This window comes from Streptomyces sp. NPDC006332 (assembly GCF_040612855.1).
GTDB lineage: Bacteria > Actinomycetota > Actinomycetes > Streptomycetales > Streptomycetaceae > Streptomyces.
Map to the genome: position 1 here is coordinate 57,325 of NZ_JBEXRA010000013.1, position 57,092 is coordinate 114,416.

The 57,092-nt window shown below is 70.8% G+C and carries 53 protein-coding genes (2 of these 53 only partly in view); 39 read left to right on the top strand and 14 right to left on the bottom strand.

The features are described from left to right. Positions 1-866: the 3' portion of a substrate-binding domain-containing protein gene (locus tag ABZ027_RS14520; RefSeq protein ID WP_356768186.1), read on the top strand. It extends 241 nt beyond the left edge of the window; 866 of the gene's 1,107 nt are visible here — the last part of the coding sequence; its start codon lies beyond the left edge, outside the window; it ends in the stop codon at positions 864-866. Between the two features lie 46 nt (positions 867-912). Here the strand turns inward: ABZ027_RS14520 and ABZ027_RS14525 are convergent, their stop codons facing one another. Further along, entirely contained in the window at positions 913-1,482 is a 570-nt protein-coding gene (locus ABZ027_RS14525; protein WP_356767986.1) for a WHG domain-containing protein, read from the bottom strand. Positions 1,483-1,806: 324 nt separating this feature from the next. On the opposite strand from ABZ027_RS14525, the gene ABZ027_RS14530 reads away from it, so the two are divergent. Continuing rightward, complete coding sequence (locus tag ABZ027_RS14530) at positions 1,807-2,844, top strand: helix-turn-helix transcriptional regulator (protein ID WP_356767988.1); 1,038 nt, start codon at positions 1,807-1,809, stop codon at positions 2,842-2,844. Here ABZ027_RS14530 and ABZ027_RS14535 read toward each other — a convergent pair. Further along, positions 2,807-3,751 (bottom strand): helix-turn-helix transcriptional regulator, encoded by a 945-nt coding sequence (locus ABZ027_RS14535; RefSeq protein ID WP_356767990.1) that lies wholly within the window; start codon positions 3,749-3,751, stop codon positions 2,807-2,809. The genes ABZ027_RS14530 and ABZ027_RS14535 overlap by 38 nt on opposite strands. Before the next feature lie 405 nt (positions 3,752-4,156). On the opposite strand from ABZ027_RS14535, the gene ABZ027_RS14540 reads away from it, so the two are divergent. From ABZ027_RS14540 to ABZ027_RS14550, 3 genes are all read left to right on the top strand, one after another. Beyond that, positions 4,157-4,453 (top strand): (2Fe-2S)-binding protein, encoded by a 297-nt coding sequence (locus ABZ027_RS14540; protein WP_356768189.1) that lies wholly within the window; start codon positions 4,157-4,159, stop codon positions 4,451-4,453. 327 nt (positions 4,454-4,780) lie between these two features. Further along, positions 4,781-7,378, top strand: a complete 2,598-nt coding sequence (clpB, locus tag ABZ027_RS14545) for an ATP-dependent chaperone ClpB (RefSeq protein WP_356767992.1) — start codon at positions 4,781-4,783, stop codon at positions 7,376-7,378. 137 nt (positions 7,379-7,515) lie between these two features. After that, positions 7,516-8,046 (top strand): YbjN domain-containing protein, encoded by a 531-nt coding sequence (locus ABZ027_RS14550; protein WP_356767994.1) that lies wholly within the window; start codon positions 7,516-7,518, stop codon positions 8,044-8,046. 144 nt (positions 8,047-8,190) lie between these two features. On the opposite strand, the gene ABZ027_RS14555 is transcribed toward ABZ027_RS14550, so the two are convergent. After that, complete coding sequence (locus ABZ027_RS14555) at positions 8,191-9,381, bottom strand: pyridoxal phosphate-dependent aminotransferase (protein ID WP_356767996.1); 1,191 nt, start codon at positions 9,379-9,381, stop codon at positions 8,191-8,193. 101 nt (positions 9,382-9,482) lie between these two features. After that, complete coding sequence (locus ABZ027_RS14560) at positions 9,483-10,184, bottom strand: hypothetical protein (protein WP_356767998.1); 702 nt, start codon at positions 10,182-10,184, stop codon at positions 9,483-9,485. A gap of 294 nt (positions 10,185-10,478) precedes the next feature. Between ABZ027_RS14560 and ABZ027_RS14565 the strand changes: the two genes are divergently transcribed. The 19 genes from ABZ027_RS14565 to ABZ027_RS14655 all read left to right on the top strand — a co-directional run bounded on the left by ABZ027_RS14565 (position 10,479) and on the right by ABZ027_RS14655 (position 30,700). Next, positions 10,479-10,784, top strand: a complete 306-nt coding sequence (locus ABZ027_RS14565) for a hypothetical protein (protein ID WP_356768000.1) — start codon at positions 10,479-10,481, stop codon at positions 10,782-10,784. Between the two features lie 428 nt (positions 10,785-11,212). After that, positions 11,213-11,770, top strand: a complete 558-nt coding sequence (locus ABZ027_RS14570; protein WP_356768002.1) for a DUF2617 family protein — start codon at positions 11,213-11,215, stop codon at positions 11,768-11,770. A gap of 119 nt (positions 11,771-11,889) precedes the next feature. Then, a complete protein-coding gene (locus tag ABZ027_RS14575) occupies positions 11,890-13,527 on the top strand; it encodes a polyamine aminopropyltransferase (protein WP_356768004.1) in 1,638 nt (545 codons plus the stop codon). A gap of 89 nt (positions 13,528-13,616) precedes the next feature. Beyond that, positions 13,617-14,456 carry an SRPBCC domain-containing protein gene (locus ABZ027_RS14580; protein ID WP_356768006.1) on the top strand — a complete coding sequence of 280 codons (840 nt, stop codon included), beginning with the start codon at positions 13,617-13,619 and terminating at the stop codon, positions 14,454-14,456. 33 nt (positions 14,457-14,489) lie between these two features. Then, positions 14,490-15,278, top strand: a complete 789-nt coding sequence (locus tag ABZ027_RS14585) for an aldose 1-epimerase (RefSeq protein WP_356768008.1) — start codon at positions 14,490-14,492, stop codon at positions 15,276-15,278. 20 nt (positions 15,279-15,298) lie between these two features. Beyond that, positions 15,299-15,847, top strand: a complete 549-nt coding sequence (gene pyrE, locus ABZ027_RS14590; RefSeq protein WP_356768010.1) for an orotate phosphoribosyltransferase — start codon at positions 15,299-15,301, stop codon at positions 15,845-15,847. Positions 15,848-16,002: 155 nt separating this feature from the next. Further along, positions 16,003-17,034, top strand: coding sequence for a class II fructose-bisphosphate aldolase (gene fbaA / locus ABZ027_RS14595; RefSeq protein WP_356768012.1), 1,032 nt, complete (start codon positions 16,003-16,005; stop codon positions 17,032-17,034). A gap of 78 nt (positions 17,035-17,112) precedes the next feature. Next, positions 17,113-18,579 (top strand): MFS transporter, encoded by a 1,467-nt coding sequence (locus ABZ027_RS14600; protein WP_356768014.1) that lies wholly within the window; start codon positions 17,113-17,115, stop codon positions 18,577-18,579. 142 nt (positions 18,580-18,721) lie between these two features. Then, positions 18,722-19,135 carry a DUF3151 domain-containing protein gene (locus ABZ027_RS14605; RefSeq protein ID WP_356768016.1) on the top strand — a complete coding sequence of 138 codons (414 nt, stop codon included), beginning with the start codon at positions 18,722-18,724 and terminating at the stop codon, positions 19,133-19,135. Between the two features lie 149 nt (positions 19,136-19,284). Continuing rightward, positions 19,285-20,124: a tryptophan 2,3-dioxygenase family protein gene (locus tag ABZ027_RS14610; protein WP_356768018.1), complete on the top strand. Its 840-nt coding sequence runs from the start codon at positions 19,285-19,287 to the stop codon at positions 20,122-20,124. Beyond that, complete coding sequence (locus ABZ027_RS14615; RefSeq protein WP_356768020.1) at positions 20,117-21,403, top strand: aminotransferase class V-fold PLP-dependent enzyme; 1,287 nt, start codon at positions 20,117-20,119, stop codon at positions 21,401-21,403. The genes ABZ027_RS14610 and ABZ027_RS14615 overlap by 8 nt, the downstream gene beginning before the upstream one ends. A gap of 276 nt (positions 21,404-21,679) precedes the next feature. Further along, on the top strand, positions 21,680-22,645 hold the full coding sequence (locus ABZ027_RS14620; protein ID WP_356768022.1) for an alpha/beta hydrolase: 966 nt from the start codon (positions 21,680-21,682) through the stop codon (positions 22,643-22,645). 350 nt (positions 22,646-22,995) lie between these two features. Continuing rightward, positions 22,996-23,916, top strand: coding sequence for an alpha/beta hydrolase (locus tag ABZ027_RS14625; protein WP_356768024.1), 921 nt, complete (start codon positions 22,996-22,998; stop codon positions 23,914-23,916). After that, a complete protein-coding gene (locus tag ABZ027_RS14630; protein WP_356768026.1) occupies positions 23,909-25,117 on the top strand; it encodes an acyltransferase in 1,209 nt (402 codons plus the stop codon). Before ABZ027_RS14625 ends, ABZ027_RS14630 begins: the two co-directional genes overlap by 8 nt. Positions 25,118-25,130: 13 nt before the next feature. Continuing rightward, a complete protein-coding gene (locus tag ABZ027_RS14635) occupies positions 25,131-26,558 on the top strand; it encodes a sensor histidine kinase (protein ID WP_356768191.1) in 1,428 nt (475 codons plus the stop codon). Positions 26,559-26,575: 17 nt separating this feature from the next. After that, a complete protein-coding gene (locus tag ABZ027_RS14640) occupies positions 26,576-27,250 on the top strand; it encodes a response regulator transcription factor (protein ID WP_356768193.1) in 675 nt (224 codons plus the stop codon). Between the two features lie 124 nt (positions 27,251-27,374). Further along, positions 27,375-28,733 (top strand): histidine kinase, encoded by a 1,359-nt coding sequence (locus ABZ027_RS14645; RefSeq protein ID WP_356768028.1) that lies wholly within the window; start codon positions 27,375-27,377, stop codon positions 28,731-28,733. Next, positions 28,730-29,395, top strand: coding sequence for a response regulator transcription factor (locus ABZ027_RS14650; RefSeq protein ID WP_356768031.1), 666 nt, complete (start codon positions 28,730-28,732; stop codon positions 29,393-29,395). The genes ABZ027_RS14645 and ABZ027_RS14650 overlap by 4 nt, the downstream gene beginning before the upstream one ends. Positions 29,396-29,482: 87 nt before the next feature. Then, complete coding sequence (locus ABZ027_RS14655) at positions 29,483-30,700, top strand: cytochrome P450 (protein ID WP_356768033.1); 1,218 nt, start codon at positions 29,483-29,485, stop codon at positions 30,698-30,700. Here ABZ027_RS14655 and ABZ027_RS14660 read toward each other — a convergent pair. The 3 genes from ABZ027_RS14660 to ABZ027_RS14670 all read right to left on the bottom strand — a co-directional run bounded on the left by ABZ027_RS14660 (position 30,683) and on the right by ABZ027_RS14670 (position 33,607). Then, a complete protein-coding gene (locus ABZ027_RS14660; protein WP_356768035.1) occupies positions 30,683-30,943 on the bottom strand; it encodes a hypothetical protein in 261 nt (86 codons plus the stop codon). The two genes, ABZ027_RS14655 and ABZ027_RS14660, sit on opposite strands and share 18 nt — an antisense overlap. A gap of 106 nt (positions 30,944-31,049) precedes the next feature. Further along, positions 31,050-32,684 carry an ABC transporter permease gene (locus ABZ027_RS14665; protein ID WP_356768037.1) on the bottom strand — a complete coding sequence of 545 codons (1,635 nt, stop codon included), beginning with the start codon at positions 32,682-32,684 and terminating at the stop codon, positions 31,050-31,052. Beyond that, entirely contained in the window at positions 32,681-33,607 is a 927-nt protein-coding gene (locus tag ABZ027_RS14670; RefSeq protein WP_356768039.1) for an ABC transporter ATP-binding protein, read from the bottom strand. Before ABZ027_RS14670 ends, ABZ027_RS14665 begins: the two co-directional genes overlap by 4 nt. A gap of 73 nt (positions 33,608-33,680) precedes the next feature. Here ABZ027_RS14670 and ABZ027_RS14675 point away from each other — a divergent pair, with 73 nt between their 5' ends. Then, the gene (locus ABZ027_RS14675) at positions 33,681-34,178 is read left to right on the top strand and encodes a MarR family transcriptional regulator (RefSeq protein ID WP_356768041.1); all 498 of its coding nucleotides are present in this window, start codon (positions 33,681-33,683) and stop codon (positions 34,176-34,178) included. Between the two features lie 109 nt (positions 34,179-34,287). Here the strand turns inward: ABZ027_RS14675 and ABZ027_RS14680 are convergent, their stop codons facing one another. Beyond that, on the bottom strand, positions 34,288-35,799 hold the full coding sequence (locus ABZ027_RS14680; protein ID WP_356768043.1) for an APC family permease: 1,512 nt from the start codon (positions 35,797-35,799) through the stop codon (positions 34,288-34,290). A 162-nt stretch (positions 35,800-35,961) separates the two neighbouring features. Here ABZ027_RS14680 and ABZ027_RS14685 point away from each other — a divergent pair, with 162 nt between their 5' ends. After that, positions 35,962-37,362 carry an ethanolamine ammonia-lyase subunit EutB gene (locus ABZ027_RS14685; RefSeq protein WP_356768045.1) on the top strand — a complete coding sequence of 467 codons (1,401 nt, stop codon included), beginning with the start codon at positions 35,962-35,964 and terminating at the stop codon, positions 37,360-37,362. After that, a complete protein-coding gene (gene eutC / locus ABZ027_RS14690; RefSeq protein WP_356768047.1) occupies positions 37,359-38,111 on the top strand; it encodes an ethanolamine ammonia-lyase subunit EutC in 753 nt (250 codons plus the stop codon). The genes ABZ027_RS14685 and eutC overlap by 4 nt, the downstream gene beginning before the upstream one ends. A gap of 302 nt (positions 38,112-38,413) precedes the next feature. Here eutC and ABZ027_RS14695 read toward each other — a convergent pair whose 3' ends face one another. Beyond that, positions 38,414-39,304 carry a diacylglycerol kinase gene (locus tag ABZ027_RS14695; protein WP_356768049.1) on the bottom strand — a complete coding sequence of 297 codons (891 nt, stop codon included), beginning with the start codon at positions 39,302-39,304 and terminating at the stop codon, positions 38,414-38,416. Between the two features lie 192 nt (positions 39,305-39,496). Here ABZ027_RS14695 and ABZ027_RS14700 point away from each other — a divergent pair, with 192 nt between their 5' ends. From ABZ027_RS14700 to ABZ027_RS14720, 5 genes are all read left to right on the top strand, one after another. Then, positions 39,497-40,780, top strand: coding sequence for an adenylosuccinate synthase (locus ABZ027_RS14700; RefSeq protein WP_356768051.1), 1,284 nt, complete (start codon positions 39,497-39,499; stop codon positions 40,778-40,780). A gap of 756 nt (positions 40,781-41,536) precedes the next feature. Beyond that, on the top strand, positions 41,537-42,097 hold the full coding sequence (locus tag ABZ027_RS14705) for a YgjP-like metallopeptidase domain-containing protein (RefSeq protein WP_356768053.1): 561 nt from the start codon (positions 41,537-41,539) through the stop codon (positions 42,095-42,097). Positions 42,098-42,537: 440 nt separating this feature from the next. Further along, positions 42,538-42,891, top strand: a complete 354-nt coding sequence (locus ABZ027_RS14710) for a hypothetical protein (RefSeq protein WP_356768055.1) — start codon at positions 42,538-42,540, stop codon at positions 42,889-42,891. Next, positions 42,888-44,159, top strand: coding sequence for an RNase A-like domain-containing protein (locus ABZ027_RS14715; RefSeq protein ID WP_356768057.1), 1,272 nt, complete (start codon positions 42,888-42,890; stop codon positions 44,157-44,159). The genes ABZ027_RS14710 and ABZ027_RS14715 overlap by 4 nt, the downstream gene beginning before the upstream one ends. A gap of 15 nt (positions 44,160-44,174) precedes the next feature. Beyond that, positions 44,175-44,864 carry a contact-dependent growth inhibition system immunity protein gene (locus ABZ027_RS14720; protein WP_356768059.1) on the top strand — a complete coding sequence of 230 codons (690 nt, stop codon included), beginning with the start codon at positions 44,175-44,177 and terminating at the stop codon, positions 44,862-44,864. 170 nt (positions 44,865-45,034) lie between these two features. On the opposite strand, the gene ABZ027_RS14725 is transcribed toward ABZ027_RS14720, so the two are convergent. Beyond that, positions 45,035-46,774, bottom strand: coding sequence for an RICIN domain-containing protein (locus ABZ027_RS14725; RefSeq protein ID WP_356768061.1), 1,740 nt, complete (start codon positions 46,772-46,774; stop codon positions 45,035-45,037). 335 nt (positions 46,775-47,109) lie between these two features. Here ABZ027_RS14725 and ABZ027_RS14730 point away from each other — a divergent pair, with 335 nt between their 5' ends. Then, positions 47,110-48,150 carry a LacI family DNA-binding transcriptional regulator gene (locus ABZ027_RS14730; protein ID WP_356768063.1) on the top strand — a complete coding sequence of 347 codons (1,041 nt, stop codon included), beginning with the start codon at positions 47,110-47,112 and terminating at the stop codon, positions 48,148-48,150. Positions 48,151-48,153: 3 nt separating this feature from the next. Here ABZ027_RS14730 and ABZ027_RS14735 read toward each other — a convergent pair whose 3' ends face one another. Next, positions 48,154-48,756: a Uma2 family endonuclease gene (locus ABZ027_RS14735; protein WP_356768065.1), complete on the bottom strand. Its 603-nt coding sequence runs from the start codon at positions 48,754-48,756 to the stop codon at positions 48,154-48,156. Between the two features lie 249 nt (positions 48,757-49,005). On the opposite strand from ABZ027_RS14735, the gene ABZ027_RS14740 reads away from it, so the two are divergent. Then, on the top strand, positions 49,006-49,353 hold the full coding sequence (locus tag ABZ027_RS14740) for a hypothetical protein (RefSeq protein WP_356768067.1): 348 nt from the start codon (positions 49,006-49,008) through the stop codon (positions 49,351-49,353). 208 nt (positions 49,354-49,561) lie between these two features. After that, positions 49,562-49,855 (top strand): hypothetical protein, encoded by a 294-nt coding sequence (locus tag ABZ027_RS14745; protein ID WP_356768069.1) that lies wholly within the window; start codon positions 49,562-49,564, stop codon positions 49,853-49,855. A 3-nt stretch (positions 49,856-49,858) separates the two neighbouring features. Here the strand turns inward: ABZ027_RS14745 and ABZ027_RS14750 are convergent, their stop codons facing one another. From ABZ027_RS14750 to ABZ027_RS14760, 3 genes are all read right to left on the bottom strand, one after another. Then, positions 49,859-50,509 carry a hypothetical protein gene (locus ABZ027_RS14750; protein ID WP_356768071.1) on the bottom strand — a complete coding sequence of 217 codons (651 nt, stop codon included), beginning with the start codon at positions 50,507-50,509 and terminating at the stop codon, positions 49,859-49,861. A gap of 258 nt (positions 50,510-50,767) precedes the next feature. Beyond that, positions 50,768-51,466 (bottom strand): GntR family transcriptional regulator, encoded by a 699-nt coding sequence (locus ABZ027_RS14755; protein ID WP_356768073.1) that lies wholly within the window; start codon positions 51,464-51,466, stop codon positions 50,768-50,770. 125 nt (positions 51,467-51,591) lie between these two features. Next, positions 51,592-52,950, bottom strand: coding sequence for an aspartate aminotransferase family protein (locus ABZ027_RS14760; protein WP_356768074.1), 1,359 nt, complete (start codon positions 52,948-52,950; stop codon positions 51,592-51,594). 201 nt (positions 52,951-53,151) lie between these two features. Here ABZ027_RS14760 and ABZ027_RS14765 point away from each other — a divergent pair, with 201 nt between their 5' ends. The 4 genes from ABZ027_RS14765 to ABZ027_RS14780 all read left to right on the top strand — a co-directional run. Beyond that, the gene (locus tag ABZ027_RS14765; RefSeq protein WP_356768076.1) at positions 53,152-53,760 is read left to right on the top strand and encodes a type 1 glutamine amidotransferase family protein; all 609 of its coding nucleotides are present in this window, start codon (positions 53,152-53,154) and stop codon (positions 53,758-53,760) included. Further along, positions 53,757-54,218 (top strand): MarR family transcriptional regulator, encoded by a 462-nt coding sequence (locus tag ABZ027_RS14770; protein ID WP_356768078.1) that lies wholly within the window; start codon positions 53,757-53,759, stop codon positions 54,216-54,218. The genes ABZ027_RS14765 and ABZ027_RS14770 overlap by 4 nt, the downstream gene beginning before the upstream one ends. Before the next feature lie 83 nt (positions 54,219-54,301). Continuing rightward, positions 54,302-56,278, top strand: a complete 1,977-nt coding sequence (locus ABZ027_RS14775; RefSeq protein WP_356768080.1) for a protein kinase — start codon at positions 54,302-54,304, stop codon at positions 56,276-56,278. 128 nt (positions 56,279-56,406) lie between these two features. Beyond that, positions 56,407-57,092 carry the start of a substrate-binding domain-containing protein gene (locus tag ABZ027_RS14780; RefSeq protein WP_356768082.1) on the top strand. Its footprint extends 850 nt past the window's final position, so 686 of the gene's 1,536 nt are visible here — the first part of the coding sequence; it begins with the start codon at positions 56,407-56,409; the stop codon falls past the right edge of the window.

The window sequence follows — 57,092 nt, forward strand, 5'->3', positions numbered from 1 at the left end:
CCGACGCGAGTGCCAGACGGCAGGCCCGGCAGCTGCAGGAGATGATCGACAACAAGGTCGACGTGATCGTGCTGGACGCCGTCGACGCGCACGCCATCGCCGACGGTGTGAAGAAGGCGAAGGACGAGGGCATCCCCGTCATCGCCTACGACCGGCTCGCCGAGGGCCCGATCGACGCGTACATCTCCTTCGACAACGAGCTGGTCGGCGAGGTCCAGGGCCGCTCCGTCATCGAGGCCCTGGGCTCGGGACGGGACACCGCGGACAAGATCGTCATGATGAACGGCTCGTCCACCGACCCGAACGCCAAGCAGTTCAAGGCGGGCGCGCTCTCCCAGCTGGGCGGCAAGGTGACGGTCGCCAAGTCGTACGACACCGTGGAGTGGAAGCCGGAGAACGCCAAGGCCAACATGGAGAAGGCGATCGACGCGCTCGGCGCGAGCAACATCGCCGCCGTCTACTCCGCCAACGACGGCATGGCCGGCGGGATCATCGACGCCCTGAAGGGCGCGGGCGTGACCAAGCTGCCGCCGATCACCGGTCAGGACGCCGAACTGCCCGCCGTGCAGCGGATCCTGACGGGCGATCAGTACATGAGCGTGTACAAGTCGTACCCGCAGGAGGCCGAGTCCGCCGCCGAGATGGCGGTGGCGAAGATCCAGGGCAAGGACATCCAGTTCGACGCCCTCGCCTCGGACCGGGTCGACAGCCCCACCGACAAGGACATCCCCGCGCAGCTGGTCCCCGTGGTCGCCCTGACGAAGGGCAACATCAAGAGCACGGTGGTCCAGGACGGCTTCTACAAGCTGTCCGAGATCTGCGCCGGCAAGTTCCAGAGCGCCTGCGACGCCGTCGGGTTGGAGTAGTCGCACCGGCGCCGGCCCCACGCGGCGTGGAGAGGGGTGAGCGGGGTCAGGCTGCGGGCCAGTTCCGCAGCAGGCTGTCGAGGGCGTCCAGGATCCGCGTCCAGCTCTCCTGACTGTCCGGGGCGCTGTGGCTGAAACCACCCGCCAGTTCCAGGCTGACGTAACCGTGGAAGACGCTGCCGAGGAGCCGGACCGCGTGGGTCTGGTCCGGCTCGGTGAGGTCGTAGCCGCGCAGGATGGCGCGCGTCATCGCGTTGTGCCTCCCGCCGGCGCTCGCGGCGGCCGCCTCGGGGGAGAGCCGGTACTGGGCCGCCGCGTAGCGCCCGGGGTGTTCGCGGGCGTAGTCGCGGTAGACGTCCGCCAGGGCGGTCAGCGCGTCCTTGCCGGCCCGGCCGGCCAGTGCGGCGGAGCCCCGGTCGGCGAGCTCCTCCAGGGCGAGCAGGGCGATCCGCGTCTTCAGGTCGTCGGAGTTGCGGACGTGCGAGTACAGGCTCGCGACCTTGACCTCGAACCGTCGCGCCAGCTCCGAGACGGTCACCTGCTCGAACCCGACCTCGTCGGCCAGCTCGGCCCCCGCCCGGGTCAGTCTCTCGCGGGTCAGCCCCACGCGCACCATGGGTTCCTCCTCGTTGTCAGAAGCGATTATGCGAGCTCCTAACACTTTTAGGAAAAATGGGAGGCATTCACGCAGCGATGCCGGGACCCGAAGGTGCGCGGGAGGGGTGGCGAGGTGGCGGTTTCCGGCCAGCTCCACACCTGCGTGGTCGGGGTCCCGGCGCAGGTGCCAGCTGGTTGCGGCGAGCCCGTCGAGGCCCCGGGAATAACGGGGCGAATGGCGGTTTTTCGGCGCCCATGGCGCGGGGAGCCGTGTTGCGGAGCCGGACCGGTCCGCGCATAGTTGCGCTGCGGAAGACGCTGGAACCGGGGGGTGAACGGGGCGATGACCGGGCACGCGGCGGAGCAGCATCCACACGGCGCCGACCGACTGTGCGAGGCGGGCGATCGCGTGTACTCCCGGGCCGTAAGGCGGGGCCGGGTGCCGCGCCGCGACGCGGAACCGGTGCCCTGTCTGCTGGACCTCGCCCTGCTGCATCCGGACCCTGACGACATGGACTGGCTGGTGCCGACCGCCCCGCAGGAGGTCATGACACGGCTGCTGCGCGGGCTGTACGACGAGGTCAGCACGAGCCAGCGGCGGGTGGGTTCGGCGGTCGCGGCCTTCGAGTGGTACGCAGGGCTCGGCGGCCGACGACCGCAGGCGGTAGCCGCCGAGGGCAGCGCGATCCGGGTCCTGGACGGACTGTCCCGCATCCAGGCCGCGATGGACGAGGCGACCGAGGCGTGCACCAACGAGGTTCTCAGCGTGCAGCCCGGCGGGATCCGCCCGGAGCACGAGCTGACGGAGGGTCTGCACCGGGCGCTGGCCCTGCGCGCCCGGGGCGTGCGCATGCGCGACCTGTACACCCATGTGGCCCGGCACGGTCAGGGTCTGCTCACCTACCTGGAGTTGATGGGCGGCGCGGTCCAGGCGCGCACCCTGGACGAGGTGATCGAACGCCTCATCCTGTTCGACCGCACGGTCGCCTTCATCCCGGCGAACGCGGACCGCACGCTGGCCCTGGAACTACGTCACCCGGCCCTCGTCGGCTACCTGGGCACGGTCTTCGAACGCCTCTGGCGGCTGGCGATCCCGCTCACCGCTCCGCTGCCCGACACCGGCATCGAGGGGATCTCGCATCGCGAACAGTCCATCGCGGCCCTGCTGGCGGAGGGCCACCAGGACGCGGTGATCGCGGAACGGCTGGGGATTAGCGTCCGCACCTGCCGGGCCCACATCGCGCGGCTGTCGGAGACCCTGGGTGCGGCCAGCCGCACCCAACTCGGCGTCCGGATCGCCCAGGTGGGCCTCGACGGGCCGCCGCGGCCGGAGCCGACCCGTCTCACTCTGCCCGATCAAGGATCCCGGAGTGGGCGATGAGGTAGCCGAGTTGGGCACGGCTGCCGCTGCCCAGGGCGGTGGCGAGTTTGGCGATGTGGGCGCGGCAGGTGCGCACGTTCATGCCCAGCCGGCGGGCGATCGCCTCGTCCACGTGGCCTTCGACGAGCAGCTTGGCGATGGAGTGCTGGATCTCCGTGATGCCGTCGGGAGCGGTCTCGTAGGGGGCCCCGGTGCTCAGCGGGACGGCACGGTCCCAGAGGTACGCGAAGACCTTGATCAGGTAACGCACCAGGCCGGGGTGGCGAAGCTCCAGGGCGACCTGCTGGTCGTCCCTGGTGGGGATGAAGGCGACGGTCTCGTCGCAGATGATCAGGCGTTCCACCAGCTCGTCGATGGTGCGGTACTCCGCCTTGCCGTCGGCGAGGTGGGAGGCGTACGCCAGCTTCTCCTGGCTGTAGCGGGCCGTGTGCTGGTACAGCGTGCGGATCCGCACGCCCCGCTCGATCAGCGGCCGGTCGCGTTCCATTCCCTGCAGCAGGCTGGCCTCGGACATGCGGTCGCTGGGCTGGACCGTGAGCATCTCCGACTGGCACTGGGCGGTGGCCATGTTGAGCGCCGCGTTGATCCGGTCGCCGCCCTCCAGAACCGTGAGGGAGTCGCTCGTCGTCGTCACCTGTGTGCTGAGGGCCATGAACGGCTCGAAGACGTCCGAGAGTTGGACGGAGCGGCGCCGGCGCTCGCTGATCTCGCGTTCCAGGGGGTTGAGTCGCTGGGCCAGCGCCACCGCCGGGGGCACCGGCCGCAGGAGCTCGGGGTCGTCGGGATCGGGGTGCAGGAGGGCGAACTCCATGAGGCACGGGGCGTCTTCCGCGTCGGCACGGGCGATGCGGCCGACGCGCAGAGCGGTGGCGTAAAGGCGACCGCCTTCCTCGCACAACTCCGTCATCGCATGGGGATGTGTGCCTTTAGTGCGATTCGTTGCCAAATCTCCACCCCCCAGGGTCCTGAACGTGCAGGAACATGATGCATCGATTGTGTGGCCATGACGTGCCCGAATGAGCCATCGTCGTACTCGACGGGGGATAAGGGGACTTTCAAGTGAGGACGAAGCCGACTATGCGTAATAAAATGCTTCGCTCGGTACTTGTCGCCGCCTTCTCCGCCGTTGTGGCCCTAGGAGCGCTGGGTGGTGCGACCGGTGGGAAGGACGACGTTCGGGCGAACAGCAGCTGGCCGTCGGTGGGCGTGAACGCCGACGCCCCGGGTGCCACCAGTGAGGCGGGTTCTGTGGCAGAAGAAGCCGGGAGCTGACGTGACCACTCCACCGGACGACCGCTCCTTCCGCCGCGAGATGGCGACCGCCTACCGCTCGGGCTGGCACTTCATCGACCTGGCCACCGCGATCCCCCACGCCGGTGACTCGTTGATGGTGACCGTGTTCGGCGAGCCGGTCGTCGTGACGCGGGACGAGGACGAGGACGTACGGGCGTACCGGTGCCTGCGCAAGCCCCGCGGCGCGCCACAGCCCGTGCGGTGCGCCATCCGGTACGGAATGATCTTTGTGAACCTGGATCAGCGGGATCACCGTCTGGCGGAGCCGGACGTGCCCGACCTGCGAACCATTTCAGCCACCCCCCGCAGTGCCTGACGCGATTCCCCCGTCGTAACAGATCGCGCAGGTGCTTCCCCCCGCAGCGGCGTCACCGTGACCTGAACACGGTGACGCCGCTGCAGTTTTACGGGATATTTCGTGATCTGGACCGAATCCCGTAGTGGCTGAAACTGGCCGATCACCGGCGCCTTCTTACCGACCGCTCGTGCGCTTTCCTTCCGGGGTACCCGCCTCCTGGGCGGACCTCGCCCTGCCCGTGCCTTGAGTGGAATAGACTCAAGTTTGTGTACGCTACCTGAGTCAGCAAGCTGAGCCGGCGAGCTGAGTCCGGCACGGGTATGACGCCAGGAGGAGAACGCGAACGTGGACGCCGAGCTGACCAACCGGAGCCGGGACGCGATCAACGCGGCCGGAAACCGCGCCCTGTCCGACGGGCACCCGGACCTCACCCCCGCCCATCTGCTCCTGGCCCTGCTCCAGGGCCAGGAGAACGAGAACATCACCGACCTGCTCGCCGCGGTCGAGGCCGACCAGGTCGCCGTACGCTCCGGTGTCGAGCGGGTGCTGGCCGGCCTGCCCAGCGTGACCGGGTCCACCGTCGCGCCCCCGCAGCCCAACCGTGAGCTGCTCGCGGTGATCGCGGACGCCGGTGAGCGGGCCACCGAGCTCGGGGACGAGTACCTCTCCACCGAGCACCTGCTCATCGGCATCGCCGCGAAGGGCGGCGCGGCCGGCGACGTACTCTCCGGTCAGGGCGCCACGGCGAAGAAGCTGCTGGAGGCCTTCCGGAAAGCAAGGGGAGGACGCCGGGTGACCACAGCAGACCCCGAGGGCCAGTACAAGGCCCTGGAGAAGTTCGGGACGGATTTCACCGCCGCCGCCCGCGAGGGCAAGCTCGACCCCGTCATCGGGCGGGACCAGGAGATCCGGCGGGTCGTGCAGGTACTGTCCCGCCGCACCAAGAACAACCCGGTGCTCATCGGCGAGCCCGGCGTCGGCAAGACCGCCGTGGTCGAGGGGCTGGCCCAGCGGATCGTGAAGGGCGACGTGCCCGAGTCCCTCAAGGACAAGCGGCTGGTCGCGCTGGACCTGGGCGCGATGGTCGCCGGGGCGAAGTACCGGGGCGAGTTCGAGGAGCGGCTGAAGACCGTCCTCGCGGAGATCAAGGACTCCGACGGGCAGATCATCACCTTCATCGACGAGCTGCACACCGTGGTCGGCGCGGGTGCCGGCGGGGACTCCGCCATGGACGCGGGCAACATGCTCAAGCCGATGCTGGCCCGCGGCGAGCTGCGCATGGTCGGCGCGACGACCCTCGACGAGTACCGCGAGCGGATCGAGAAGGACCCGGCGCTGGAGCGGCGCTTCCAGCAGGTGCTGGTCGCCGAGCCGACCGTCGAGGACACCATCGCCATCCTGCGCGGTCTCAAGGGCCGCTACGAGGCCCACCACAAGGTGCAGATCGCGGACAGCGCGCTGGTCGCCGCGGCCACCCTCTCCGACCGGTACATCACCTCCCGCTTCCTCCCCGACAAGGCCATCGACCTGGTCGACGAGGCCGCCTCCCGCCTGCGCATGGAGATCGACTCCTCGCCGGTCGAGATCGACGAACTCCAGCGTGCCGTCGACCGGTTGAAGATGGAGGAGCTGGCCCTCAGCAAGGAGACCGACCCCGCCTCCCGCGAACGTCTGGACAAGCTGCGCCGCGACCTCGCCGACAAGGAGGAGGAGCTGCGCGGCCTCACCGCCCGCTGGGACAAGGAGAAGCAGTCCCTCAACCGGGTCGGTGCCCTGAAGGAGAAGCTGGACGAGCTGCGTGGCCAGGCCGAACGCGCCCAGCGCGACGGCGACTTCGACACCGCGTCCAAGCTGCTCTACGGCGAGATCCCGTCCCTGGAGCGGGACTTGGAGGCCGCCTCGGAGGCCGAGGAGGAGGTTTCCAGGGACACCATGGTCAAGGACGAGGTCGGCGCCGACGACATCGCCGACACCGTCGCCGCCTGGACCGGCATCCCGGCCGGCCGCCTCCTGGAGGGCGAGACGCAGAAGTTGCTGCGGATGGAGGAGGAGCTGGGCCGGCGCCTGATCGGCCAGGGCGAGGCCGTACGGGCCGTGTCCGACGCCGTCCGCCGCACCCGCGCCGGCATCGCCGACCCGGACCGCCCGACCGGCTCGTTCCTCTTCCTGGGCCCCACCGGCGTCGGCAAGACCGAACTCGCCAAGGCGCTCGCCGACTTCCTCTTCGACGACGAGCGGGCGATGATCCGCATCGACATGTCGGAGTACGGCGAGAAGCACTCCGTGGCCCGCCTGGTCGGCGCCCCGCCCGGCTACATCGGCTACGAGGAGGGCGGTCAGCTGACCGAGGCGGTGCGCCGCCGCCCGTACAGCGTGGTGCTCCTCGACGAGGTGGAGAAGGCCCACCCGGAGGTCTTCGACATCCTCCTCCAGGTGCTGGACGACGGGCGCCTGACCGACGGTCAGGGCCGCACGGTCGACTTCCGCAACACCATCCTGGTGCTGACGTCCAACCTGGGCAGCCATTTCCTGGTGGACCCGCTGACCAGCGAGCAGGAGAAGAAGGAACAGGTGCTGGAGGTGGTCCGCGCCTCGTTCAAGCCGGAGTTCCTCAACCGGCTCGACGACCTGGTCGTCTTCTCGGCGCTCGCGAAGGACGAGCTGAGCCGCATCGCCCGCCTCCAGGTCGACCGCCTGGCCAAGCGACTCGCCGAACGCCGCCTGTCGCTGGAGATCACCGACGAGGCCCTCGCCTGGCTCGCCGACGAGGGCAACGACCCGGCCTACGGGGCCCGCCCGCTGCGCCGCCTGGTCCAGACCGCCATCGGCGACCGCCTCGCCAAGGAGATCCTCTCCGGCGAGATCAAGGACGGCGACACGGTCCGGGTGGACGCCTTCGGGGACGGGCTGATCGTGGGCCCGGTAACGGGGAAGACTCTGTAGTACGTCCGCAGTATGTCCGCGGTACGTCCGCACCGACCGGATCCTGTCAGCCGAGGGCTGACAGGCCCCGTCAAGGCTTGCCACCCCCCTCCCCGGATGGGGGAGGATGGCAGGATCCGTACGAAGGGAAAATCACGGTGACCATCGACCCGTCCTCGATTCCGAACTTCGGGGGCCAGCCCGAGCCGCAGCCGCAAGGACCGGCGGGCCCCGTCGTCCCGGATCAGGATCTTGTGAAGCAGCTCCTCGACCAGATGGAGCTCAAGTACGTCGTCGACGACGAGGGTGACCTCGCGGCGCCGTGGGAGCAGTTCCGTACGTACTTCATGTTCCGCGGTGAGGAGGACCAGCAGGTCTTCTCCGTGCGGACGTTCTACGACCGGCCCCACAAGATCGACGAGAAGCAGCTGCTGCTGGAGTCCATCGACGACTGGAACCGACGGACCCTGTGGCCCAAGGTCTACAGCCACACCCACGACGACGGCACCGTCCGCCTCATCGGCGAGGCGCAGATGCTGATCGGCACCGGTGTGAGCCTGGAGCACTTCGTCTCCTCCACGGTCAGCTGGGTACGAGCCGCCATCGAGTTCGACAAGTGGCTCGTGGAACAGCTCGGCCTGGAGCAGGAGATCAACGACGCTGAGAAGCCGGAGGAAGACGAGGAGTAGTCCTCGGCCCGTCGCCGCACCGGCGTCCGGCGCGTACCACCGGACACGCGCCGAACGCGAGGGAGAGCCCGGCCAGGGCACCGACCACCACGGTCGCGTGCCGGGGCCGGGCTCTCCCTCGTGTCCGCACCCCTCTCGGCGTGATCAGCCCGCCGGCGTCTTCAGCCGCTGCGCCGCCTCCTCCAGCACCGCCGTCCGCTTGCAGAACGCGAACCGGACGTAGGGCGCCCCGGCCTCCTTGTGGTCGTAGAAGACCGCGTTCGGGACGGCGACGACGCCCGCGCGCTCGGGGAGGGCGCGGCAGAACGTGAGGCCGTCGGACTCGCCGAGGGGGCGGATGTCGGTGGTGACGAAGTAGGTGCCCGCGGGCCGGAACACCTTGAAGCCCGCCTCCGCGAGCCCCGTCGCCAGCAGGTCCCGCTTGGTCAGCATGTCGGCGCGGAAGGCGGCGAAGTACGAGTCCGGCAGGGCCAGCGCCTCGGCGACCGCGTACTGGAAGGGGCCCGCCGAGACGTACGTCAGGTACTGCTTCGCCGACCGCACGGCGCTGACCAGCCCCGGGGCCGCCGTCACCCAGCCCACCTTCCAGCCGGTGAACGAGAACGTCTTGCCGGCACTCGACACGGTGACCGTCCGCTCCCGCATCCCCGGGAAGGTCGCCAGCGGCACGTGCTCGGCCTCGTCGAAGACCAGGTGCTCGTACACCTCGTCCGTGATCACGAGCAGATCCCGCTCCACGGCCAGCTCGGCGACCGCGGTCAGCTCCTCGCGGGTGAGGACGGTGCCGGTGGGGTTGTGGGGCGTGTTGATCAGCAGCAGGCGGGTGCGGTCGGTGACCGCGGCGCGCAGCTCGTCGAGATCGAGCCGGAAGCCGCCCTCGTGCGGGCGCAGGGTGACCGGCACCCGCGTGCCGCCCGCCATCGCGATGCCGGCCGCGTACGAGTCGTAGTACGGCTCCAGGGCGACGACCTCGTCCCCGGGCTCGACCAGGGCGAGCAGCGCGGCGGCGATCGCCTCCGTGGCGCCCGCGGTGACCAGCACCTCGGTGTCCGGGTCGTACGACAGCCCGTACCACCGCTCCTGGTGGGCGGTGATCGCCGTACGCAGCTCGGGCACGCCCGGGCCCGGCGGGTACTGGTTGCCCCGGCCGTCCCGCAGGGCCCGTACGGCCGCCTCCCTGACCTCCTCGGGGCCGTCCGTGTCGGGGAAGCCCTGGCCCAGGTTGATCGCCCCGGTGCTCACGGCCAGGGCGGACATCTCGGCGAAGATCGTCGTCCCGAACTCGGCGAGCCGGCGGTTGAGGAGGGGGCGTGCGCTGGAGGTCATGCCGGTCATCCTGCGCCCAAGCTCTGGAGTCCTCAACTCACCTTCGCGGATGACCATCCGTGTCGGCACTCACGGCACCGTCTCTGAGCGATGCGCTTCACGGCATCCGCTCAGGACGGGGGGCGGGGCACCTCGAAGTAGGTTCCGCCTGAGAGGGGCGGTTGGATGTCCACTTGGAGAACCGTTCCGTACCGGGCGCGGATGGACGGGACGGCTTCAGGGCGCTGGGGGGTGATGTCGCACCGGGAGTACAGGAGGGATTTCGGCGGGCAGGCGGGCGTTTCCTTGCCCTCTACCTGGTACAGAGGGGGCGTGGTTCCGTTGGACACCGTGTCCCATGTGATCTTCACATCTTCGTTCACCGACTCCAGGTAGGGAGCGGGCATCAGTTGTCCGTCGGGCTCCACGCCCCGCATCCGCTGGTACATCAGCGCGTAGTCCATCGATCCCCCGGACGCACTCCCGGGGCCGTTGATGTCGGGCTGCCACTTCGCGATGTGCGCGGCGTCGATGCGCCGCAGCACGTCTGCGACCTCACCCTCGACCCCGAACACGGCATGCCCGCTCATCGAGCAGGTCAGCAAGGGGCCCGTAGCGGGCTCGAAGATGTTGCCCTCGGCGGCTTCGTCGCATCTGTCCTCGAACATCGCATATCCGGGGTGTAGGCCCTCCACGTGGCTGAACGGTGCCAACAGCTCCCGGATATGCGCCTCCTCCGCGTGGCGCTTGCGCTGAGCGTCGGCGCCCTGGGCCTTGGCCCGCAGCTCGATGTCGGCGGGCGGTCGGGAGCATGCGGTGGCCACCGTCGTCATCAGCGCACATCCCACCAACAGCACACCGGCGCCAAGCCTCCGATGTAATCCCAATTCCCTGTCCCTCCGGGTTACTCAGCGTTCGTCGCCACACACTCCCCTGCCCCCTACACGAGTGCATGAGTACGCGTACTCAACCCTTCTGTGCAGGTCAGGGGTCGTTGCCTGGAGAGAACCCTCTGAAGTTCCTCAACTCTGCTTTGGCCCGTGAGGCGGAGGGGCATCACCTCGGCACGCACCCAGCGAGGCGCCCACGGGGGGTCGCTTCGGGGGAATCGGAAGGAGGGTGACGCCATGGTCATCGGCATCATCCTGGCGGTTGTCTGCATCGTCCTCATCGGCGCGTTCCGCGCCAAGGCCAGGAACCGTCGGCAGAGCGCGGTGCGCACGGGAGGGCGTGGCGGCCGGGTCCGCCGTTCGTCGGGCAGCGGGTCCGGAGACGGCAGCTGGTGGGCCGCGGGGGGCGCGGGGGTCAGTGACAGTGGCTCGGGCTCCTCGGGCGGGCACCACGGCGGCCACTCCTGCGGTGGCGGCTCGTCCTGCGGCGGGGGTTCATCCTGCGGGGGCGGCGGGGGAGGATGCGGGGGCGGCGGCGGCTGAGAGGCGGCCGTCACGGGAGGCAGCTGTCACGGGGCAGCTGAGCTCCCGCCGGGGGAAGCGGGTACGCCACCGGGTCCCCCGCCCCGTCGTCACCCACCGCACACCGCGTCACTCATTCCTACGCCCGCCGGGTACCGCTCGCGGCGGGCGTAGCACTGCTCCGGCGCACGCTCCCGTCGCCTCGGCGTGCGCCGGGGTTGAACAGTTGAGCTGTGGAGCCCTCTGAGGGATGGAAACCCCACCAAGTTGGGTAAAAGCACTGTGGCGACGCCACAGTTCATGATTCCCTCTACAACGCCAACGCGGCCCTCGGACCTCCCGCGGAACCCTCCCTGAAACTCCGACCGGGCCGTGGCCGCACACCGGGTGTCGACCTGGGTGCGCCGGACCCACACCTCCCTTTCTTTGCGTGCTAGCGGAGCCGATCCATGCTCACGACCCTGAACACCTCCTACACCGACACGCAGGCGGCCGATCTCGCCTGGGCCCTGGGGCGCGAGCCGCTTCCCGCACTGGCCACGCTCGACCTCGAACTGTCCGGGTCCACGCTCCAGTTGAGACTCCTCGGCGCATCCCACCAGGTGCTCCTGGAAGAGGCGCGGGGCACCTGTTCGGAGACCGTGGCCTGCATCCCGGGCAGCAGCACACCCCTCCCGCTGGGCGTGGCCAAGCGCGTCGGCGAATGGGAGTACGAGTTCGCCGCCCGCGTCGAGGTCCTCTCGCCGGTCCAGTTCGCGGCGCGCGCCCAGGAGTTGCTGGCCCTGGTCGCCGACCACCCCAACGGCCTCGCGGGCGTCTTCCCCGGCAGCCCGCACGCCTTCACCGCGCTGCTGGCCCACCGTCACGAGGGCCAGGTGCACTGGCGTACCTGGCACGCGTACCCGCAGGACGGCCAGTTGGTGGCCACCCGGACGAAGGTCGGGGCCCGGGTGACGGCGGCTCAGACCGTCCCCCGGCAGAGTCGTCTCAGCCCGTCCGGCGTCTGAGACCCCGGCGGTCAGACAGGGCCCAGGGGCGCCCGCTCAAACACCGGGCGCCCGGTTGACCCGGAGTTTCACACGTGTGGGTGACGAGGCGTGCCGTTTCTGTGACGTAACGTCTCAGCGTGATCGAACCGCACGCGCCCGCCCCGCCCGGCACCAGGCCGCCCAGGGCAGGCCCCGCGCGGCTGCCCGTCCGCCCTGACACCGGCAGGTTCTTCGTCCTCGCCTGTGTCTTCGTCTGTGCGGCCTGCGGGCTGGTGTACGAACTCGAACTCGTCGCCCTGGCCTCGTATCTGATCGGCGACTCGGTCACCCAGGCCTCCGTCGTCCTGTCCGTGATGGTCTTCGCGATGGGCATCGGCTCGCTCGCCGCGAAGCGCCTGCGCTGGCACGCGGCGGCCGCGTTCGGCGCCCTGGAGGCCGCGCTCGCCCTGGTCGGCGGATGCAGCGCGATGGCCCTGTACGCGGTGTTCGCCTGGACCGGCGCCTGGGGCGGCCTGTGGGCGAGCGGCCCGCGCTGTCTCCTGGTCGCCTTCTCCCTCGCCATCGGCCTGCTGATCGGCGCCGAAGTCCCCCTTCTCATGGAGCTGATCCAGCGCATCCGCCGCCAGGACGCGGGCGGCGCGGTCGCCGACCTGTTCGCCGCGGACTACGTCGGTGCCCTGGTCGGCGGCCTGGCCTTCCCCTTCCTGCTGCTGCCGCGCCTGGGCCAGCTGACCGGCGCCCTGCTCACCGGCACGGTCAACGCGGTCGCCGGCGCCGTGCTCGTCCTCGGCCTGTTCCGCCGCGACCTGACCTGCCGGGCCCGCTGCCTGCTCCTGGCGGCCAACCTCGCCGTCCTCGCCCTGCTGGCCACGGCCGCCGTACTCGTCGACGACTTCGAACGGGCCGCACGGCAGGCGGTGTACGGCGACGACGTACGGGTGGCGGTGCAGACGGACATCCAGGAGGTCGTCCTCACCGGCGGCACCGATGGGCGGCCCGTCGGCCTCTTCCTCGACGGACGGCTCCGGGTCAGCGGCCGGGACGAACACCGCTACCACGAGGCGCTGGTCCGCCCCGCGATGAACGGCCCGCACGCCCGGGTGCTCGTCCTCGGCGGCGGCGACGGACTGGCCGCGCGGGAGGCGCTGCGCTACCCGGACGTACGCAGCGTCGACATCGTCGAGATCGACGCGGACGTCGTCCGGCTGGCCCGTCAGGACCCGGCGCTGGCACGGCTCAACGGCCATGTGTACGGCGACGCGCGCGTCCGGGTGAGCACGGCGGACGCCTTCGGCTGGCTGCGCCGGGCGCCCTCGGCGGCGTACGACGTGGTGATCGCGGACCTGCCCGACCCGGGCATCACCGCGAGCACGAAGCTGTACTCGCGGGAGTTCTACGACCTCGCGCGCCGCGTCCTGGCCGACGACGGCCGACTGGCGGTGCACGCCGGGCCGGTCGCCTCCCGCCGGCGCGTGTTCTGGACGGTGGACACTACGGTCCGGGCGGCCGGGCTGCACACCGCGCCCTACCGCGTCGGCGGCCGTGACTCCGGCTTCACCGCGGGCCCCGACCGCACGGCCGGCCCGCAACGGGCGCCGCGCGACTGGGGTTTCGTCCTCGCGTCCGCCACGTCCCGACCGCCCCTGCGACTCGCCCCGGACGGACCGCGCCCACGCACCCTGACCCAGGCGTCCCTGACGGCGGACGCGCGGGCCGCCGCGGGGACGAGGATCACGGGGCTGCCGCCGTCGACGCTGGTGCATCCGAGGTACTGACGTCCCGCGCCACGTCCCGCGCGGTAAAGCGCGGTCAGTTTGGACCAACGAAGGTGCACGACGGCGCCCACTGGGTAGAGTCCGCTGATATGGAGCATGAGGTGTTCGTTCCGGTTCCGGCCGAGCGGCTCAGGGAGGCACTGGCCGACCCCGCGCGGGTCGCCCGGGCGATTCCGGGGCTCCAGCAGGACGCCGGCGCCGAGCCCGTCACGGGGCGGCTGAAGGTGCGCGTCGGCAGTCACTCCATCACCTACCGCGGATCGCTGCGGATCTCCGGGCGGGACGACGGTTCGTACGCCGTCGAGGGCGACGCGACCGAGGCCCGCGGCACCGGCACGGTGAAGCTGACGCTCACGATGTCCGTGCGGGACGCGGACGGGGGCTCCACGGTGACCTTCTCGGGGACCGCCGCCGCGGACGGCCGGGTGACGGAACTGCCGCCGGACGCGGTCGCCTCGGCCGCCACCCGTCTGCTCAGCCGGTTCGCGGAGAACCTGGGCGCCGCGGAGGGCCCGGGGGCGGAGGGAGAGCGGGAGGCGCCGGGCGGGCAGGAGTCCGATCAGCCCGAGCAGCCCGAGGATCCCCAGGTCGCCGACCTTCCCACCCCGCCCACTCCGCCCACCCCTCCGGAGCCCCCGGCGCCTCCCGAGGCGTCCCCCGCCTTCGAGGCCGAGGCCCCTCCGTCGTCCCTCCCCGAGCGCTTCGAGGACGCCGGTGGACCGCCCGCCGAGGCGGCACACGCGCGCCGGACGATGATCGGTCGCAGCGCGGAGGAGGTGGACCACGCGCCGCCGCGCGGCCGCTACGCCCCCGTTCCGGCCCCGCAGACGATCTCCCCCAACCAGACGCTGCGCTGGGCCGCGCCGATGGCCGCGGCGGCGCTGGCATCGGCGATCGTCGTGACCAGAGTGCTGCGCAAACGCCGGTGACCGCCCCCTTGATCACCCCAGTAGGGTCGTCCCGTGAGTAACGAAGACATCACACTGACCGCGGGCGACGCGGAAGTGACCGTGCAGCCGGGCAACGGTGGCCGTATCGGAGGGCTCCGGGTCGACGGGGTCGAGCTCCTGAGGCAGGGCGAGCGCTTCGGCTGCTTCCCGATGGTCCCCTGGTGCGGCCGGACCAGGGACGGCCGGTTCAGGGACGGCGGCTTGGTCCACCAGATGCCGCTCAACTCCCCGCCGCACGCCATCCACGGCACCGCCCGCGACGGTGCTTGGCGCACCGCCCGCGTCACCGACGACGAGGCGGTCATCACGTACGACCTGGTCGAACCCTGGCCCTACCCGGGCCGGGTCACCCAGGTGGTCGGCCTGACCGGGGACGCGCTGAAGCTGACCATGTCCGTGGAGACGTACGACTCCTCCTTCCCGGCCCAGATCGGCTGGCACCCCTGGTTCAACCGGAACCTGGGGCGGGAGGACGTCACGCTCGACTTCTCGGCCGCCTGGCAGGAGGAGCGCGGCGACGACCACCTGCCGACCGGCAACCGTCTCGACCCGAAGCCCGGCCCCTGGGACGACTGCTTCGGCATGCCGGACGGCGTCGACGTCACGCTGACCTGGCCGGGGTGGCTGGAGCTGCGGGTCACCAGCCCCGAACAGTGGGTCGTCGTGTACGACGAGCAGGAGGCGGCCGTGTGTGTGGAGCCGCAGACCGGACCGCCCGATGGACTGAACACTCTGCCGCGGCTGGTCACCCCGCTGGAGCCGCTCGAGGCCACCACCACGTGGACGTGGCGTCGCCTGTAAGGACCCCTAAGCTGACAGGCATGACTGACGTTCGCGGCGCGCTGCTGCAGCAGATCAAGGACAAGGCCGTCGTGCACGGCAAGGTGACCCTGTCGTCGGGTCTGGAGGCCGACTACTACGTCGACCTGCGACGCATCACCCTCGACGGCGAGGCCGCCCCGCTGGTGGGACAGGTGCTGCTGGAGGTGACCGCCGACCTGGAGTTCGACGCGGTGGGCGGGCTGACCATGGGCGCCGACCCCGTGGCCGGTGCCATGCTGCACGCGGCCGCCGCCCGCGGCCGGAAGCTGGACGCCTTCGTCGTACGCAAGGCGGCCAAGGCGCACGGGCTGCAGCGGCGGGTGGAGGGGCCGGAGATCGCGGGCCGCCGGGTCCTGGTCGTCGAGGACACCTCCACCACCGGGGGCTCCCCGCTCGCCGCCGTCGAGGCCGTGCGGGAGGCGGGTGCCGAGGTCGTCGCCGTCGCGACCATCGTCGACCGGGCGACCGGCGCCGCCGAGAAGATCCAGGAGGGTGCGGGTGTCCCGTACCTCTTCGCCTACTCCAAGGACGAGTTGGGCCTGGACTGAGTTGTCCACAGCGCCGGGTTATCCACACCTTGGACACCAGGAAGGGTCCGGCGGGTCAAGTCTGGAAAGATGGGCCCGACGACGACGTCACCCCCAAGGTCTAGGTCAGGGCCGTAGCAGCAGAACGCCAACCGCACATACCAAGGAGCGGACAGATGCCCATCGCAACCCCCGAGGTCTACAACGAGATGCTCGACCGGGCGAAGGCAGGCAAGTTCGCCTACCCGGCCATCAACGTGACCTCGACCCAGACCCTGCACGCTGCGCTGCGCGGCTTCGCGGAGGCGGAGAGCGACGGCATCATCCAGATCTCCACGGGTGGCGCCGAGTTCCTGGGCGGTCAGTACAGCAAGGACATGGTGACGGGCTCGGTCGCGCTCGCCGAGTTCGCCCACATCGTCGCCGAGAAGTACCCGGTCACGGTCGCCCTGCACACGGACCACTGCCCCAAGGACAAGCTCGACACGTACGTCCGTCCGCTGATCGCGATCTCCGAGAAGCGCGTCCAGGCCGGTCTGGGCCCGCTGTTCCAGTCCCACATGTGGGACGGCTCCGCGGAGACCCTGGCGGACAACCTGACCATCGCCGAGGAGCTGCTGGAGAAGGCCCGCGCCGCCAAGATCATCCTCGAGGTGGAGATCACCCCGACCGGCGGCGAGGAGGACGGCGTCTCGCACGAGATCAACGACTCCCTGTACACCACGGTCGACGACGCGGTGCGTACGGCCGAGGCGCTGGGCCTGGGCGAGAAGGGCCGCTACCTGCTGGCCGCCTCCTTCGGCAACGTCCACGGCGTGTACAAGCCGGGCAACGTGGTGCTGCGTCCCGAGCTCCTGAAGCAGCTGAACGACGGCGTGGCCGCGAAGTACGGCAAGCCGGCCGGCTCCCAGCCGTTCGACTTCGTCTTCCACGGCGGCTCCGGCTCCTCCGCGGAGGAGATCGCCACCGCGCTGGAGAACGGCGTCGTCAAGATGAACATCGACACCGACACCCAGTACGCCTTCACGCGTCCGGTCGCCGACCACATGTTCCGCAACTACGACGGCGTCCTGAAGGTCGACGGCGAGGTCGGCTCCAAGAAGACCTACGACCCGCGCACCTGGGGCAAGCTGGCGGAGGCGGGCATGGCCGCGCGTGTCGTCGAGGCCACGCAGAACCTGCGCTCGGCGGGCACGAAGATCAAGTAGCTCCCGTGCTCTAACGGTTTAGCTGCGGCTTGAGGTGAGCCCGGTGCCACGGCACCGGGCTCGCTGTATACCTGGGGCATGCCCGATGTCCGGCTGGCCTCCCCGCAGGGCAAGTGGATCCTGCTCACCACCGTCCTCGGCTCCAGCATGGCGCTGCTGGACTCGACCGTCGTCAACGTCGCGCTGCCCCGCATCGGCCGTGACCTGGACGCCGACCTCGCCGCCCTCCAGTGGACGATCAACGCGTACACCCTGACGCTGGCCGGGCTGATCCTGCTAGGCGGCTCCCTGGGCGACCGCCTCGGCCGCCGCAAGGTCTTCGTCGTCGGTGTCGTCTGGTTCGCCGCGGCCTCCCTGCTGTGCGGCATCGCCCCGAACGCCGGGGTCCTGGTCGCCGCCCGTGCACTGCAAGGGGTCGGCGGCGCACTCCTCACCCCCGGCTCCCTTGCCCTCATCCAGGCCTCCTTCCACCCCGACGACCGGGGGCGCGCCGTCGGCCTGTGGTCCGGGTTCGGCGGGGTCGGGGCGGCCGTCGGACCGTTCGTCGGGGGCTGGCTGGTCGACGGGCCCGGCTGGCGGTGGGTGTTCCTGCTCAACGTGCCGCTGGCGCTGCTGTGCGCCCCGATTGCCGTACGGCATGTTCCCGAGTCGGCGGACAGCCGTACCCACGGCCGCTTCGACGTGCTCGGCGCGGTCCTCGGCGCGGCGGCGCTCGCGCTGGTCACGTACGCGCTGATCGAGGCCCGCTCGGGAACCCTGGTCGTCGTGGTCGCGGCCGTCGCCGGTCTGGCCGCCGCGGTGGCGTTCGTGAACGTGGAGAAGCGCCGGCCCGACCCGATGATGCCGCTCGACATCTTCGCCTCCCGCCAGTTCACCGCGGTCAACCTGGTCACGCTGTGCGTGTACGCGGCCTTCGGCGGGTTCTTCTTCCTCGCCGCGCTCCAGCTCCAGGTGGCGGTCGGCTACACGGCCCTCGGCGCCGGTACGGCCCTGCTGCCGACGACCGCCCTGATGCTGCTGCTGTCCGCGCGCTCCGGTGAGCTGGCGACCCGGATCGGGCCGCGGATCCCGCTGACGGTGGGGCCGCTGCTGTGCGCCGCCGGGATGCTGCTGATGCTGCGGGTCGGGCCGGGGGCCTCGTACGTCACCGATGTGCTGCCCGCGCTGCTGGTGCTGGGGCTGGGGATGGTGACCCTGGTGGCTCCGCTGACGGCGACCGTCCTCGGGTCCGTGGACACCGCGCGGGCCGGGCTGGCCAGCGGCATCAACAACGCGGCGGCCCGGGCGGCGGGCCTGATCGCGGTGGCCGCGCTGCCGCTGATCACCGGGATGGGGGAGGAGTCGTACCGGTCACCGCAGGCCTTCGACGCCGCGTTCGGGCGGGCCATGGTGGTGTGCGCGGCGGTGCTCGCGGTCGGGGCGGCGGTGGCCCTCGCGACGGTACGGAAGCCCCCGCCGGGCTGCCGTACGCCGGAGTGCCTGACGCACGGGTCCGTGACGGCGCCGCCACTGGAGGGGGAGCGGGCTCGGGGGCGGTTGTCGTAGGGGGCTGGGACTGGGGCTGGGCGGTTGTCGTAGGGGGCTGGGACTGGGGCTGGGCGGTTGTGTAGAGGGACGGGCGACGGTGGTGGCGGCCCTCGGAGCACGGTGGCGGGCTGTCGCGCCTCGGATGGAGGAGACTTGTCCCATGTCCATTCACGAGAACCTTCTCGGGGGCCCGCCCCCGACCCACCTGCCCGACGACCCCGAGCCGCGGGAGCTGCTCGCCGGCGGTACCGCGCCCGCCGATGTGGCCGCGAAGTACCCGACCTCCTCGCTGGCCTGGGCCCAGCTGGCCGACGAGGCCTTCGAGCGGGGCAGCGTCGTGGAGTCGTACGCCTATGCCCGTACGGGCTACCACCGCGGCCTGGACGCGTTGCGCCGCAGCGGCTGGAAGGGTCACGGGCCGGTCCCCTGGGAGCACGAGCCCAACCGGGGCTTCCTGCGCGCCCTGCACGCCCTCGCCCGCGCCGCGCAGGCGATCGGCGAGCAGGAGGAGTACGAGCGCTGCTCCCAGTTCCTGAAGGACTCCTCCCCGGCGGCCGCCCAGACCCTGGGCTGAGACGTCCTCCCTCCCGGGCCCGCCTGCGTGAACAGGCGGGCCTTGCCTTTTCGGCGGACCATCGAAGAGGATGCCCGGCGGGGACCGGGGCCCCGTGTCGGTAACGGCAGGGGCGGACCGCTACCCGGAGTACACAACAGGAGACAGCGATGTCCCACGAGGCTCAGGAAACGCAGGAGCCCGAGACCCCGCATCTCGACTTCCACGGCACGACCCCGTACGAGGACTACGTACAGGCGGACGTGCTCACCCACCTCCAGCGCACCCTCTCCGACGATCCCGGAGAGATGGTCTTCCTGGTCACGACCCAGGTGATGGAGCTGTGGTTCACCGTCATCGTCCACGAGTGGGAGACCGCGTCGCAGGCCCTGCGCGAGGACGACGTACCGGTGGCGGTCGCCGCCCTGAAGCGTTCGGTACGGGAGCTGGAGGCGCTGAACGCCTCCTGGCGGCCGCTCGGACAGCTCACCCCGGCCCAGTTCAACGCGTACCGCAGCGCCCTCGGGGAAGGCTCCGGCTTCCAGTCGGCCATGTACCGCCGGATGGAGTTCCTGCTCGGCGAGAAGTCCGCCTCCATGCTGGTCCCGCACCGCAGCGCGCCCCGGGTGCACGCCGAGCTGGAGAAGGCGCTGCACGAGCCGAGCCTGTACGACGAGGTGCTGCGGCTGCTGGCCCGGCGCGGGCACGCCGTGCCCGGGGCGGTGCTGCGGCGTGACGTCTCGCAGCGGTACGAGCCGTCCGACGAGGTCGAGGCCGTCTGGACGGCCCTCTACTCCGGTGACGAGAGCGACGAACTCGCCCGCCTCGGTGAGGCGTTGACCGACGTGGCCGAGCTGGTGTGGCGCTGGCGCAACGACCACCTGGTCGCCACCCGCCGCGCGATGGGCTCCAAGGCCGGCACGGGCGGCTCCGCCGGGGTCGCCTGGCTGGAGAAGCGCGCCCGGAAGAACGTGTTCCCGGAGCTGTGGACGGCGCGCTCGCATGTCTGAACTCGCTTTCAAAGCACGTGAGTTGGACGCCGGTGACGAACTGGCGGGGGTGCGTGCGCGGTTCGTCCTGGACGAGGCCGTGTACCTGGACGGGAACTCGCTCGGCGCGCTCCCGGCGGGCGTCCCCGGGCGCGTCGAGGATGTCGTACGGCGGCAGTGGGGCGAGCTGCGCATCCGTTCCTGGGAGGAGAGCGGCTGGTGGACCGCGCCCGAGCGGATCGGCGACCGGATCGCCCCGCTGGTCGGCGCGGCGGCCGGACAGATCGTGGTCGGCGACTCCACGAGTGTCAACGTGTTCAAGGCACTTGTGGGGGCGGTGCGGCTGGCGCGGCTCGCTGACGGCCGCGGTGACGGTGGCGGCCGCGGTGACGGCCGCGGTGGCGGTGGTGGCCACGGTGACGGTGGCGATGGCGGTGATCGCGGCGGTCGTGACGAGATCGTCGTCGATGCGACCACGTTCCCCACCGACGGGTACATCGCCGGGTCGGCGGCCCGGATGACAGGCTGCACCCTGCGCCCGGTGACACCGGCGGAGATCCCGGGGGCGTTGGGCGACCGTACCGCCGCCGTGCTGCTGAACCACGTCGACTACCGCACCGGCCGGCTGCACGACCTGCCCGGCCTGACGGCCGCAGTGCACGCGGCGGGCGCGATCGCCGTCTGGGACCTGTGCCACAGTGCGGGCGCCCTGCCGGTCGGGCTCGACGAGCACGGGGTCGACCTGGCGGTGGGCTGCACCTACAAGTACCTCAACGGCGGCCCGGGTTCACCGGCGTACCTGTACGTACGCGGCGAACTGCAGGACCGTTTCGACTCCCCGCTGCCCGGCTGGAACTCGCACGCCGACCCCTTCGGCATGCGTCCGGACTACACACCGGCCGCCGGCGCCCCGCGCGGACGCGTCGGCACGCCCGACATCCTCTCCATGCTCGCCCTGGAGGCGGCCCTGGAGGTGTGGGACGGCGTCTCGATCGAGAGCGTCCGCACCAAGTCCCTCGCGCTGACGGACTTCTTCCTGGAGTGCGTGGCCGAGTACGTTCCGGCGGGCCGCGTGGAATCGCTGACTCCGGTGCCCCACGGGGAGCGGGGCAGCCAGGTCGCGCTGCGCTGTGCGGACGCCGGCCAGGTCATGGAGCGGCTGATCCGACAGGGCGTCGTCGGGGACTTCCGGCACCCCGACGTGCTGCGCTTCGGGTTCACACCGCTGTACGTCGGGTTCGCGGATGTGGAGCGGGCGGCGGGGGTGCTTGCGGGGGTCCTGCGGGGCGGGGGCGCCTGACGGGGCTACCGTCTGTGTACACGGGCGGTACGTCTTCCGGGACACACGGTGTCGGACACGGCGGACATAACGGCCCGCATGGTGCACGGGTCGGTCCCCGGGCGGGTGGGCCCCTTCGGCGCGACGCGGAAATAGAGCCGTCCGAGCCTCACCGAGCGTGACATCCCCGTGTCCGTGCACGTCATGGGCCTGGTACCGTCCCCGCCAACGGCCGAATTCTCTCCTGGGGATCTTTCCCGGTCCGTCAAATAGGTTTCGACGCTGAGAGGTTGGAGCATGCCGGACGACGCCGCAGCTCGCGATGGAGAAGCTGCCCGTGCCGCCGCCGAAGAGGAGTCGGCCTTCTCGCACCCGGCGGTCGACCCCGACACCTCCGCGGCGTACGGCGGTCACCCCGACCAGGTGATCGACTTCTACGCCCCGCACGAGGGAGTGGGCCCGGGCGGCCCGGTGCCGCTGGTCGTCGTGCTGCACGGAGGCGCCTGGCGGGCGCCGTACGACCGCCGCCACATCTCCCCGTTCGCGGACTTCCTGGCGCGTCGAGGGTTCGGCGTGGCGAGCGTGGAGTACCGGCGCGGGGGCGACAGCGCGGAGGATCCGCGCGGAGGTGCGGGCGAGGAAGACTCGCGTGGGGGCGGGAACGAGGGCGAGGGTGGGAACGAGGGCGAGGCCGGGCCGGTCGCGGGCCGCTGGCCGGACACCTTCGACGACGTCGCCGCCGCGCTGGACGCGCTGCCCGCCCTGGCCCGGGCGGCTCTCCCGCAGACCGACCCGCGCCGCATGGTGATCACCGGCCATTCGGCGGGCGGCCACCTCGCCCTGTGGGCGGCGGCCCGGCACCTCCTGCCCGCCGACGCCCCGTGGCGCATCGACCGTCCGGCCCCGCTGCGGGGCGTGGTCGCGCTCGCCCCGATCGCCGACTTCGCGGTCGCGGAGAAGCTGGACGTGTGCGGTGGCGCGTGCCGTCAACTGCTGGGCGGTGGCGAACAGTTCACCGAACGCCGGCCCTACGCCGACCCGGCGCTCCTGCTCCCCACCGGCATCGCGACGACCATCGTCCAGGGCCGCGCGGACGGGGTCGTCCCGGAAGCGGTCGCAGAGGCGTACGCCGACGCGGCGGCGAAGGCGGGCGAGGTCGTGGGCATGACGATGCTGGCGGACGTCGGCCACTTCCCGCTGATCGACCCGGCCGCCGACGCGTGCGCGGTGGTGGCTGAGGAGATCGCGCAGTTGGCGTGGTGACCTGCGTGAGTGCAGTGCCGCGTGGTGACCTTCGCGGGTGCCGGTCCGGCCCGGTGCCCTCGTCGGGCTGCCCCTGACCCGTCCCGGTCGTACCCGTAGTACCTGAGAGCTACATCGCAGGTGAGCTCCCGGGCGTGACGCGGACGACGAGCTCGGATCCGTAACTTCCCTTCCATACAAGCCCGATGACCGGGCGGACTGGAAGGAACCCGACGGTGGGGCTTGATTCGCGGGCAGGGGCAGGGGCAGGGGCAGGGGCACGAGACCGGAACGGGGACGGGGGCGGGGGCAGGCGCCGTGCGCAGAGGTGGCGGCGTGGTCTTCTCGCCGTCCTCGTCACCGCGGCCCTCGTGGTGCCCCTCTCCGGCGCCGCCCGACCCACGATCCCCGCACCGACTCCCGCCGTCCTGGGCAAGGTGACGGCGACCACCCTGGAGGACGCGTACGCGGCGAACCGGGCCAACGCCGAGCAGGCGTCCCGGATGGCCGACGCCCACGGCGACCGGGCACGCGCCGCGACGGACCGCGCGATCGCCGCCCCCTCCCGTCACTTCCTCACCTTCGACGGCCGCGGTGCCGGTCGTACGGCGGAGGTCCTCGGCGACCTGGCGCACGCCGACCGCGTCGCGGTCCTGGTCCCCGGCTCCGACACCTCACTCGACACCTACGCCCGCTTCCGCGCCACGGCGACCCACCTGTGGACGGAACTGAACCGACAGACCGCGAAGAGCACGGCTCCCGGGACCGCGCCCCGCACCGCGGTCGTGGCCTGGCTCGGCTACGAGACACCGGCCACCGTCAGCTTCACGGTCGCCACCAGCGGCCGCGCCGAACAAGCCGCCCCGCAGCTGCGGGATTTCATACGGCGACTGCGCGGCATCGCCGGGGAGAAGGCCCAGCTCTCCCTGCTGTGCCACTCGTACGGCTCGGTCGTCTGCGGGCGTGCCGCCGCCGGCCTGGACGTGGACGACATCGCCCTGGTCGGCAGCCCCGGCACCGGCGCCGACACCGCCGCCGGCCTGCGCACCCGAGCCCGTGTATGGGCGGCCCGCGGCCTCGACGACTGGGTGGGCGAGGTGCCGCACGTCAAGGCCGACCTGTTCGGCACCACCGTCGGCTTCGGCACCGATCCGGTCTCCCCCTCGTTCGGGGCCCGCGTCTTCGCCGCCGGCGACGGCGGTCACAGCGACTACTTCGCACCGGGCTCGGTCTCGCTGACCAACCTGGCCCGGATCGTCCTCGGAGCGACCTCGGAGGTCACCCGTGCCTGAGACGAAGACCCCGCACCGCCTGTGGGCGGGCATACGAGAGGGCGCCGACCGGGTCGACGCCGCCACCCCCGCCGAGCGGGACCGTGCCGTCGACGCGCTGCGCGCCCTCGCGATACTCGGCGTGGTGCTCGGCCACTGGCTGGTGACCGCCCTGGTCGCCCACGGCGGTGGACTGCGCACCGCGAGCCCGCTCCAGCAGATGCCCTGGCTGGCCCCGATCTCCTGGGCCTTCCAGACCCTCGCCGTGTTCTTCCTGGTGGGCGGTCATGTGGCGACCCGCGGCTACACCTCGGCCCGCGCCAGGGGCACGACGTACCCCCAGTGGCTGGCGGCCCGGCTGGCCCGCCTGCTCAGACCGGTGACGGCCGTCCTCACCCTGTGGACGGTGACGGCGACCGCCCTCCTCCTGACGGGCGCCGAGTTCGCGACCGTGCGCACGCTGGTCAAGCTGGCGCTGTCCCCGCTGTGGTTCCTGCTGGTCTTTGCCGTCCTCACCGCGGCAACCCCGCTCTTGCTCCGGCTCAACCCTCTCTGGCCGCTGGCCGTCGTTCTCCATGTGGACCTTCTGCGCTTCGGCCTCGGCGGCCCGTCCTGGCTCGGCTGGGTGAACGTGGCGGCGGGCTGGTTGGTGCCCTACACCCTGGGCGCGGCCTGGACGCGGGGCGAGTTGGACAGTCGTCGCGCGGGCGTGCTGCTGCTGGCGGGCGGCGCGGTGACGACGGCACTGCTGGTGGCGTTCGCCGGCTACCCGGCGTCGATGGTCGGCGTGCCCGGCGCCGCGGTCTCCAACCTGAACCCGCCGACGCTGGCCGTGGTCACCTTCGGTCTCGCCCAGTGCGGCCTGGCCCTGCTCCTGCGCGACCGACTGCGCCGGACCATGCGACGCCCGCCGGTCTGGGCGGCGGTGGCGCTCATCAACCTCTCCGCGATGACGATATTCCTCTGGCACCAGACGGCCCTCATGGCCACCACGGCCACCGGACTCCTGGCCGGCCGGCTGCCCGGCCTGCACACCACCCCCGACGGCCTGGACTGGGTCGCGGCCCGCCTGGCCTGGCTGCCGGTGCTGACCCTGGCCCTGGCCGTCTGCTGGCTGGCCTTTCGCTCCCACGAACAGGTACCCCGCCGTACTCCCGGCCGCTCCCGAGTCGTCCACGTGCATCCCCACTCCAGCAGAGCCAAGGCGGTACGCGGTGCTTAGGGTTGGCCATGTGATGAAGACGGGGGTCCGGCACGTGATCGTGCGCCATGTCCTGCGTCGGCTGCGGGTGCTGCGCGAGGACCTGTGGACCGTCCGGCTGGATCCGCTGCCCCCGTCCGTATGGGTGCGCTGGCTGCCGCACGGTGTGGTGTGCCTGGCCGCGCTGGGCATCGGACTCGGCGACATGGCCCAGCTCCAGGACAGCGGGCAGTTGAGCTCCGGGTTCGCCGTACTGGTCGGCGCGGCGCAGGGCGGCGCCACGGTACTCGCGCTGCGACGGCCCATCCCGGCGTGGTGGCTGTCGATCGCGGCCACGGTGACGGAGGCCGTCGCGGTGCACAGCCGACTGGGCGCGCAGGCTGGGGAACACTTCACCTGGCCCTGGACGGGGGCCGGGATCACCGCGCATCTGTTCGTGCTCTTGCTGCTCTCGCTACGCGTGCGCACCCGGGTGTCCGCCGAGGCGCTGGTGCTGACAGCGCTGGTCACCTACGTCCTCCAGGAGATGTGGGGCGCCTCGACCCACTCCTCCACCGGAGAGCTCGCGGTCTGTCTGTCCGTGGTCGTCGTCGTGCTCGGCATCGCGGTGCGTGGCCGCCGCGAGGCCCGCGCGGAACTCGGTCGGCAGACCACGATGACCGCCGAGGAGCGGGCGCGGCGCACCCTGCTGGAGGAGCGCAACCGCATCGCTCGCGAACTGCACGACGTGGTGGCCCACCACATGTCCGTCATCTCGATCCAGGCACAGGTCGCCCCGCACCTCGTCGAGAACCCGCCGGACGAACTCAAGGAGAATCTCGACGGCATCCGGCAGAACGCGCTGGACGCGCTGACCGAGTTGCGCCGGGTCCTGGGTGTGCTGCGCGCGGAGCACCCAGACCGGCCGGAGTTGCCCGACCAGGCCGGCACCGGCACCGCCCCCCACGCCCCGCAGCCCACCCTGGACCGGCTCCCCGCGCTGGTGGAGAACACCCGGGCCGCCGGCCTGACCGTGACCCTCGACGTCGTCGGCAAGCGGCGGGTCCTGCCGCCCGGCGTGGAGTTGTCGGTGTACCGGATCGTCCAGGAGGCGCTGAGCAACGTACTGCGCCACGCGCCCGGCGCGACCGCCCGCGTCCGACTCGACTACGCACCGAACGGCGTGACCGTGAGAGTGCTCAACTCGCCGCCCACCAGACCCGCGCCGCCGTCGCAGGGCGCCGGGCACGGGCTGCTCGGCATGCGGGAGCGGGCCACCATGCTCGGCGGCGCCATGTTCGCCGAGCCCAGGGGACGAGACGGCGGCTACGAGGTGTACGCGTTCATCCCGGTGGCCACCCTCGCCGACGGCCTGACCTACGCACACCGGGCGCCCGGTGCGACGGAAGCCTCTCCCCACGAGGCGCGGGGCCACATCGTGTACGTGGACCCGGCCACCGACCCGAAAGGCGACACCGTATGACGAGCGGCACCATCCGCATGACGAGCGGCACCATCCGCGTACTGATCGCGGACGATCAGCAGATGGTCCGGCAGGGCTTCACGGTTCTGCTGAACACCCAGCCCGACATCGAGGTGATCGGCCAGGCGGTCGACGGCCTGGACGCGATCGCCCAGGTCGCCGAACTCGCCCCGGACGTCGTCCTCATGGACATCCGGATGCCGGAGCTCGGCGGCATCGAGGCGACCCGCCGGATCACGGTCGAACAGCCCGACATCAGAGTGCTGGTGCTCACCACCTTCGACCTCGACGAGTACGTGTACGAGGCGCTCAGAGCCGGCGCGTCCGGGTTCCTGCTGAAGGACGCGTCCGCGGACCAACTCGCCGAGGCGGTACGGGTGGTGGCGGCCGGCGACGCACTGCTCGCGCCGGGCATCACCCGGCGGCTGATCGCCGAGTTCTCCCGCCTGGGCGACCGGCCCCGCGCCCCGCTCAAGGAACGCGTCGGAGGTCTGACCGAACGGGAGACGGAGGTGCTGGCGCTGATCGCGCGGGGCCTGTCGAACGCGGAGATCGCCGAGAGTCTGGTGGTCGCCGAGCAGACGGTGAAGACGCACGTGGGCCGCATCCTGGTGAAGCTGAACCTGCGGGACCGCACACAGGCGGCGGTGTTCGCGTACGAGTCGGGACTGGTGCGTCCCGCCGGGTACTGAATGCCGACCCGCGACGCCCCGTGCAGGTGAGGGCAGCCGGTGTCCGTAGTACCTGAGAGGGACCCCGAAGGACCCCTCTCACTGGTGACGACCGCGACCCCGTCCTCCACCTACCGTTCTGTATGTGACCGAGACGACCCAGACGCACCCCACGCCGCAGGGCGGAACCAGAGCCCGCAGCCCTGAGTACCGGCTGGCCGCGGACGCCCTGCGCGGCCTGCGGCAGGAGCTGTTCACCGACGCCTTCGCCTACGATCCGCTGCCCCGTATGCGCGTCGACGGCCCCGTGACCAGGCGGCTCCCTGGCCGCCTGCGGGACTACGCGGCCTGGACGCCGCACGCCCTGGTGGCGTTTACCGGGATGCTGGCGGCGATCATCGCCGCCGCCGCCAACGAGGCGGACGACAACGGCGGCCTCAGCTCGTTGACCATGTTGTTGGCCCTGTTCCCCGTCCTGCTGGTTCTGCTGCGCCCGACGGGCGCGTTCTGGTTCTCGCTCGCGGCCACGCCGTTCGCGGCGGTGCTCGGCAACAGCTGGGACGACTGGCCGTGGCCGGCCGGCAGTTTCGCCGCCCACCTGGTCGTCCTGACGGTCGCCGCCATCCGCACCGGGCCCCGCACGGCGGCCTGGATGTGGATCACGACCGGGGTGTACGGCATAGGGTCGGAGGTCACCCTGGGTGGGGGCCACTACTCCTCGAACACCGGGCCCATGCTGGTCGTCTCCGCGCTGATCCTCCTCGTCGTCGCCGTCTGGCACACCCGCCGGACGGCCGAGAAGGAGGTGACGGCCCAGCAGACCGTGACCGAACACGAGCGTTCCCGCCGCACCCTGCTGGAGGAGCGCACGACGATCGCCCGCGAGCTGCACGACGTGGTCGCGCACCACATGTCCGTCGTCGCCATCCAGGCGGAGGCCGCCCCCTACCGGGTGGAGAACCCGCCGCCGGAGCTGGAGCGGGCCTTCGCCACGATCAGGGAGAACGCGGTGGCGGCCCTCACCGAACTGCGCCGGGTGCTGGGCGTGGTCCGCGCCGAGGACTACGAGGCCCCGGACGCCCCGCAACCCACCCTCGCCGACCTGGACCTGCTGCTCGCCAATGTGCGGGACACGGGCCTGAGCGTCGACAAGACGGTGACCGGAGCGGTGCGCGAACTGCCGCAGGGCGTGGAGCTGTCGGCGTACCGGATCGTGCAGGAGGCGCTGAGCAACAGCCTGCGGCACGCGCCGGGGGCCGGCGCCCGGGTGGAGATCGGGTACGTCCTGGGCGGGCTGGGCCTGCGGATAGTCAACGGTCCGCCGCCCGAGCCGTCCCTGGTGAAGCCCTCTCCCGGAGCGGGGCACGGCATCACCGGTATGCGGGAGCGGGTCTCCATGCTGAACGGCGAGATGACGGCGGGCCCGTCGGAGGACGGAGGCTATGAGGTGACGGTGTTCCTGCCGGTGACCGCGGTGACCACGGTGAGTGAGGGTGACGCATGACCATCCGCGTCCTGATCGCGGACGATCAGATGATGGTGCGCGAGGGCTTCTCGGTCCTGCTGAACGCGATGCCGGACATCGAGGTCGTCGGCGAGGCGGTCAACGGACGGGAGGCGGTCGACCGGGTCCGTGAACTCGCCCCGGACGTGGTGCTGATGGACATCCGCATGCCCGAGCTGAACGGCATAGAGGCGACCCGGGAGATAGTCGCCGCGGACGGCGCGACGAAGGTGCTGGTGCTGACCACCTTCGACCTGGACGAGTACGTGTACCAGGCGCTCCGGGCGGGAGCCTCCGGCTTCCTGCTCAAGGACGCCTCGGCCCGTCAACTCGCCGACGCGGTACGGGTGGTGGCGTCCGGGGAGGCCCTGCTGGCGCCCTCGGTGACCAGGCGGCTGATCACCGAGTTCTCCAAGCTGTCCGCCGCCCCACGTCTCGCGCCCTCCGCGCAGGCGGCCTACGGCGACCTGACCGAACGGGAGACGGAGGTGCTGGTGCAGATCGCGCAGGGCCTGTCGAACTCGGAGATAGCGGAGCGGCTGGTGGTGGCCGAGTCGACGATCAAGACGCATGTGAGCCGGATCCTGGTGAAGCTGGGCCTGCGGGACCGCACCCAGGCGGCGGTGTTCGCGTACGAGGCCAGGCTGGTCACCCCGGGCTGAGGAGGACCCGCCGCTGGTGGGGCCTCTGCGGCGACGCCGAGTCGACACCCCTGGTCAGACGGTGGGACGGCGGGCTAGCGTCCCGGCATGGCAGCCGTTTTTGACCTCGCGTTCGACCCCTGGGACCCGGCGTTCCTCGCCGACCCGTACCCGGCCTACGCACAACTGCGGGAGCGTGGCCGCGTGCTGCACTACGAGCCCACCGATCAGTGGCTGGTGTCGCACCACGCGGACGTCTCGGCGCTGTTGCGGGACCGTCGGCTGGGGCGGACGTATCAGCACCGGTTCACCCACGAGGACTTCGGGCGGACGGAACCGCCGCCGCAGCACGAGCCGTTCCACACGCTCAACGACCACGGAATGCTCGACCTGGAGCCGCCGGACCACACCCGGATCCGGCGGCTGGTCTCGAAGGCGTTCACCCCGCGGACGGTGGAGCGGCTGAGGCCGTATGTGCGCGGGCTGGCCGGTGAGCTGGTGTCCGCGCTGGTGGAGGCCGGCGGCGGTGATCTGCTGACGGACGTTGCGGAGCCGCTGCCGGTCGCGGTGATCGCGGAGATGCTGGGGATCCCGGAGGCGGACCGGGCACCGCTGCGGCCCTGGTCGGCGGACATCTGCGGGATGTACGAGCTGAACCCGTCGCAGGAGACGGCGGCGAAGGCCGTCAGGGCGTCCGTCGAGTTCTCGGACTACCTGCGGGAACTGATCGCCGTGCGCCGTAAGGAGCCCGGCGACGACCTCATCTCGGGCCTGATCGCGGCGCACGACGAGGGCGACCGTCTCACCGAGCAGGAGATGATCTCCACCGCCGTGCTGCTGCTGAACGCCGGCCACGAGGCGACGGTCAACGCCACGGTGAACGGCTGGTGGGCCCTGTTCCGCAACCCCGACCAGCTCGCCGCCCTCCGCGCCGACCACCGTCTGGTCCCGTCCGCCGTGGAGGAGCTGATGCGTTACGACACCCCGCTGCAGCTCTTCGAACGCTGGGTGCTGGACGACATCGAGATCGACGGGACGGTGATTCCCCGGGGCGCCGAGATCGCCATGCTCTTCGGGTCCGCCAACCACGACCCGGCGGTCTTCCATGACCCCGAGCGGCTCGATCTGACCCGGGAGGACAACCCGCACATCTCCTTCAGCGCGGGCATCCACTACTGCATCGGAGCCCCTCTGGCCCGCATCGAGCTGGCGGCCTCCATGACGGCACTCCTGGAGAAGGCCCCCACGCTGAGCCTGGCGGCACAGCCGCAGCGGAAGCCGAACTTCGTGATCCGGGGCCTGGAGAGCCTACCGGTGGTCGTCTGAGGCGCCCCGTCTGCCGCCCAGCGCCCGTGCGAGCAGGGCGTGGGCGAGGGCCGGCAGGGCGGCTCCCGCGAGGAACACCAGGGGGAGTTCGGTGACCAGGACGCTGAGGTCCATGCCCTCGTTCTCGAAGCCGCCGCCGAGGTGGACGCGGGTGCGGGCGGAGGAGAGCCACAGCCCGGTGGCCGCCAACGCGCCCACCATCGACAGCAGACAGCCACCGCACCCCACGGCATTCCGTTTCATGCCCGCAAGGACGCGTGCCGCCCGCACGCGGTTCGCACGCACCCCCGACCAGCCGTCCGGCCCGCACCGCGGCAGGAACACCCCTCACGGCCACGACGGCATGACGTCACGCCGTCATGTCACGCCGCCGAAGTCCCGCCAGCCCCGCCCCCGTCAGAGCGACCGCGACCAGCAGCAGGACCAGTACCGGCCCCCACTCCATCTCCCCGCCCGGCAGCTTCGGAAGGTGGCCGAACGGGGACAGGTCCAGGACCGCCCGCGGAACGTCCAGCGCGGGGCCGACCCAGCCGATCAGCAGGACCGCCCCGGCCACACCCCAGGCCGCCATCGCCGCCCGGGGCACCACTCCGTGCAGCAGCACCGCCAGACCGCCGACCACCCAGACGCCGGCCACCTGCACGAGGCAGGCGCCCAGGATCGGCCCGGCCTCCTTGCCGTAGCCGACGGCGAAGCCCACACCGGCGAGCAGCATGATCAGCGCGGCCCCGCCGAAGGCGATCACCAGATGCCCGGCGGCCCACCGCAGCCGCCCCACCGCGTTCGCCAGCACCGGTTCCGCGCGCCCGGAGGTCTCCTCGCCGTGCAGTCGTAGGACGGAGGCGACGACGTAGAGCGCGGCGACCAGGCCCAGCATGCCGACCATCGCCGACAGGAACGCGTCCGTCAGGCCGGCCTGTCCGCCCATCCGTTCGATGATCTGGCGGGCGTTGTCGTTGTCGCCGACGAGGTCGGCCGCGCCCTCGGTCATGCCGCCGTAGACCAGGCCGGCGAGGAGGAAGCCGATGCTCCAGCCGAGTACGCTGCCGCGCTGCAGCCGCCAGGCCAGCGCCGCCGCCGAACCCAGGCGGCCGTACGCCGGACCCGGCCGGGTGGGCAGGAAGCTCAGCCCGACGTCCCGCCGCCCGGCGAGCGCGTACGCCACCGCCGCCTGCCCGGCGACCGCCGCCGCGAACAGGAGCAGTACCCACCAGCGTTCGTCCGCGTACGGCCGTAGATTCTCCAGCCAGCCAAGGGGGGACAGCCAGGTCAGCACCGAGGAACCGTCGTAAGTGGCCGAGTCGCCCGCAGCGCGCAGCACGAAGGCGGCGCCGAGGACCGCGGCGGTCAGTCCGCGGGCGAGCCGCGCGCTCTCCGTGAGCTGCGCGACGATCGCCGCCATCGTGGCGAAGACCATGCCGACGCCCGCGATCCCGGTCCCGAGCGCCACCGCGCCGGTGGTTCCCCGGGCGGCCAGGCCCGCCACGACCAGCAGCGCCAGCAGCGCGTTCGCGACCGCCGCCGCCAGCAGGGCCGCGGTGAGGGAGGCCCGGCGGCCCACCATGCCCGAGGCCAGCAGCTCCTGACGGCCGCTCTCCTCCTCGTCCCGGGTGTGCCGGACCACGACGAGCAGGCTCGTCACGGCGGCCAGCGCACCCGCGTACACGCCGACCCGCCAGGCGGTCAGCGCACCGATCGAGTCGCCGAAGACCGGGCCGACCATCGCGCGCAGCGAGGAGTTGGTCGACATCTGCGTGAACAGGTCGGCGCGTTCGGCGGGGGTGGCGTAGAGGCCCTCCAGGGTGTTCGGCATGGACAGGACCATGAGCGCGTTCACCGCGACCCAGATCGGGATCATCGCGCGGTCCCGGCGCAACGCGAACCGCAACAGGACGCCGGTTCCGGCCAGTTGGCGTGCGGAGGTGGCCGGTGAGCGGGTGGGCTGCGAGTCGGTGGGCCGCGGGTCGAAGGTGGTCGCGGTCATCGGGCCGCCCCCTGAGCGACCACGTCCTCCTGGTAGTGCCGCAGGAACAGCTCCTCCAGCGTCGGCGGCTTCGACGTCAGCGACCGCACGCCGGACTCGCTGAGCGAGCGCAGTACGGCGTCGAGCTTGTCGGTGTCCACCTGGAGGCGGACCCGGCAGCCCCGGCCCCCTTCCATCGACTGGGCGGCCAGGTCGTGCACGCCCGGCAGCCCAGCCAACCCGCCCGGCGGGCCCGCGAGTTCGGCGGTCACGCTGGTGCGGGTGAGGTGCCGCAGCTCGGCCAGTGAGCCGGTCTCGACGGTCTGTCCCCGGCGGATGATGCTCACCCGGTCGCAGAGTTCCTCGACCTCGCTCAGGATGTGCGAGGAGAGCAGGACGGTGCGGCCACGGTCCCGTTCCTCCTCCACGCACCGCTGGAAGACCTCCTCCATCAGGGGGTCGAGACCGGAGGTCGGCTCGTCCAGGATCAGCAGGTCGACGTCCGAGGCGAACGCGGCGACGAGGGCGACCTTCTGCCGGTTGCCCTTCGAGTACGTCCGGCCCTTCTTCGTCGGGTCCAGCTCGAACCGCTCGATCAGCTCGGCGCGACGGCAGGCGTCGAGACCGCCACGCAGCCTGCCGTAGAGGTCGATGACCTCGCCGCCGGAGAGGTTGCGCCACAGCGTCACATCGCCGGGGACGTACGCGATCCGGCGGTGCAGCTCCACCGCGTCCGCCCACGGGTCGCGCCCGAGGACCTGCGCGGCGCCCGAGTCGGCGCGCAGCAGGCCGAGCAGGACACGGATTGTGGTGGACTTTCCGGCACCGTTCGGGCCGAGGAAACCGTGGACCTCACCGGACTCGACGTCCAGGTCGAGGCCGTCGAGCGCGTGCGTCCCGCCGAACGACTTGTGCAGCCCGGAGACGCTGATGGCCTTCGTCATGCTTCAGAACGTACGCTTCTTTCAGAAATTTGTGAAGTTAAGGAAGCGTATGAAGCCCGGATAGGATGAATGCATGACGGAAGAAGCCGAGGCCGGGCGGGACATGGAGGCCGTGTCGAGGTTCGTCGAGTCGTTCGCGGCGCAACTCGTCGAGGCGGGGATGCAGCGCATGGCCGCTCGGGTCTTCGCCGCGCTGCTCGCCTCCGACGAGGGCGTGATGACCTCCGCCGAGCTGGGGGAACAGCTGAAGATCAGCCCCGCGGCGGTGTCCGGGGCGGTGCGCTACCTGGCCCAGACGCACATGGTGTCGCGCGAGCGGGAGCCCGGCTCGCGCCGGGAGCGCTACCGGGTGCACGGCGACCAGTGGTACGAGGCCCTGACCAACCGCGAGGCAGTCCTCAAGCGGTGGGAGGGCGCCCTGCGCGAAGGCGTCACCAGCCTGGGCGCACACACCCCCGCGGGCCGCCGGATGGCCGAGACGCTCGCCTTCTTCGAGTTCCTCGACGCCGAGGTCGCGGCCATGATGGAACGCTGGCGCGTCCACCGTGACCACACCTTCGGCGCTTCCTAGCTGTATTGATCAATACACCTGGCGCCTGCCACGGCACGGAGACGCCTTCGGCGCTTCCCGTGCCCGCCACCGCACTGACCCTCCTGCGGCGCCCCCCGGCGCCGCGCCCCTAACGCTCCTTCGTCTCCTCCAACACCGTCCGCCCCAGCAGCGCGTACCGGGACGGGTCCCGCCGCTTCAGGTACTGCGCGTACCCGATGCCCGTCGCCGCGACCAGGGCGACCAGCCACGGAGTCGCCTTCAGGACCAGCGAGCCGGACTCCGAGCCGGCCGCCACGCCCATGTTGGACACCAGCAGCACCACCACCGCGAGCATCGCGACGCCCCCGATGAGCGGGGCGGCGAACGTCCTGAACCAGTGCCGGCTCTCCGGGTGGTGGGAGCGGAAGTACGCCAGCACCGCGAAGGAGCACACGGCCTGGACGACGAGGATCGCCATGGTGCCGAGGATGGCGAGAAGGACGTACAGGCCGGCGTACGGGTCCTTGCCCGCGATCCAGAACGCCGCGATCAGTACGGCGCTCACGATGGTCTGGACGAGGCCCGCGATGTGCGGGGAGCCGTGCCGGGTGTGGGTGCGGCCGATGGTGTTCTTCAGGGACGGCAGGACGCCCTCGCGGCCCAGCGCGTACATGTAGCGGGCGGCGCAGTTGTGGAAGGCCATGCCGCAGGCCAGCGAGCCGGTGATCATCAGCCACTGCATGACGACGACCGCCCAGTGGCCGACGTACTGCTCGGTGGGGTTGAAGAACAGGGCGAGCGGGTTCGCGGAGGAGGCGGCCGCTACGGCCTCCTTCTCGCCGTTGCCCGTGATGGCCATCCAGGAGACGAAGACGTAGAAGACGCCGACGCCGAGGACCGAGATCATCGTCGCCTTGGGGATGATCTTCTTCGGGTCGCGGGACTCCTCGCCGTACATCGCGGTCGACTCGAAGCCGACCCACGACCAGAAGGCGAAGAAGAGGCCGAGGCCGGCGGAGGTGCCCTGGAAGGCGTTGACCGGGTTGACCGGGCCGAAGGTGAAGCCGTTCGGGCCGCCGCCGTGCAGGGCGACCGAGATCGCCATCGCCGCGAGGATCGTCACCTCGGTGCCCAGGAGCACGACGAGCAGCTTCTCGGCGACCGAGACGCCGAACCACGTTCCCGTCGCGTTGATGGCGAGCATCAGGATCGCGAACAACCACCACGGGATGTGCAGTCCCGTCTGGTCCTTGAGGGTCGTCGTCGCGAAGGTCGAGAAGATGCCGATGAGGGCCGGCTCGAAGACGACGTACGCGAAGGTCGCGAGGAGGCCGGAGGCGAGGCCGACCGTGCGGCCCAGGCCGTACGAGATGAAGCCGTAGAAGGCGCCGGTGGAGGTGATGTGCTTCGCCATCGACGTGAAGCCGACAGAAAAGATTGCCAGGACGACCATTGCGACGAGGTAGCTGGCCGGGGCGCCGATGCCGTTGCCGGACGACACCATGAAGGGCACGTTCCCGGTCATGGCGGTGATCGGCGCGGCGGTCGCGACGGCCATGAAGACCACGCCGAGCAGGCCGATGGCGTTGGGTTTGAGGCGATGGACGGGTTCCTCGCCGACAGTGTCCGCCTCTGGGGCGACGCCCTCGTGTACTGCCATCGGGTGGCCCCTTCCTGGTTGCCCTGATCGCGCTCTGCGCACTGCCGTTGGAGTGGAACTCTGTGGCCCGAATGAGTCGGTCAAGGGTGTCGGCGCGTTAAATGTGTGTCAACTAGACCTTTAGAAATCTGGCGGCAACACGCGGCTCGTACGGTCACCGCCATGAGCGTCTACACCTCCACCCTCAGCGGCGAGCGCCATCGCTTCGACTCCCTCGCCCGGCTGCTCGCCGCCGCGAGCCCCGAGCGCTCCGGCGACCGGCTGGCCGGCCTCGCCGCCTCGTCGGCGCGGGAGCGGGTCGCCGCGCGCTGGGCGCTGGCCGAGGTGCCGCTCACGGCGTTCCTCACCGAGCCGGTCGTCCCGTACGAGACCGACGAGGTGACCCGGCTGATTCTCGACACCCACGACCCCTTCGCCTTCGCGCCCGTGGCCGGGATGACGGTCGGGGAGCTGCGGGAGTGGCTGCTGTCGGAGGCGGCGGACGCGCGGGCGCTGGCCGCGTTGGCACCCGGGCTGACGCCGGAGATGACGGCCGCGGTGTCCAAGCTGATGGGGAACGCGGATCTGGTGGCCGTCGCGCGGAAGGTGCGCGTGGTGACGGCGTTCCGGTCGACCATCGGCCTGCCGGGACGGCTGGCGACCCGTCTCCAGCCGAACCACCCCACCGACGACCCCGCGGGCGTGGCGGCGGCGCTGCTGGACGGACTGCTGCTGGGCTCCGGTGACGCGGTGATCGGCGTCAACCCGGCGACCGACAGCCCGAAGGCCGTACGGGACCTGCTGGAGCTGCTCGACGGGGTGATCACCCGGTACGGCATCCCGACCCAGTCGTGCGTCCTGAGCCATGTGACGACGAGCGTGGACCTCATGGCCCGTGGAGCCCCCGTCGACCTGGTCTTCCAGTCCATCGCGGGGACACAGGCGGCGAACGCGTCCTTCGGGGTCACGCTGGGACTGCTGGACGAGGCGTACGAGGCGGCCCTTTCGCTCGGGCGGGGCACGGTCGGCCAGAACGTCATGTACTTCGAGACCGGGCAGGGAAGCGCCCTGTCGGCGGACGCGCACCACGGGGTGGATCAGCAGACGGTGGAGGCGAGGGCGTACGCCGTCGCCCGGCGGTACCAGCCGCTGCTGGTCAACACGGTCGTCGGGTTCATCGGACCCGAGTACCTCTACGACGGCCGGCAGATCCTCCGCGCCGCCCTGGAGGACCACTTCTGCGGCAAGCTGCTCGGCCTGCCGATGGGCCTGGACATCTGCTACACCAACCACGCGGACGCCGATGACGACGACGTGGCGACCATGCTGACCATGCTGGGCGTCGCGGGCGCCTCGTTCGTGATCTGCACGCCGGGCGGCGACGACATCATGCTCAACTACCAGTCGGCCTCGTACCACGACGCGTTGTACCTGCGGGAGGTGCTGGGCCTGCGCCCGGCACCGGAGTTCGAGGCGTGGCTGGAATCCATCGGGCTGCTGGACGAGCGGGGAGCGATCCGGGACGTGTCCGATACGGCGGGCGCGCATCCGCTGACGGCGTTCGGAAGGGAACTGGCGGCATGACCCAATCACCCGTGCGCGCCGACGACCTGGCCCTCTGGTCGGCCCTGCGCCGCCACACCCAGGCCCGGATCGGCCTCGGCCGGGCGGGCTCAGGCCTGCCGACCCGGCACCGGCTGGAACTTCAGGCCGCGCACGCGGCAGCACGGGACGCCGTGCACTCGCCGTTCGACCCCGACCTGATCGCCGCGGCGCTCACCGGTGTGCCGACGATACGGGTCCGCAGTGCCGCCCCCGACCGGCCGACCTACCTCCAGCGCCCCGACCTGGGCCGCCGACTGCATCCGACCGACCGGGCGCACCTGCCGACGGGGGAGTGGGACGTGGTGTTCGTGATCGCGGACGGGCTGTCGAGCCGGGCGGTGCACGAGCACGCGGCGGCGGTGGTGCGGGCGACGACCGCCGCGCTGCCGCCCGGCACCGGCGTCGCCCCGGTCGTCCTTGCCGAGCAAGCCCGCGTGGCCCTCGGCGACGACGTCGCGCACGCCATGGGCGCCGCGTCTGTGGTGGTCCTGGTCGGCGAACGCCCCGGCATGTCGGCGGCGGACTCCCTGGGCGCGTACCTCACCTACGGCCCGAGGCCCGGCGAGACGACCGACGCCGCCCGCAACTGCCTCTCCAATATCCGCCCCCCGAGGGGCCTGGCGTACGAGACGGCGGCACGGAAGCTGGCCGCGCTGCTGCGCGGGGCGCGGGCGCTCGGGCGAAGCGGGGTGGATCTGAAGGACGAGGGGGACGCTCTGCCCGGGTAGTCACCCCGGCAAACGACGGGCCAGAGCCCGGGCCGACCGGTGGAGGGCCGCCCGACAGGCCACCTGATCGGGCATCGGCACCTGGAGGTCCGAGCGCCCCCGGAAGCCGTTGCCGAACGGCTCCCGATCTCGTCGCGGGCGCGCCCGGCGAGCACCAGCATGGTGGCGGTGAAACCGCGGGGAGGGCATCGATCACCTGGTCCGACCTGGCGTCGTGCCACGTCAGCAGCACGTTCACGAGGGCACTGGCCGGGAGCACACCGCGCGGCACCTGGTTGTCCGCGAACTTGGTCATCCGCCCCTCACCCCTCCGGCAACGTAAGCCCCAGCGCCCCCTCCCACACCGTCCACGTCCGCCTCCGTACCGGGCCCGCGACCGTAGCGTCCGCGCGGTAGCGGAAGTCCGCGCCCGAGACGGTCACCCGGCGCCCCCGGGCCAGCAGCGGGGACGCCTCCGCGCCCACCGACGCCGGCCGGACCTCCACCGCCGCGGCTCCGGAGCCGCCCGGGGTCACGGAGACCGCCTCCACCGGCTGGTCCAGGTCGACGAGGGTCTCGCCGTCCACCTCGACGCGCAGGCGTGAGGGGCCGGGCGCGGGGTCGAGCGAGGTGGGGCGCTGCGGCCGGGTCGGTACCAGGGTGCGGACCAGCGACTGGCAGGTCCGCAGCCAGGGGTGCGCGGGCGCACCCGCCTCCACCGCCGAATCCAGCCCGGCGCGCAGTCCCGCGTCCGCCCCCGCGTTCTCCCCCTGGACGACCGGCGGTATCCGCAGCGCGCCCAGGACCACCCCGTCGCTGTCGTCGACCAGCAGGTCCAGGCGCCGCTCGGCCCCGTCCAGCACGGCCCGCGCCGCCGCAACCGCCCCGGTGGGCAGGCCCAGGGAGCCGGCCAGCGACAGCGACCCGCCCACCGGCACCACGGACAGCGCGCAGTCCGCCAGTTCCCGCCGCCGGTGCAGCAGGGACACCGTCCGGACCAGCGAACGGTCATCGCCTATGACCACCGGCCGCCGCGATCCGCGCCGCGTCAGCACCCGGGCGAACTCCTCCGGCCCTTCCGGCAGACACACCTTCATGCTCGGCGCACCCGCGCTGAGCACGTCTTTCGCGATCCGTACCGACTCTCCGTCCATCCTCCGGGCGACCGGATCGATGACCACCAACAGCTGGTCGGACGTCGCGAAAGTCACCACCTCTGTCCTGCCTCGCCTTCTCGGGTAGCATCTTTGTGCAAGAGCCCCTTGCGCTATTGCGCCAGGGGCTTCGTCTATTCCGGGGCATCCGGTCCGACGGGTCGCGGCCAACGAAGGCCGCCGGAGTACGAGGCAACCGTGCCGCGTACCCCCTGACCTTGGACATGCCCCGCCCGGAAGGGGTGTACGCGCGTGCCCGCACTTGTGCTGCTCGGTGCTCAGTGGGGTGACGAAGGCAAGGGAAAGGCTACCGACCTGCTCGGTGGCTCGGTGGACTATGTGGTGCGCTACCAGGGCGGCAACAACGCCGGCCACACGGTAGTCGTGGGCGATCAGAAGTACGCCCTCCACCTCCTCCCTTCCGGAATCCTCTCGCCGGGGTGCACCCCGGTCATCGGTAACGGAGTCGTCGTCGACCCGTCGGTCCTGTTCTCCGAGCTGAACGGACTGAACGCGCGCGGCGTCGACACGTCGAAGCTCCTCATCAGCGGAAACGCGCACATCATCACGCCGTACCACGTGACGGTGGACAAGGTGACGGAACGCTTCCTCGGCAAGCGGAAGATCGGCACCACCGGTCGGGGCATCGGCCCGACCTACGCCGACAAGATCAACCGCGTCGGTATCCGCGTCCAGGACCTGTACGACGAGTCGATCCTCACCCAGAAGGTGGAGGCGGCCCTCGACGTCAAGAACCAGGTCCTCACCAAGCTCTACAACCGGCGTGCGATCGCCGTGGACCAGGTGGTCGAGGAGCTGCTGACCTACGCCGAGAAGCTCGCGCCGTACGTCGCCGACACGGTTCTGGTGCTCAACCAGGCCCTGGAGCAGGACAAGGTCGTGCTCTTCGAGGGCGGCCAGGGCACGCTCCTCGACATCGACCACGGCACGTACCCCTTCGTCACCTCCAGCAACCCCACCGCGGGCGGTGCCTGCACGGGCGCCGGCGTCGGCCCGACGAAGATCAGCCGGGTCATCGGCATCCTGAAGGCGTACACGACCCGCGTCGGCGCGGGCCCCTTCCCGACCGAGCTGTTCGACGAGGACGGCGAGGCACTGCGCCGCATCGGTGGCGAGAGGGGCGTGACCACCGGCCGAGACCGCCGCTGCGGCTGGTTCGACGCGGTGATCGCCCGCTACGCCACCCGCGTGAACGGTCTGACGGACTTCTTCCTCACCAAGCTGGACGTCCTGACCGGCTGGGAGCAGATCCCGGTCTGCGTGGCGTACGAGATCGACGGCAAGCGCGTCGAGGAACTCCCGTACTCGCAGAGCGACTTCCACCACGCGAAGCCGATATACGAGAACCTCCCGGGCTGGTCCGAGGACATCACCAAGGCGAAGTCCTTCTCCGACCTGCCGAAGAACGCCCAGAACTACGTGAAGGCACTGGAGGACATGTCCGGCGCCCCGATCTCCGCGATCGGCGTGGGCCCGGGCCGGGACGAGACTATCGAGATCAACTCGTTCATCTAGTGGGCAGCGGACGGCGGGCCGACCTCGTGGACGTCGGCCCGCCGCCCGGCACGCACCAGGCCCCGTCGGCCGCATGGTGTGACTAATCTGTCCGCCATGAAGGAGACAGGATGCTGCTGAGATTCCGGGTGGCGAACGTCCGGTCCCTGCGCGACGAGCAGGAGCTGTCGTTCGTCGCCCCCGAGGACAGCGAAGTGGAGCGGGACGCGGCCCGCGAGATGCCGCTCTCCGACGGCCGACAGCTTCGTGTGCACACCGTGCTCGGTGTCTTCGGTGCCAACGCGTCCGGCAAGTCCAACGTCGTCGCCGCGTTGAAGGACATGCGGCGGGTGGTTCTGCGTTCCTACACCGACTGGACCTCCTATGACGGCATCCCTCGCGACGAGTTCGCTCGGGCCCGGGACGCGAGGAGGTCAAGCGACTCGCCTCGACACTCGCCGGGTACACGGTGGAGCACCTGGAGGAGTTCCGGGCCGAGGCACGGACACAATAGGGCCATGCCCGCGCAGCCCGCCCGCCTTGCGACCCGCCCCGATGAGTCAACGCTCACCGAGAGCGGGACCCTGGTCGTCGACGGGCGTGAACTGAGGATGCGGATCAGCACACGCCGACGTCGCCTGGGGCTGACGGTCGAGCGGGACCGCTCTCTCACCTTGCACGCTCCCCAGGGTTGCGCGGTCGGGCGGCAGAGGCCTTCGTGCGGGGCAGCGATGCCTGGATCGCCGCCAAGACCACCTCAGCGGCGAGCGGCGGCAGTTGCATCCCGTCCGTGCCCTCCTCGACGGTGAAATCCATCGCTACCTGGGGCGGGACTACCGGCTGCTCGTCGTCGACGAGGAGTCGGACGCAGAAGCAGTGACCGTAGGCGCGGGGGCCGTACCAGCTGTTCGGCTCGTGGCGGGACGGCTGCGCTTGAACAGCTCGGCCGCCGCTGATCCGACTCTCGCGAGGACGGCACTCGCCGACTGGTACATCCGGGCGGGGCAGCGCTGGATGCGAGGCCGTCTCCAGCCATGGGCAGCCCGGATGGATGTCCCCGAAGCAGCAGTTCGCGTTCGCGACCTGGGGCACCGATGGGGAAGTTACCGTACCGACGCCGTCGGCACCGGAGTGATCTCACTGCACTGGGCCACATTCCAGCTGCCCATCCATCTCGTCGACTATGTCGTCGCTCACGAGCTGGCACATGCGCGGGTGTCCGGGCATGGCGCTGATTACTGGAGGTTGCTGGGTAGGGCGCTTCCTGAATGCCGCCGATTGAAGGCGGAGCTGGATGAACTGGGTCGAAGAGTCTGGATGGGCGACCTCGGTACCTGATCGCCTTGCCGAGGGGTATCTGTCATTGCTCGGCCGAGCGGTCTGCACGCCGGCTCGTTCATCCGGTGTGGCGGTCCAGTACCGCGCCCCATATGAGTGCGCCCCCGGTCGGCGTCCGAGACATACCCATTCCTGAGGACCCGGCCTCAGCGCGGGGTCAGCACCCACCAGAGGCTCCAGGTGCTGCTGTCCGTCCACTGCTGCACCTCATGTCCAACGGTGTCCTGATCACGCCACTGCCCAGTAATACTGGCTCCAGAACTGACCCGGGCACCATGCCTCGCCCCCTACCTCAGCCGTATCAAGCTCCAGGGCCGAGGGGTGAGTTTCCACACCCGAAAGGATCTTTGACAGCCCTTTGCGTTCCATACGCCCGTGAATTACCTCCGGAGACTACGGTCGTATGTCCGGGCGGCCGACGGAGGGGATGACGTCAAGTCATGGGCGACCAGGGTGAGATGCTCGACATCAAGATCGCTGACATCAAGGCGACTGCACCCCACTTCAGCCACGAAAGCGTTGCGCTCGCACACGCCCTCACCAAGTTGAAGACCGCGCTGTCCGCGGCAGGCAGCCCCTGGGGTGACGACGACCAGGGCACCGACTTCCACAATGCATACGGCCCTCATGTCACGCAGATCGAGCAGTCCGTCCAGATCCTGGTCGACGGACTGGCCAGTATCCACACGGCCATGGCAGACATGGCCGACGGTCACATCGACAACGAAGAGCTGGTCCGCGCCATGTTCAGCAGGATCAGCGTCGCGCACGACACCACGGGCGACGGCAAGTGAGCGTAGGGGACAAGGCCCGGGAGATCGTCCAGGACGTCACCGGTATGTGGTGGCCGGACGCCGACGAAGACAAGTTGCGCGACGCGGCGAAGGCATGGCGGGACTTCGCCGACGATGTCGAGGACGTCACGGCCGCGGCGAACAAAGCTGCCCGTTCGCTGATCGAGCACAACAAGGGCGAGGCCATCTCCGCCTTCGAGGACCCGTTCCGGCGGCGCTACTACCACGACAAGAAGGGCTGGCTGCAGGACCTCATCGACGGCTCCCGCGACATGGCCAAGGCCTTGGACGCGTACGCGGACGCCGTGCATGGGGCGAAGAAGAAGCTTGAGCACGAGCTGGAGATCGTGGGCGCGACCATCGTCGCGGGCACGGCGCTTGCCATCTTCACCGCGGGCATCTCCGAGGGCGCGGCGGTGGCGGCCGCCGCGACCGTCACCGAACTCGCCGCGAGCTTGGGAGTCGCGGTCACCACGGAAGTCGCCACCATCGCCGGCACCACTCTGGCCACGGCCGCCCTCGCCGGCATCGAGTCCATCACCGTCGACCTTGCCGTCACCCAGCCCGTCGCGATGGCCACGGGCGAACAGGCCGGCGGCCTCAGCCTCGACGAGGCCCGCCAGGCGGGTGCGTACGGCGCACTGCTGGGCGGCGCCTTCGGTGGCGCGGGATCCGCGGTTCGGGCCGCAGGCAACGCAGGCGGCTGGACGGAACTGCTGGGCGGCGTCCGGATGCCCGGTCTTGAACCCCAGATCGCCCTGCCTGGCGGCCTGACCGCTGCCGCGGACGACCTCGGCCTGTACATGAACGGCGACGGCGAGCCGAGCGCCTGGCCGCGCAGTAAACGCAAAGGGCCGGTCAGGCCGAAGTACCGGGCGGACCTGGCCGGTGACGAGGGCCAGAAGGGCGCTCACACCATTGAGCGCCACGTGGAGAAGACGGACCGCGAGCTTCGAGCCCGAATGCGGGCGAACAAGAACATCACGGGCAGTTCGAGCTTCCTTAGTGAATCCTCGGCCCAGAGCCTAACGGACCGGGCCCTGCTCAAGGAGCAGCCCGAGGTGAAGCGCTGGCTGGAGAAGACCACCAAGAAAGAGCTGGAGCTCAACGTCGACTTCGGCCAGGAGCCAGTCGGCCGTAGTATGTCGCGGGAGGATTTCATCCGGGGAACGGGTCCTCATAACGTACACAGAGTTTTTGTCCTCCTGCGTCGCGACCCCGACATGCCCAGCGGCTACCGCATTCACACTGCTTACCCGAGAGCCTGAGAGCAAGGAACGCCCGTGAGCCAGCCCAAGGACTTCATGGAGGACGACGAGCGCTTCCCTGAGTTGCATGACCTGCTGAATTCTTATTCCTTTGCCGGCAACACCTTCACGGACACCGCCGATGAGCCTGGAACGGCTTTGCAGGCGTACGTGCGCCATGCGGTTCGGACACCAGGGCGGCTGGACGCGGTCATCGGCGAGATCGACGACCTCTTGCAGGTGGGGCTGTTCAGCGACGAGATCGCCGACGACGTGGACATTCTGCCGCACATCGATCCCCCTTCCGGATGGACGGTGGAGCAGTGCCTCGCAATCGTCCGCTCCCATCTCGAGCGGATCCGGGGCGGCGGCACCTATGGAAAGCCGCGACTTCCTCAAACGGACTGGGAATGGAGGAAGCAGTTTCCTGAGGTCTCCATGCTGCTCGGTGCCCGCTTCAATCAGGAGTTCCCCCGGCTCTACGCATCTCATAGAGAAGCACTCGACGATCATTTCTCGCTCACGGACGAGGAGTCGCTGGCCGAATTGGTTGAGGAACTCGGGTCGCTTCTCTCCCTGGCCGAGTCCGATGCCGAGCTCGACAGCGCTACGCAGACCCTCGGGCTCCAGATCTATCCGCCCGACGGCGTTTCGCTGCGCCAGTGGCTCACGGATATTCGGGACATCGTCAAGCACCGTTTGCACATAGGCGCACCACCGACCTGACTGATCGGATAAGCCTGGGCGCACTCGTGGTGACCTTCGGGCGTGGAGCCAAGCACGGAGCCCAGGGGCGCACCCGAGTGCCTCGACACGCACCGGGCGTTTCAGCCTCCGTGACGTACGAGGACGCCCCCGGCCGACATCCGGGGGTGTACTCGTGTCCGGGGATCGCCTCAGCGTGCCGTCAGCCTCCACAGATGGTCCGCCGTGCCGTTGTCGGTCCACTGGAGGACCTGGGCGCCGGACGCGGTGCTCATCTGGTCCACTCCGAGCAGGCGCCCGCTGTTGTAGTTGGCGATCTTGCAGTAGCCGTCGCGGGCCGGGATGAGCTGCCAGAGGTGGTCGGCGGTGCCGTTGTCGCCCCAGATCAGGGCGGTGTTGCCGTCGCTGGTGCCCATGGTGGTGATGCCGAGCAGCAGCCCGCTCTTCTGGTTGACGATCTTGTAGAGGCCCGAACCGGCGGTCACCAGGGTCCAGTTCTGGTCCGTGCCCGTCGTCGAGGTCGCCTGGACGACCGAGGTGCCCTGGGCGGTGCCCGCGTTGAGGGTGTCCAGGGCGAGGCCGCTGTTCTTGTTGGTGACCTGGTATCGCCCGGCGAGTGAGGTGTTGGTGCCGCTCGGGGTGACGACCAGGTGGTAGCCGTCGGAGGCGTTCATCGTCACCGGCACGGTGATGGAGCCACCCGAGACCGGGTAGTCGGCGTCGGAGATGGTGATGGGGCCGGGGGAGGCGGTCGTACGGCCGGTGTTGGGGGTGTACTCCAGCTTCACGTGGACCGTGGAGCCGAAGGCCGACAGCGAGGACAGGCCGTTGACGGTGACCGCGCAGGAGCCGGTGCAGCCGCCCGCGATGACGCTGAGCTGGTTGCCGGAGCCGTTGAGCGAGGCGATGCCGTCGATCCCGGTCTGCGCCGGGGGAGTCGTGACCAGCATGTTCCCGGACATGTCGCCGTACCACTTGTACATCCAGTACGAGCCGTTGGGTGAGCCGCCGGTGTCGGTCAGGGTGTCGCCGAGGGTGCCGTAGTGGTTCCAGAAGGCGAGTTCGGCGTCGTGCACGCCCGCCCGCTCGAACTTGGCGACGTAGCCGATGAGGGCACCCGGTACGCCCATCTCGTCGGGCGTGGCGTACTCCTCGATGGATATCGGCCGTGGGCTGATGCCGAGGCCGGCCTCCAGCGCGCGGTACGCCGAGATGTGCGCGGCGATGTCCTTGCTGCCCTGGAGCTCGTGCCAGGCGATGACGTCGGGGACGGTGCCGGCGGCCTTGGCGTCGGTGAGGAAGGTGCTCATCCAGGACTGGTTCCAGGCCGAGTAGCTCGGGCCCTGGATCGGGGTCGTGGTGTCCTTCGCGCGCACCTCGTTGAACGTGCGCGTCCACCCCGCGTCGAAGGTTCCGGCGTTGGTGGTGTCCCACGTCCAGTCGGGCTCGTTCCACAGCTCGTACGTGGCGATGTTGGTGGCACCGGAGGACTTCACGGAGGCCACCTGCTTGTCGACCGCCGACAGCCAGTCACTCCAACTCACCCACTTGTAGGGGAAGTTCGGATACCAGTCCGGCATCCGTACGACCACCCTCGCGCCCGCCCGGGCCGCCTTCGGTGCGACGACCAGCGCGTCACCGGCGGGGCGCGGCTCACCGTTGGGCAACTGGGAGCCGCCCGGGGCCATCTGCACGAACGTGTTCGGCTTCAGCGGGGTGACCAGGCTGTCGGCGGGGGTGCTGTCGTTGGCGAGGCCGTAGAGGCTGCCGGTGCCGACATGGGTGACCGGGCGCAGGGTCTGGTTGGCGTTGACCACCAGGGTGGTGGCGGAGGTGGGCACCGCCCCGGCCGGGGCTCCGGTGGCGAGGGCCGCGGTGGCGGCCAGGGCGGCGACGCCGAGGACGGCGGTCAACGGTCTTGTGCGGCTCATGGCAGGAGGTGCTCCTCAGGGGAACGGGAAGGGGAGAGGAAAGCGGGAGAGGGAGAGGGCGTCAAGATCAACACTCGGCCGAGTGGCGGCGATGATTGAGCAATCGTTTTCCTGACGAGAAAGTAGAGAGGGAGAGGGGAAGCCGGGTCAAGAGGTGCGGCGGCAGATTTTTCGGGTCACGCATGGGCTGGAACTAGACTCCGCCCGATGTCACGATGGTGGGCACGTTGCGGTCCCCAGGTCGTCACGCGGTGTCGGGCGGGGGCAGGCAGCGCCCACAGCGCCGAACGGCGTCGCCCAGTCCCCAGCAGCGTCATGAAGGAAAAGGTTTACTCGTGCCCCCTGCCGCAGGTGCTCCAGGCTCTCCCCACGCCGACCGGGCGAAGCTCGCCGACGTCGCCGCGCTTGCGGGCGTCAGCGTGGGAACGGCCTCGAAGGCGCTCAACGGCGGCGGCCGGATGCGTCCGGAGACCCGCCAGCGGGTCCTCGACGCCGTCGCGGAGCTCGGGTTCCGGCCCAACCAGCACGCCCAGAGCCTGCACACCGGCCGCAGTTGGACGGTCGGCCTGATGACCACGGACGGCATCGGCCGCTTCAGCACCCCCGTGCTGCTGGGCGCCGAGGACGCGCTCGGCGCGGGCAAGATCTCGGTCCTGCTGTGCGACACCCGGGGTGACGCCATCCGGGAACAGCACCATCTGCGCAACCTCATGGACCGCCGGGTGGACGGCATCATCGTCACCGGCCGCCGCACCGACCCGCGCCCGCCGCTGACCGGCATCAACGGCCTGGAGTCGGTCCCCGTGGTGTACGCGCTCTCCCCCTCCACGGACCCCGTGCACACCTCCGTCGTCTCCGACGACAGGGGCGGCGCCCGGCTCGCCGTCGAGCATCTCCTGTCCACCGGCCGCACCCGGATCGCCCACGTCACCGGACCCGAACACCACGCCGCCGCTCGCGACCGGGCCCGGCACGGTGTGGAGCAACTGGAGAGCGCCGGGTTCGCCCTGTCCACCGGGCGGGTCCACTTCGGAGAGTGGAGCGAGTCGTGGGGCCGCAGCGCCGCCGACGCGGTCCTGCGCACCGCCCCCGACACGGACGCCTTCTTCTGCGGCAACGACCAGATCGCCCGGGGTGTCGCGGACACCCTGCGGGAGCGCGGCGTCGGCGTCCCCGGCGACATCGCCGTCGTCGGCTACGACAACTGGGACACCATGGCCCTGGCCTCCCGCCCGCCCCTCACCACGATCGACGTCAATCTCACGGAGATCGGACGCATCGCGGCACTTCGGTTGCTGGAGGCGATCGAGACGTCCAGCCCGGCGCCGGGGGTGCACACGGTGCCGTGTCGGCTGGTGGTGCGGGAGTCGACGTGAGGGTCAGGTGTCGGTCGGTGCCGTGAATCCGGCGGTGTCGAGAGTGCAGTTGAAGGGGGCGGGGATGTCGAGCTTCTCGCCGAACGGTTTCGTGAGTCGGACTTCGTATCCCTGCGCCGACGGGGAACCGAAGACGATGGCTTGCTCCTCCTGCATGTCGAGGACCAGGTAGACGGGGACGCCCGCCTTCCCGTATGTCTCCACCTTGTCGGTCAGGTCGTCCACTCGGGTGGAGGGAGAGGTGAGCTCGGCAACGAAGGAGAGGGCCTCGCCCTCCAGGCGGTTGGACGCTGTCTCGTACACCTGCTCGTGCGCGGCGTGGATATCGGGGCCGTACGCCCGTTGCTGCTCAGGGAAGACGAACAGCTGAGGGGCTCGCTCGATGACGTGGCAGTCAGGGAGATGCGGCTCGAGCTGGGAGCACACCAGCTTCATGACGCGGGTGTAGTACCCCTTTGGCCACGGCGACACGACGATGTTCCCTCTGATGATCTCGGCCATGAAGCCCGCGGGCACGTACAGCTCTTCGAGGACGACCAGCATGTCCTCGAAGCTCGGAGATCCCGTGTCGCTTATGGTGATCGGTCGCTCAGCCATCGACGTCATGATGCGCCCTTCCCGCTGGCCTGGCCAGCCGCCACTCAGTGTAGTCGAATGCATACTTTCCGATGGAGGGTCCGTCGTCTCGCGGTCAGAACTGGAAGCTGATGCAGGGGCGCGCCGGTGTGGCGCCGGTGTCCTGACGGCTCTTGCCGCAGATGCCTCAGTCCACCCTGACAAGTCTCAGGTTCACGCGCCGGTCCGGGTGCCCTTCACTGAGGTCAGCAAGTACACCGCAACCTCACGGGGGTATCAGTGAACCGCAGGAAGAGCATCCTCACCGCCGGCCTGGCCACCACGGTCTCGGCCCTGGCCCTGACCGTCGGCGCCGTGGCCGTCCCGGCTCAGGCCGCCCCGGCCGGAGCCCAGGGAACCGTCGACTGTGACGGCTGGGTGCACAACAACAACCCGGACCACGGCATCGCCGGCTGCGAGAACAACACCGACCACACCGTCACCTTCCGCGCCGAGGTCGTCTGCGGCTGGGCCCCCGACGTCTCCGGCCAGTGGGTGACGCTGGCCCCGGGCCAGTACGGCGAGTCGTCCGGCGTCTGCGCGATCTACAGCACGGGCGTCGGCGGCGTGGGCTGGACCATCCGGTAACGGCGGGTCATCCGGCGAACTGAGCCCGGTGGGCCTCGGTCCACCGGGCGGACCGGGCGTCGCCCCCGGGGGGCGGCCCGGCTTCTCCCGACGTGACAGTCGCCGCGACAGCCGCCGTGACCGCCGTAGCAGCCAAGGATAAAAGCCGCATACGGGCATATCCTTGGAGCGTGCATCAACGTCTGCCGACCAGAAGAAGGTGAGTGTGATGCGCGTACTGCTCAAGGCACGCATGGACACGGAGAAGGCGAACGAGGCCATCCGCAACGGCTCCCTGGGGAAGCTGATCCAGGAGTCGCTGGAACAGATCAAGCCTGAAGCGGCCTACTTCACCACCGACAACGGCGAACGCACCGCGTACATCGTCTTCGACATGCAGGACAGTTCCCAGATGCCGGTGCTCAGCGAACCGTTCTTCCTCAACCTGGGCGCCAAGATCACCTATACCCCGGTGATGGACATGGAGGGCGTGCAGAAGGGCCTCGCCCAGCTGGGGCGCTGACCCTCAGCTGAAGATGATCATCGATCCCTGCGCCAGGCTCCGCGTCGCCGCCGCGTGCAGCCCGAGCCAGACATGGCGCTCACGGGCGAACGGGCTGGGGTCGTAGGGAGCCGCTACGGCAGGCTCCTCCAACTCCGTGGGCGCGAGGGGCGGTTCGGGGGCCGCCGGCGGGTTGGCGGGGTCGATGCCGATGCTCTGGGCCACCACCTCCAGCTCCCGCAACAGGGACTGCGCGGAGCCCAACGGGCCGCCGGACGCGAGGAGTTCGTCGTTGGCGAGAGGGTGCGGGAAGTCGACGGGGACGTACGCGCCCGCGTGGTCGTAGTGCCAGACCAGGTGCGACTGCTTGGCCGTCGCCTCGAACATCTCCAGCAACTGCTCGTAGTCGCCGCCCAGTTCGTCCACCGGGGTCACCGGCAGCCCGCAGACCTGGAGCAGGTAGGCGCGCCGCAGGAAGTGCAGGGCGTCGTAGTCGAAACCGGCCACCGGGGCGACGTCGCCGGACAGGCCCGGCATGTACTGGTACACCGGCACCGGCGGCAACCCGACCTCGGCGAGCACCTTGTTGTATTGCGCGAGTTCCTCGGCGAACGGGTTGTCCGGGGTGTGGCACAACACGTCGACGAGGGGCACCAGCCACAGGTCACAGGCCAAAAGACAGCTCCTCTGTTACTCGCGTCGCTTACCCGCGTCGGTTACGCGCGGCGAACGGTGGTGGTCGCACGGTGGTCAGGGCAGGGTAGTCGGTGCGGCACCCCGTCGGCTCCCTGCGTACGGTTCCCGACCGGCGTCCCGCTCGGCTCGTGCACGTTCCATACCCGGACCCGCCCGGCTCACCCAGGGGCGGCACGGGTCGGCGGATTCCCGCCTGCGCGGCACCCGGCCGTCGGCCGAGCCCCGGTGCGCCGCCCCTCAGCCCTGCCCCAACCCCTCCACCAGCCCCAGCGAGTGCGTGTTGTACGCCGCCACGAGCGTCCGGGCGGTCTTGGTGTCCCGTTCGGCGAGGGCGGTGACCACCTCGGTGTGGCCGGACCACAGTCGGCCGCGCAGGTCGGTCACCCGGCGCAGGTGCTGCACGGTGCACACCCAGCTCTGTACGCGCAGCCGGTGCAGGAAGTCGGCGAGATAGGGGTTGCCGAAGAGGACACTCAGCTCACGCCAGAAGCGCAGGTCGTAGCCGATCAGGATGGTGAGGTCACCGGCGTCGGCGGCGCGCCGTGCCTCCTCGCCCCGTCGCCGCAGGCCCGAGACGGCGGCCGCGGCGCGTGGATCGCCGAGCTCCTGGTAGCCCTGGTGACCGTCGAGCGCCTGGAACATTCCGTCGGTGACCAGGCTGCGGGCCTCGATCATCCCGCGGAAGTCCTCGACCGTGTACTCGTGCACCCGGAAGCCCCGGTGCTGGTCGGCGTCGAGAAGCCCCTGCGCGGAGAGATCGACCAGCGCCTCACGGACCGGGGTCGCGGAGACGCCGTACTGCTCGGCGATCTCCTTCACCGTGAACACCTGCCCCGCCTGCAGTCTCCCGGCCAGCACCTCGTCGCGAAGCGCGTCGGCGATCTGCCGCCGCAGGGTGCTGCGGGTCACGGTGCCGTTGCCGCTGCTGGCGGGCATGGTCAGGGCGTCTCCCTCGTCGCGTCGCGGTGACGTGCTCGTACATCTCTACGAACACGCCACCTTACGCGTTCGAGTCGCCCGGATACTTGGTAGTTACACCCCGGCCCTCGGCAGCCGCCGCGTCACCCCGTGGTGTACTCGTCCGCCACCGACAGCGCGGCGTCCAGTACTGCCAGCCCCTCCTTCAGCTCCGCCTCGCTCACGTTGCACGGCGGCACCACATGGGTCCGGTTCATGTTGATGAACGGCCACAGGCCCTGCTTCTTCGCGGCGGACCCGAACGCGGCCATGGCGGCGTTCGCCTCGCCCGCCGCGTTGTACGGAACGAGCGGCTCCCGCGTCTCCCGGTCGCGCACCAGCTCCACGGCCCAGAACATGCCGACGCCGCGCACCTCGCCCACCGACGGATGCCGCCCCGCCAGCTCCCGCAGCGCGGGCCCGACGACGTCCGTCCCGAGCCGGGCCGCGTTCTCGACCACGCCCTCCTCGGCCATGACGTTGATCGTCGCGACGGCCGCGGCGCACGCCAGCGGATGTCCCGAGTACGTCAGCCCGCCCGGATAGGGCCGCCTGGCGAAGGTCTCCGCGATCGCCCCGGAGATGGCCACCCCGCCCAGCGGCACATAACCGGAGTTCACGCCCTTGGCGAAGGTCATCAGGTCCGGTACGACGTCGAACAGGTCGGCAGCGAACCACTCACCGGTCCGCCCGAACCCGGCCATGACCTCGTCCAGGATGAAGACGATCCCGTACTTGTCGCAGATCTCCCGGACGCCGGCGAGGTAACCCGGCGGCGGGATCATGATCCCGGCGGTCCCCGGGATCGTCTCCAGGATGATCGCGGCGACCGTGCCCGGCCCCTCGAAGGCGATCGTCGTCTCCAGGTGCTCGAGTGCTCGCGCGCACTCCTGCTCCTCGGTCTCGGCGTAGAAGCGGGAGCGGTAGAGGTAGGGCGCCCAGAAGTGCACGACCCCGGCCGCGGCGCTGTCCGACGCCCAGCGGCGCGGGTCGCCGGTGAGGTTCACGGCCTGCTGGGTACCGCCGTGGTACGAGCGGTACGTCGACAGCACCTTCGTGCGGCCGGTGTGCAGCCGGGCCATGCGCACGGCGTGCTCGACGGCGTCCGCGCCGGCGTTGGTGAAGAAGATCTTGTCCAGGTCCCCGGGCGTCCGCTCGGCGATCAGCCGCGCCGCCTCCGACCGCGCCTCGATCGCGAACGCGGGCGCGAACGTGGTCAGGCTCGCGGCCTGCTCCTGGATCGCGGCGACGACCTTCGGGTGCTGGTAGCCGATGTTCGTGTAGACGAGCCCGCTGGAGAAGTCCAGGTAGCGCTTGCCGTCGTAGTCCCAGAAGTACGACCCCTCCGCACCGGCGACGGCGAGCGGGTCGATGAGTTCCTGCGCGGACCAGGAGTGGAACACATGGGCACGGTCCGCGGCCTTCACGCCGGCGCCGGCCTCGGGATGTGGCTGTGAGGTCATGCGCCGAGAATAGATGTCCGCGATGCGGAAGCGGTATGGGCGTCCTGTCTGCGGTACGGGGCGAACCACGACAGGTTGTCGAAGACCCAGCCCCTAGCTGCAATTGACAGCTTGCTGTCGAAGTGACAGTGTGTTGTCATCATGGTTCGGCAGGGGCGGCCGAGAAGGCCAAGGTGACCGCGACGGTTCGAGGAGGCAGTCATGAACCGCAAGCCCGTACATCTCGCCGTGTACGACACGCTCGCAGACTGGGAGACGGGCCACGCGACGGCGTATCTCGCCCGCGGAGGGTACGAGATCGAGACCGTGGGGCCGGGCTGTGAGCCGGTGACGTCGGTCGGTGGGCTGCGTATCCAGCCCTCGTGCGCCCTGGAGGAGGTATGTCCGGAAGACAGCGCCCTGCTGATCCTGCCGGGCGCCGACCTCTGGGACATGTCTCCCGTCGACCTCGCCCCCTTCGCCCGCAAGGCCCGCGCCTTCCTGGACGCCGGCGTACCCGTGGCCGCGATCTGCGGGGCGACCGCCGGCCTCGCGCGGGAGGGCCTGCTCGACGACCGCGACCACACCAGCGCGGTCTCCTTCTACCTGGCCGCGACCGGATACGCCGGCGGCGAGCGGTACGTGGACGCGGACGCCGTGAGCGACCGCGGCCTGATCACCGCCGGACCCACCGAGCCCGTCGCCTTCGCCCGGGAGATCTTCCGGCTCCTCGGGGTGTACGAGGGAGAGGTGCTGGACGCCTGGTACCGGCTGTTCCACGACTCAGACGCGCAGGCGTACGCGGTACTGGAGCAGGCGGCCGCCCGATGAGCCGTGAGCGTCAGGACCTGCTCAGTCGCAGCGCACTCGGGGTGTTCCGGCTGAACGGCCAGTTCCTCGCCGTCGCCGAGGAGCTGGCGAGGCCCGCCGGTCTGACCGCCGCCTGGTGGCAGGTGCTAGGGGCGGTGCTCGGGGAGCCGTTGCCGGTGTCCGGCATCGCCCGCGCGATGGGCATCACCCGGCAGAGCGTGCAACGCGTCGCCGACCTGCTGGTGGAGCGGGGGCTGGCCGAGTACCGGCCCAATCCCGCCCACCGACGAGCCAAGCTGCTGGCGCCCACCGAGGAGGGGCGGGCGGCCGTCGCCCGTGTCGGCCCCGGGCACGCGGCCGTCGCCGACCGGCTGGCCGAGGCGTACGGCGACGAGGCCGAACTCGCGGACGCCGTACGGGCCCTGGAACGACTGTCCAAGGTGCTCGAACAGGTGGGCTCGCCTGTTACGGAACCGTAGACAAAGCCCAGCTCATCGCGGGGGCGGGCCGCACTATCCTCGATCTGTTGCTCACGTGCGGGGCGGGGGAAGGCGACGCGACGATGGAGAATCTGGGGTCCGGGGATCCGCAACTGATCGGTGCGTACCGGCTGTTGGCGCGTCTCGGCGCCGGCGGGATGGGGCAGGTGTATCTGGCCAGGTCCGACCGTGGCCGGACGGTCGCCGTCAAACTCGTACGGGAGGAACTGGCCGCGCAGGACGAGTTCCGGGCGCGGTTCCGGCAGGAGGTGCAGGCCGCGCGGCAGGTCGGCGGGTACTGGACGGCGCCCGTGCTGGACGCGGACACCGAGGCCGCGGTGCCCTGGGTCGCCACCGGGTACGTCGCCGGGCCCAGCCTCCAGCAGATCGTCGGCCACGACCACGGCGCCCTGCCCGAACGCACGGTCCGTATCCTCGCGGCCGGGCTCGCCCACGCGCTGGGGGACATCCACGCGGCGGGGATCGTCCACCGCGACCTCAAACCGTCCAACGTGCTGATCACGATCGACGGGCCGCGGGTCATCGACTTCGGTATCGCGCGGGCCCTGGAGACGGTCACCGACGGCGGGCTCACCCGCACCGGCGCCCTCGTCGGCTCGCCGGGCTTCATGGCCCCGGAGCAGGTGCGGGGCGACCGGATCACCCCGGCCTGCGACGTGTTCTGCCTCGGCTCGGTCCTCGCCTACGCCGCCACCGGCAGACTCCCCTTCGGCACGGCCAACAGCGGGGTCCACGCCCTGATGTTCCGCATCGCCCAGGAGGACCCCGACCTGACGGGCGTCCCCGAGGGCATCGCCGACCTCGTCCGCGACTGCCTGCGCAAGGACCCGGGGGCGCGCCCGACATTGGACCAGGTCCTGGAGCGCACCGGCGCGGAGGACACGGTCGTGGGCGGCCGGTCGAGGGATCCGTGGCTGCCGAGCGCGCTGGTCGCCCAACTGGGACGGCACGCGGTGCGGTTGCTGGACACGGAGGATCCGGAGGGGGCGGGGGGTGGTGCCGCTGCCGCCGCGGGCCAGGGTGCGGCCGTGGACGCCGAGGTGCCTCCCGAGCACGGCGCCGCCGCCGACTCCTCTCCGGCCGCGATCCCGAACCAGGCCTCGACTCCGAACCAGCCCCAATCCCAGCCCCCCGCTCCCACTCCCGCCCCCGCCGCTCCGGCCGGTCCGCCCGTGCCGGGGCCACGCGTGGACCACCTGCCCACCGTCCTCGCGGGCCCGAACGGACAGATGCCCCCGCCGGGAGACGCGCCCGCCCACCCCGCCTACGGCTACCCGCAACCACACCCGCAGCCCTCGGCGTACGGCTATCCGCAGCAGCCCGGCGGCCCCGCGCCCTGGACGGCGGGCCCCGGCACGCCACCGCCCTACCACCACAACGGCGGCCTCGGCCAGACCCCGCCCTACGGCCCGCCCACCGCGCCCTCTCCGCCCTACGGCCCCGCCGCCCCCCAGAACCCCCGGAGCACCTCCCGCTCCACCGCCGTGCTCGTCCTCATCGCCCTGGTCGTCGCGCTGGCGGCCGGCGGCTCGGTGTACGCGCTGATGAACGGCGGCGACGACGACCAGGCAGGCGGCACGCCCACCCCCTCCACGACGGCCCCCACCGACCCGGGAGGCCAGGACACCACCGGACAGCAGTCCCCGAGTTCCTCGCAGCCCACCACCCCCGCGCCATCGTCCGACGGCACCATCCCGACCGACTACCTCGGCACCTGGGACGCCACGATCGACAGCGCCGACGGCCCGCACACCCGTGAACTCACCCTCCAGCAGGGCGAGAAGGGCGACACGGTGCTCTCCCTCATCGCCGACGGTCCCACCCCGAACGGCAGCTACCACTGCGTGTTCCAGGCCGACCTGGCCGAGGCGCCGAGCGCGGGCGGCCCGTTGCGGATCGGTCCCTCCACGGTCACGACCGGCGAGCCGCGCTCCTCCTGTTCACCGGGCGAGGCGAGCGAGATCAGCCTGCTGCCGGACGGCAGGCTCCAACGCACCAACGCCGGCACGGACAAGAAACTGACCTACACCCGCCAATGACCCCGCCGCCGCCCGGACGCCGTCGTTGAACGTCCGGCGAACTTCCGTCGACCACACCGCGATTCGCGCTCGCACGGCCGTACGGTGACCCCACGATTCGGATCCGGGGAGTAGCGGGGGCACCCACGGTGGAGTTTCTGAGCGCGGAGAACATCGTCGCCGTGGGCACGGCGCTGCTCGGTATCGCCGCGTCCGGAGTCATGGTCTGGTACGAACGCCGGGTACCGCGCCGCAAGAGGATCGGCTACCGCGTCCAGATGGACAACCCGATAGGTGACGACGTCCGTAGCGGCCGGGCCAATGTCCGCATGGGCGTGTTCGACGAGGCGCCGGGCATGTCGGACGCGACCCTCGTGCTGCTCCGCATCGAGAACGACGGTTCGCAGGGCATCGACCGCGACGACTACACCAGCCCCGAAGTCCACGGTCTCACCGTCGTGTTCACCGACCGGACCATCCGTGGCGTCTCCGTCACCCAGCCGTCCGACACCGATCACCTGATGGACCACTTCACTCCCACGAGGGGCTTCGGCTACGAGGGCAACACCCTGCGCGTCCCACGCGTCCCGCTCAACCGGGGCGACCACTTCAAGCTGCTCGTGATGCTCGCCGGCGGCGACGTGGGCAGCGAGATCCGGCTCAGCGGCGGCATCCGGGAGGGCGAGGTCCACCCCAACCGCAGCGCCACCCCCGACGAGAAGCCGCCCCTGTTCAGCCGGGCGGCCCGCCTGATCACCATCATGCTGACCGCCAGCGTCCTGACCCTCGCCACGATCGTCGTCACCCGTGACGACACCCGTCCCCCGATCGGCTG

Coding starts and splice junctions, on each gene's coding strand:
- ABZ027_RS14775 (WP_356768080.1), top strand. CDS start 54,302: ATGGAGAATCTGGGGTCCGGGGATCCGCAACTGATCGGTGCGTACCGG.
- ABZ027_RS14685 (WP_356768045.1), top strand. CDS start 35,962: ATGAGCGTCTACACCTCCACCCTCAGCGGCGAGCGCCATCGCTTCGAC.
- ABZ027_RS14680 (WP_356768043.1), bottom strand. CDS start 35,799: ATGGCAGTACACGAGGGCGTCGCCCCAGAGGCGGACACTGTCGGCGAG.
- ABZ027_RS14570 (WP_356768002.1), top strand. CDS start 11,213: ATGCTCACGACCCTGAACACCTCCTACACCGACACGCAGGCGGCCGAT.
- ABZ027_RS14745 (WP_356768069.1), top strand. CDS start 49,562: ATGCGCGTACTGCTCAAGGCACGCATGGACACGGAGAAGGCGAACGAG.
- ABZ027_RS14605 (WP_356768016.1), top strand. CDS start 18,722: ATGTCCATTCACGAGAACCTTCTCGGGGGCCCGCCCCCGACCCACCTG.
- ABZ027_RS14710 (WP_356768055.1), top strand. CDS start 42,538: ATGGGCGACCAGGGTGAGATGCTCGACATCAAGATCGCTGACATCAAG.
- ABZ027_RS14670 (WP_356768039.1), bottom strand. CDS start 33,607: ATGACGAAGGCCATCAGCGTCTCCGGGCTGCACAAGTCGTTCGGCGGG.
- ABZ027_RS14535 (WP_356767990.1), bottom strand. CDS start 3,751: ATGACGGAGTTGTGCGAGGAAGGCGGTCGCCTTTACGCCACCGCTCTG.
- ABZ027_RS14540 (WP_356768189.1), top strand. CDS start 4,157: ATGGCGACCGCCTACCGCTCGGGCTGGCACTTCATCGACCTGGCCACC.
- pyrE (WP_356768010.1), top strand. CDS start 15,299: ATGACTGACGTTCGCGGCGCGCTGCTGCAGCAGATCAAGGACAAGGCC.
- ABZ027_RS14600 (WP_356768014.1), top strand. CDS start 17,113: ATGCCCGATGTCCGGCTGGCCTCCCCGCAGGGCAAGTGGATCCTGCTC.
- ABZ027_RS14650 (WP_356768031.1), top strand. CDS start 28,730: ATGACCATCCGCGTCCTGATCGCGGACGATCAGATGATGGTGCGCGAG.
- ABZ027_RS14660 (WP_356768035.1), bottom strand. CDS start 30,943: ATGAAACGGAATGCCGTGGGGTGCGGTGGCTGTCTGCTGTCGATGGTG.
- ABZ027_RS14565 (WP_356768000.1), top strand. CDS start 10,479: ATGGTCATCGGCATCATCCTGGCGGTTGTCTGCATCGTCCTCATCGGC.
- ABZ027_RS14640 (WP_356768193.1), top strand. CDS start 26,576: ATGACGAGCGGCACCATCCGCGTACTGATCGCGGACGATCAGCAGATG.
- ABZ027_RS14560 (WP_356767998.1), bottom strand. CDS start 10,184: ATGACGACGGTGGCCACCGCATGCTCCCGACCGCCCGCCGACATCGAG.
- ABZ027_RS14725 (WP_356768061.1), bottom strand. CDS start 46,774: ATGAGCCGCACAAGACCGTTGACCGCCGTCCTCGGCGTCGCCGCCCTG.
- ABZ027_RS14655 (WP_356768033.1), top strand. CDS start 29,483: ATGGCAGCCGTTTTTGACCTCGCGTTCGACCCCTGGGACCCGGCGTTC.
- ABZ027_RS14665 (WP_356768037.1), bottom strand. CDS start 32,684: ATGACCGCGACCACCTTCGACCCGCGGCCCACCGACTCGCAGCCCACC.
- ABZ027_RS14555 (WP_356767996.1), bottom strand. CDS start 9,381: ATGACCGGCATGACCTCCAGCGCACGCCCCCTCCTCAACCGCCGGCTC.
- ABZ027_RS14620 (WP_356768022.1), top strand. CDS start 21,680: ATGCCGGACGACGCCGCAGCTCGCGATGGAGAAGCTGCCCGTGCCGCC.
- ABZ027_RS14765 (WP_356768076.1), top strand. CDS start 53,152: ATGAACCGCAAGCCCGTACATCTCGCCGTGTACGACACGCTCGCAGAC.
- ABZ027_RS14675 (WP_356768041.1), top strand. CDS start 33,681: ATGACGGAAGAAGCCGAGGCCGGGCGGGACATGGAGGCCGTGTCGAGG.
- ABZ027_RS14530 (WP_356767988.1), top strand. CDS start 1,807: ATGACCGGGCACGCGGCGGAGCAGCATCCACACGGCGCCGACCGACTG.
- ABZ027_RS14635 (WP_356768191.1), top strand. CDS start 25,131: ATGAAGACGGGGGTCCGGCACGTGATCGTGCGCCATGTCCTGCGTCGG.
- ABZ027_RS14610 (WP_356768018.1), top strand. CDS start 19,285: ATGTCCCACGAGGCTCAGGAAACGCAGGAGCCCGAGACCCCGCATCTC.
- ABZ027_RS14580 (WP_356768006.1), top strand. CDS start 13,617: ATGGAGCATGAGGTGTTCGTTCCGGTTCCGGCCGAGCGGCTCAGGGAG.
- ABZ027_RS14525 (WP_356767986.1), bottom strand. CDS start 1,482: ATGGTGCGCGTGGGGCTGACCCGCGAGAGACTGACCCGGGCGGGGGCC.
- ABZ027_RS14760 (WP_356768074.1), bottom strand. CDS start 52,950: ATGACCTCACAGCCACATCCCGAGGCCGGCGCCGGCGTGAAGGCCGCG.
- ABZ027_RS14615 (WP_356768020.1), top strand. CDS start 20,117: ATGTCTGAACTCGCTTTCAAAGCACGTGAGTTGGACGCCGGTGACGAA.
- ABZ027_RS14755 (WP_356768073.1), bottom strand. CDS start 51,466: ATGCCCGCCAGCAGCGGCAACGGCACCGTGACCCGCAGCACCCTGCGG.
- ABZ027_RS14735 (WP_356768065.1), bottom strand. CDS start 48,756: ATGACGTCGATGGCTGAGCGACCGATCACCATAAGCGACACGGGATCT.
- fbaA (WP_356768012.1), top strand. CDS start 16,003: ATGCCCATCGCAACCCCCGAGGTCTACAACGAGATGCTCGACCGGGCG.
- ABZ027_RS14770 (WP_356768078.1), top strand. CDS start 53,757: ATGAGCCGTGAGCGTCAGGACCTGCTCAGTCGCAGCGCACTCGGGGTG.
- eutC (WP_356768047.1), top strand. CDS start 37,359: ATGACCCAATCACCCGTGCGCGCCGACGACCTGGCCCTCTGGTCGGCC.